Annotated in this window: 47 protein-coding genes and 1 riboswitch (1 of these 48 only partly in view); of the genes, 35 read left to right on the top strand and 12 right to left on the bottom strand. The window is 56.9% G+C overall.

Features of this window, described 5'->3' with window-relative positions:
- The first annotated feature begins 664 nt into the window (after positions 1-664).
- From ACR0KS_RS17485 to ACR0KS_RS17475, 3 genes are all read left to right on the top strand, one after another.
- On the top strand, positions 665-1,933 hold the full coding sequence (locus ACR0KS_RS17485; protein ID WP_480693283.1) for an agmatinase family protein: 1,269 nt from the start codon (positions 665-667) through the stop codon (positions 1,931-1,933).
- Positions 1,923-2,456, top strand: coding sequence for a DUF3299 domain-containing protein (locus ACR0KS_RS17480; protein ID WP_170567410.1), 534 nt, complete (start codon positions 1,923-1,925; stop codon positions 2,454-2,456). The genes ACR0KS_RS17485 and ACR0KS_RS17480 overlap by 11 nt, the downstream gene beginning before the upstream one ends.
- Positions 2,457-2,551: 95 nt before the next feature.
- Entirely contained in the window at positions 2,552-2,875 is a 324-nt protein-coding gene (locus ACR0KS_RS17475; RefSeq protein WP_170486565.1) for a hypothetical protein, read from the top strand.
- Positions 2,876-2,973: 98 nt separating this feature from the next.
- Here ACR0KS_RS17475 and ACR0KS_RS17470 read toward each other — a convergent pair whose 3' ends face one another.
- Together ACR0KS_RS17470 and ACR0KS_RS17465 are read right to left on the bottom strand one after the other, a co-directional pair.
- Positions 2,974-3,990 carry a cation efflux transmembrane domain-containing protein gene (locus tag ACR0KS_RS17470; RefSeq protein ID WP_170567413.1) on the bottom strand — a complete coding sequence of 339 codons (1,017 nt, stop codon included), beginning with the start codon at positions 3,988-3,990 and terminating at the stop codon, positions 2,974-2,976.
- 225 nt (positions 3,991-4,215) lie between these two features.
- Complete coding sequence (locus ACR0KS_RS17465; protein WP_170418861.1) at positions 4,216-5,487, bottom strand: arginase family protein; 1,272 nt, start codon at positions 5,485-5,487, stop codon at positions 4,216-4,218.
- Between the two features lie 160 nt (positions 5,488-5,647).
- On the opposite strand from ACR0KS_RS17465, the gene ACR0KS_RS17460 reads away from it, so the two are divergent.
- Complete coding sequence (locus ACR0KS_RS17460) at positions 5,648-6,583, top strand: AraC family transcriptional regulator (protein ID WP_170567415.1); 936 nt, start codon at positions 5,648-5,650, stop codon at positions 6,581-6,583.
- On the opposite strand, the gene ACR0KS_RS17455 is transcribed toward ACR0KS_RS17460, so the two are convergent.
- On the bottom strand, positions 6,580-7,542 hold the full coding sequence (locus ACR0KS_RS17455; protein ID WP_170567417.1) for an AraC family transcriptional regulator: 963 nt from the start codon (positions 7,540-7,542) through the stop codon (positions 6,580-6,582). The two genes, ACR0KS_RS17460 and ACR0KS_RS17455, sit on opposite strands and share 4 nt — an antisense overlap.
- A gap of 195 nt (positions 7,543-7,737) precedes the next feature.
- Here ACR0KS_RS17455 and ACR0KS_RS17450 point away from each other — a divergent pair, with 195 nt between their 5' ends.
- The 3 genes from ACR0KS_RS17450 to ACR0KS_RS17440 all read left to right on the top strand — a co-directional run bounded on the left by ACR0KS_RS17450 (position 7,738) and on the right by ACR0KS_RS17440 (position 11,017).
- Positions 7,738-9,012 carry an arginase family protein gene (locus ACR0KS_RS17450; RefSeq protein WP_170567419.1) on the top strand — a complete coding sequence of 425 codons (1,275 nt, stop codon included), beginning with the start codon at positions 7,738-7,740 and terminating at the stop codon, positions 9,010-9,012.
- Positions 9,013-9,216: 204 nt separating this feature from the next.
- A complete protein-coding gene (locus tag ACR0KS_RS17445) occupies positions 9,217-10,014 on the top strand; it encodes a peptidyl-prolyl cis-trans isomerase (RefSeq protein WP_170567421.1) in 798 nt (265 codons plus the stop codon).
- Positions 10,007-11,017 carry a HupE/UreJ family protein gene (locus ACR0KS_RS17440; RefSeq protein WP_480693282.1) on the top strand — a complete coding sequence of 337 codons (1,011 nt, stop codon included), beginning with the start codon at positions 10,007-10,009 and terminating at the stop codon, positions 11,015-11,017. The genes ACR0KS_RS17445 and ACR0KS_RS17440 overlap by 8 nt, the downstream gene beginning before the upstream one ends.
- 60 nt (positions 11,018-11,077) lie before the next feature.
- On the opposite strand, the gene ACR0KS_RS17435 is transcribed toward ACR0KS_RS17440, so the two are convergent.
- The 3 genes from ACR0KS_RS17435 to ACR0KS_RS17425 form a co-directional block, all read right to left on the bottom strand.
- The gene (locus tag ACR0KS_RS17435) at positions 11,078-11,236 is read right to left on the bottom strand and encodes a hypothetical protein (RefSeq protein ID WP_170486559.1); all 159 of its coding nucleotides are present in this window, start codon (positions 11,234-11,236) and stop codon (positions 11,078-11,080) included.
- A gap of 84 nt (positions 11,237-11,320) precedes the next feature.
- Positions 11,321-14,413: an efflux RND transporter permease subunit gene (locus tag ACR0KS_RS17430; RefSeq protein ID WP_170567422.1), complete on the bottom strand. Its 3,093-nt coding sequence runs from the start codon at positions 14,411-14,413 to the stop codon at positions 11,321-11,323.
- Positions 14,413-15,510 (bottom strand): efflux RND transporter periplasmic adaptor subunit, encoded by a 1,098-nt coding sequence (locus ACR0KS_RS17425; protein WP_170567424.1) that lies wholly within the window; start codon positions 15,508-15,510, stop codon positions 14,413-14,415. The genes ACR0KS_RS17430 and ACR0KS_RS17425 overlap by 1 nt, the downstream gene beginning before the upstream one ends.
- A gap of 350 nt (positions 15,511-15,860) precedes the next feature.
- Between ACR0KS_RS17425 and ACR0KS_RS17420 the strand changes: the two genes are divergently transcribed.
- The 13 genes from ACR0KS_RS17420 (at position 15,861) to ACR0KS_RS17360 (ending at position 27,492) form a co-directional block, all read left to right on the top strand.
- Positions 15,861-16,265, top strand: a complete 405-nt coding sequence (locus tag ACR0KS_RS17420) for a hypothetical protein (protein WP_170486556.1) — start codon at positions 15,861-15,863, stop codon at positions 16,263-16,265.
- Positions 16,258-17,484 (top strand): HlyD family secretion protein, encoded by a 1,227-nt coding sequence (locus ACR0KS_RS17415; RefSeq protein ID WP_170567426.1) that lies wholly within the window; start codon positions 16,258-16,260, stop codon positions 17,482-17,484. Before ACR0KS_RS17420 ends, ACR0KS_RS17415 begins: the two co-directional genes overlap by 8 nt.
- Before the next feature lie 107 nt (positions 17,485-17,591).
- On the top strand, positions 17,592-18,185 hold the full coding sequence (locus ACR0KS_RS17410; RefSeq protein WP_170696841.1) for a GAP family protein: 594 nt from the start codon (positions 17,592-17,594) through the stop codon (positions 18,183-18,185).
- Between the two features lie 278 nt (positions 18,186-18,463).
- A riboswitch (guanidine-I (ykkC/yxkD leader) is annotated at positions 18,464-18,572 on the top strand.
- Positions 18,573-18,663: 91 nt separating this feature from the next.
- Complete coding sequence (locus ACR0KS_RS17405; RefSeq protein WP_170567430.1) at positions 18,664-19,731, top strand: putative urea ABC transporter substrate-binding protein; 1,068 nt, start codon at positions 18,664-18,666, stop codon at positions 19,729-19,731.
- A gap of 64 nt (positions 19,732-19,795) precedes the next feature.
- The gene (locus tag ACR0KS_RS17400) at positions 19,796-20,608 is read left to right on the top strand and encodes an ABC transporter permease (protein WP_170567432.1); all 813 of its coding nucleotides are present in this window, start codon (positions 19,796-19,798) and stop codon (positions 20,606-20,608) included.
- The gene (locus ACR0KS_RS17395; protein WP_170567433.1) at positions 20,605-21,372 is read left to right on the top strand and encodes an ABC transporter ATP-binding protein; all 768 of its coding nucleotides are present in this window, start codon (positions 20,605-20,607) and stop codon (positions 21,370-21,372) included. Before ACR0KS_RS17400 ends, ACR0KS_RS17395 begins: the two co-directional genes overlap by 4 nt.
- Before the next feature lie 102 nt (positions 21,373-21,474).
- Complete coding sequence (locus ACR0KS_RS17390; RefSeq protein ID WP_480693281.1) at positions 21,475-22,746, top strand: agmatinase family protein; 1,272 nt, start codon at positions 21,475-21,477, stop codon at positions 22,744-22,746.
- Positions 22,746-23,201, top strand: a complete 456-nt coding sequence (locus ACR0KS_RS17385) for a hypothetical protein (RefSeq protein WP_170567435.1) — start codon at positions 22,746-22,748, stop codon at positions 23,199-23,201. The genes ACR0KS_RS17390 and ACR0KS_RS17385 overlap by 1 nt, the downstream gene beginning before the upstream one ends.
- Positions 23,198-23,353, top strand: coding sequence for a hypothetical protein (locus tag ACR0KS_RS17380; RefSeq protein ID WP_170567437.1), 156 nt, complete (start codon positions 23,198-23,200; stop codon positions 23,351-23,353). The genes ACR0KS_RS17385 and ACR0KS_RS17380 overlap by 4 nt, the downstream gene beginning before the upstream one ends.
- Before the next feature lie 690 nt (positions 23,354-24,043).
- A complete protein-coding gene (locus ACR0KS_RS17375; protein WP_480693280.1) occupies positions 24,044-24,292 on the top strand; it encodes a hypothetical protein in 249 nt (82 codons plus the stop codon).
- 63 nt (positions 24,293-24,355) lie between these two features.
- Positions 24,356-25,135 carry a metallophosphoesterase family protein gene (locus tag ACR0KS_RS17370; protein ID WP_480693285.1) on the top strand — a complete coding sequence of 260 codons (780 nt, stop codon included), beginning with the start codon at positions 24,356-24,358 and terminating at the stop codon, positions 25,133-25,135.
- Between the two features lie 212 nt (positions 25,136-25,347).
- Positions 25,348-26,796: a mannose-1-phosphate guanylyltransferase/mannose-6-phosphate isomerase gene (locus ACR0KS_RS17365; protein ID WP_170567439.1), complete on the top strand. Its 1,449-nt coding sequence runs from the start codon at positions 25,348-25,350 to the stop codon at positions 26,794-26,796.
- Between the two features lie 423 nt (positions 26,797-27,219).
- Positions 27,220-27,492: a spike base protein, RCAP_Rcc01079 family gene (locus ACR0KS_RS17360; protein ID WP_170567441.1), complete on the top strand. Its 273-nt coding sequence runs from the start codon at positions 27,220-27,222 to the stop codon at positions 27,490-27,492.
- Between the two features lie 504 nt (positions 27,493-27,996).
- Here the strand turns inward: ACR0KS_RS17360 and ACR0KS_RS17355 are convergent.
- Positions 27,997-29,175: a polysaccharide biosynthesis/export family protein gene (locus ACR0KS_RS17355; protein ID WP_480693279.1), complete on the bottom strand. Its 1,179-nt coding sequence runs from the start codon at positions 29,173-29,175 to the stop codon at positions 27,997-27,999.
- A gap of 304 nt (positions 29,176-29,479) precedes the next feature.
- On the opposite strand from ACR0KS_RS17355, the gene ACR0KS_RS17350 reads away from it, so the two are divergent.
- From ACR0KS_RS17350 to ACR0KS_RS17330, 5 genes are read left to right on the top strand one after another with little or no spacing between them, the layout of a single operon-like run.
- Positions 29,480-30,469, top strand: coding sequence for a BMP family protein (locus tag ACR0KS_RS17350; RefSeq protein WP_170567443.1), 990 nt, complete (start codon positions 29,480-29,482; stop codon positions 30,467-30,469).
- Between the two features lie 39 nt (positions 30,470-30,508).
- Complete coding sequence (locus ACR0KS_RS17345) at positions 30,509-32,026, top strand: ABC transporter ATP-binding protein (RefSeq protein WP_170567445.1); 1,518 nt, start codon at positions 30,509-30,511, stop codon at positions 32,024-32,026.
- Positions 32,026-33,096 carry an ABC transporter permease gene (locus tag ACR0KS_RS17340; RefSeq protein WP_480693284.1) on the top strand — a complete coding sequence of 357 codons (1,071 nt, stop codon included), beginning with the start codon at positions 32,026-32,028 and terminating at the stop codon, positions 33,094-33,096. The genes ACR0KS_RS17345 and ACR0KS_RS17340 overlap by 1 nt, the downstream gene beginning before the upstream one ends.
- Positions 33,096-34,037: an ABC transporter permease gene (locus tag ACR0KS_RS17335; RefSeq protein ID WP_170567629.1), complete on the top strand. Its 942-nt coding sequence runs from the start codon at positions 33,096-33,098 to the stop codon at positions 34,035-34,037. Before ACR0KS_RS17340 ends, ACR0KS_RS17335 begins: the two co-directional genes overlap by 1 nt.
- 2 nt (positions 34,038-34,039) lie before the next feature.
- Positions 34,040-35,326: an amidohydrolase family protein gene (locus ACR0KS_RS17330; RefSeq protein WP_170567449.1), complete on the top strand. Its 1,287-nt coding sequence runs from the start codon at positions 34,040-34,042 to the stop codon at positions 35,324-35,326.
- A gap of 3 nt (positions 35,327-35,329) precedes the next feature.
- On the opposite strand, the gene ACR0KS_RS17325 is transcribed toward ACR0KS_RS17330, so the two are convergent.
- From ACR0KS_RS17325 to ACR0KS_RS17310, 4 genes are read right to left on the bottom strand one after another with little or no spacing between them, the layout of a single operon-like run.
- Positions 35,330-35,620, bottom strand: a complete 291-nt coding sequence (locus ACR0KS_RS17325; RefSeq protein WP_170567451.1) for an SGNH/GDSL hydrolase family protein — start codon at positions 35,618-35,620, stop codon at positions 35,330-35,332.
- Positions 35,610-36,656, bottom strand: coding sequence for a hypothetical protein (locus tag ACR0KS_RS17320; protein ID WP_170567453.1), 1,047 nt, complete (start codon positions 36,654-36,656; stop codon positions 35,610-35,612). Before ACR0KS_RS17320 ends, ACR0KS_RS17325 begins: the two co-directional genes overlap by 11 nt.
- Positions 36,653-37,063 carry a DUF4383 domain-containing protein gene (locus tag ACR0KS_RS17315; RefSeq protein WP_170567454.1) on the bottom strand — a complete coding sequence of 137 codons (411 nt, stop codon included), beginning with the start codon at positions 37,061-37,063 and terminating at the stop codon, positions 36,653-36,655. Before ACR0KS_RS17315 ends, ACR0KS_RS17320 begins: the two co-directional genes overlap by 4 nt.
- Positions 37,060-38,547, bottom strand: a complete 1,488-nt coding sequence (locus tag ACR0KS_RS17310; protein WP_170567456.1) for an FAD-binding oxidoreductase — start codon at positions 38,545-38,547, stop codon at positions 37,060-37,062. The genes ACR0KS_RS17315 and ACR0KS_RS17310 overlap by 4 nt, the downstream gene beginning before the upstream one ends.
- 346 nt (positions 38,548-38,893) lie before the next feature.
- On the opposite strand from ACR0KS_RS17310, the gene ACR0KS_RS17305 reads away from it, so the two are divergent.
- From ACR0KS_RS17305 to ACR0KS_RS17270, 8 genes are all read left to right on the top strand, one after another.
- Positions 38,894-40,474, top strand: a complete 1,581-nt coding sequence (locus tag ACR0KS_RS17305; RefSeq protein ID WP_170486167.1) for an ABC transporter substrate-binding protein — start codon at positions 38,894-38,896, stop codon at positions 40,472-40,474.
- Positions 40,475-40,606: 132 nt separating this feature from the next.
- Entirely contained in the window at positions 40,607-42,172 is a 1,566-nt protein-coding gene (locus tag ACR0KS_RS17300) for an ABC transporter substrate-binding protein (protein ID WP_170567458.1), read from the top strand.
- Between the two features lie 4 nt (positions 42,173-42,176).
- Positions 42,177-43,124: a glutathione S-transferase C-terminal domain-containing protein gene (locus ACR0KS_RS17295; RefSeq protein ID WP_170567460.1), complete on the top strand. Its 948-nt coding sequence runs from the start codon at positions 42,177-42,179 to the stop codon at positions 43,122-43,124.
- Positions 43,125-43,172: 48 nt separating this feature from the next.
- A complete protein-coding gene (locus ACR0KS_RS17290) occupies positions 43,173-44,150 on the top strand; it encodes an ABC transporter permease (protein ID WP_170388651.1) in 978 nt (325 codons plus the stop codon).
- Complete coding sequence (locus ACR0KS_RS17285; protein WP_170486164.1) at positions 44,147-45,097, top strand: ABC transporter permease; 951 nt, start codon at positions 44,147-44,149, stop codon at positions 45,095-45,097. The genes ACR0KS_RS17290 and ACR0KS_RS17285 overlap by 4 nt, the downstream gene beginning before the upstream one ends.
- A 4-nt stretch (positions 45,098-45,101) precedes the next feature.
- Complete coding sequence (locus tag ACR0KS_RS17280) at positions 45,102-46,811, top strand: ABC transporter ATP-binding protein (RefSeq protein WP_170567462.1); 1,710 nt, start codon at positions 45,102-45,104, stop codon at positions 46,809-46,811.
- Between the two features lie 123 nt (positions 46,812-46,934).
- Positions 46,935-50,204 (top strand): adenylate/guanylate cyclase domain-containing protein, encoded by a 3,270-nt coding sequence (locus ACR0KS_RS17275; protein WP_170567463.1) that lies wholly within the window; start codon positions 46,935-46,937, stop codon positions 50,202-50,204.
- A 10-nt stretch (positions 50,205-50,214) separates the two neighbouring features.
- Positions 50,215-51,378 (top strand): hypothetical protein, encoded by a 1,164-nt coding sequence (locus ACR0KS_RS17270; RefSeq protein ID WP_170567465.1) that lies wholly within the window; start codon positions 50,215-50,217, stop codon positions 51,376-51,378.
- Here the strand turns inward: ACR0KS_RS17270 and ACR0KS_RS17265 are convergent.
- Entirely contained in the window at positions 51,375-55,004 is a 3,630-nt protein-coding gene (locus ACR0KS_RS17265; RefSeq protein ID WP_170567475.1) for a flavoprotein, read from the bottom strand. The genes ACR0KS_RS17270 and ACR0KS_RS17265 overlap by 4 nt on opposite strands.
- A 418-nt stretch (positions 55,005-55,422) precedes the next feature.
- Between ACR0KS_RS17265 and ACR0KS_RS17260 the strand changes: the two genes are divergently transcribed.
- Positions 55,423-56,529, top strand: coding sequence for a saccharopine dehydrogenase NADP-binding domain-containing protein (locus tag ACR0KS_RS17260; RefSeq protein ID WP_170567483.1), 1,107 nt, complete (start codon positions 55,423-55,425; stop codon positions 56,527-56,529).
- An 18-nt stretch (positions 56,530-56,547) separates the two neighbouring features.
- Positions 56,548-56,834 carry the start of an L-piperidine-6-carboxylate dehydrogenase gene (gene amaB, locus ACR0KS_RS17255; RefSeq protein ID WP_170567631.1) on the top strand. Its footprint extends 1,210 nt past the window's final position, so only the first 287 of its 1,497 coding nucleotides appear in the window; it begins with the start codon at positions 56,548-56,550; its stop codon lies off the right edge, out of view.

Raw genomic sequence — 56,834 nt, 5'->3', positions numbered from 1 at the left:
TGATCCACCGGATCAATCGCTTAACGTCTTCACCGCGTCAGGCTCATAACCTGAAGGTCAGAGGTTCAAATCCTCTCCCCGAAACCAAAACTCCCAGACAAATATCAAACACTTAGCGCCCCAAGGGGCGCGTTCTCCGTTCGCGGCCTTTTTATCGTGTCGCGACCTTGAAAACCCCTGTCATCAAGCAATCTGAGGTGAAGCAAAACCCACCGTCATCAGGACGTTTCTTCCGGCGAAAACTCAATCATGGGCTCCGACGCATTTTCCAGAGCGACCTGCAAATTAACCGCCAACCTGTTGAAACTGGTATCTACAATGGACGAAAATGTGGTTGGCAAATATTAGAAGCCGACATTCCCACAAGCACAGGGTAGTTTCGCCAACTCCGCATGCCGGACCAGGCGGATGTGTCAATACGTCCGAAGAAATAGACGAACCACAAAAGCGTCTCACTGATCAGGTTGAGCGCTTGATCCCTGCGCCGAGCCAAACCCTTTGATCAGGAAAAACTCTGGCTGACTTCTGTCAGCTCGAAAAGAGGTTCCATGGATCCAGCCTCAAGTCAGTGGCGGCGCATTAGAACGACTGACGAAAAAGTTGCCTCAAACAGAGGTTTCGGCGATAGTTTCAGAATTAGTTGAAAATTGTTGGGGGCTTTCCGGTGTTAAAAAATCTCCATACTGCGCTTGCTATTCTATGTGTTGGTTTTTCTGGGGCTGCGAATGCTCAGCTTTATGGCCATGAGTTTGAGGGCACTCAGTCTCCTATTCGAGAAGGGGAACAACCCGTTATTCCTCTGGATACTGAGGATCCAACCTACAATGCGTGGCGCACGCCTCTGCCAAGTTTTGAAGGAGAGCGTGAAGGACGAGAGCCAGGACTTGTCAACCCTCAGCGTTTCTATGGTCAGGGCTTTATGCAAATCCCGACGTTTTTACATCAGCCGTTAGCATTCACGCCCGGCGACTTGGCCGCCGCTGAAGTCGACGTTGCCATCATGGGTGCATTTACCGATATGGGGGCCGGCGCACGCGGGGCGTCGCGCGGGCCGAATGCGGTTCGTAGCTCTTCGATTTACCTGGGTTATGGGGCGCGGCAGCCGCATATGCACGTCATGGTCGACCCTCTACAAGAAATGACAGTAGTCGACTACGGAAACGCCCCGAACGACATCATGAGCACCGAGCGTACAATTCATGCTGTTCGGTCTTTCGTCGGTCAGGCCGCGTCGGTGCAACACGCCGACGGTAGCCATGTGATCCCCTTTATCGTCGGTGGCGATCATTCATTGATGTACCCGAACGTCGCTGCGATGACGGACGTTTACGGAAAGGGCAATGTGGGCGTTGTTCATTTCGATGCACATTACGATGCCGGAAAATATGGCTTTGGACACCTGATCAATCATGGCATGCCTGTTTACAGATTGATCGAAGAAGACTTGGTCGAAGGTAAAAACTTTATTCAAGTCGCGTTGCGCGGATACTATCCAGACGAAAATGCGTTTGAATGGATGCGCATGAACGGATTTCGTTATCATACCATGGCTGAGATCGAACATCGCGGCTGGGACGCCGTTATGGAAGACGTCATCGCCGAGGCGAATGAAGGGCCGGAGTACATTTACATTTCGTTCGACATCGATACGTTTGACCCGGCGTTTGTCCCCGGAACGGGGACGCCCGAACCCGGTGGGCTGATGCCGCGCGAGATTTTTCCGATTATTCGCCGCCTCTGCGCTGAATCAAATGTGATCGGGTTTGAAATCGTCGAGCTTGCTCCGTTAATGGACCCAACTTACGTTTCCGCGTTGAATGCCAATCGGACAATAAGAGAATGTTTGACGGGCATCGCGATGCGCAAACAGGGGATAACTGAACCGGACTACAAAAGCCCGCTTGCCGTTACGCACGGTCAAAATGAAAACTAGACTTCTGGGCTGCCCAGTTGTTCTGGTGTCTTTGATCGGATTGGCGGCACATTCCGAGCCTCAGAAAATCTCTTGGTCGGATCTAAAAATAGGTCGCCTTGTCGAATGCTCTGAGTTCTTGGACGACTACCTGTCCAATCCAAGTTGCCAACCGCGGGACTTGAATGATCGCATGTTGTCGATGCAGATCGCCGAGTGCGTCCCAGGAAACTCAAGTTTGGAGGGTAATCTTGTCCTCATTGCTGGTTATGCTCATCCTGTTGAATTTGAATTCAAAGATGTAGAAAACTTTCTGTTGGTTCCTCCGTTGTCTCAGACGTGCCGACATCCAACGGCTCCACTTCCGGATCAAGTTATTTCCGTTAAGTATCCGGAAGGCATCGACATAACGGCGGATCCGGTTTGGGTTACGGGACAAATATTCATTCGCCAAAACCAAAGCGAACTCGCACCTTCGATCTACAGGATTGAAGCTTTGGATATCGTCGCGGCAACAATTCCTGACGTCTCGTCTGCCGAGTGAATCGGTCTACCAAGAGATAAGTTGCCGTAGTGGGGGCAAGTGCTAAGGTTGCTGCAAAACGGATCGAATTTTGACAATTGAGTTGGAAGGATAAGATGAGACCAACATTGATAGCGGTGTTTGCGATCCTGTTTTCAAGCTCGGGACTACTGGCCCAAGAGGAGAGAAAAGCGCAATATAGCGAAGCTGCGAAGTGCCTAATCGAGGCGGAATGGCCCTTGATTGAAGAACTGAGCATCAAAACAAGGTTGTCACAATCGTATCTGTTGGAAGTGGTCGGCGTCATTCTGCGAGATGTCGAGAACCCGGAAGAAATGATCAAAGCATATACAAAAATTGCAGAAGACTTTGGTGATGACCCTTCAGGCCTGAGTGCGTCCCGAAGGATAAAATGTCTGGAACCATTGTTGGCAGAGTGACAATTCCTCGGTCGGGACAGTTCTGCCGTGCGTTCATTGAAAGAATACGCAAAGACAGAGACGCGCTCGAAATCAGAACGGCTCATTGATGTCTGAACTTATTCTGTCGACGGTACGAACACCTGGCGGCCGATCTCCGAAATCACAATCAGGACTTCTACCCGGGCAAATTTTGAATTTAGACTTTTGTTCAGCGACGTTGACAGTTTGTCCATGCCGCTTCCTGAAATCTGCTTTTTGGGATCCACGAAAACGACCACGGACAGTGTCCGGCCTGCTTTCAGGACAACGACGTCAACAAGCTCTAAGTCTTCGTTGGCAAGATGCTCTTCTGCGGCAACTCTCACGTCTTTGACGATTTCCTTTCCCGCTGAGATGCCGACCAACTCACCCAGGCTGTTTTTGAAATCAGACCAATAGGTGCCGGACGCGACACAGCACAGACAAACGACGATAATCGAGTCTCCGATCGGAGCAATTATCGCGAGAGGACCATTTTGAAACAAATACACCAAGCCAAAACCGATGCCGGCCGTGCCGGTGATGACCCCATCAAAGGCAGCGGCCCGAGATTCCAACTTCAAAATGTCGCTCTGTTTTCCCGTTTTTCGCCAGCACCGTAAGTGGTTTGCCCAAAGCGCTGCGCATATGAGGCAAATCGCGATGGTGTAGATTCCAATGACTTCAAACTTCACCGGCGCGGGCGTTGTGCCGCCAATATACGACGCAATTTTGGCCACCGCGTTGGTAAAAGCAAACGCGACCAAACCCAAAAGTGACAGGGCACGAAACGTGGTGAAAACGGCTTCATCGGCAGCGTAGCCAAACGGTCTGACATCATCAGGTCGGGCCGATGTCTGTTTTCCGACGCGAACAGCTATGATTGCAGCAAAAAACCCTACAAGAGAGAATAGACCATCGACAAGAAGGGCTTGAGAATTCGAGAGAATAGAAGCCAAGACACCGGCAAACCCCATAACAAGGTTGCCTATCATTCCAACCCTCAGGGCTGAGCTTTCGACGTTCTGCGCCGTAGCCGACATACTACCTTGCTTCCACTCGCTTTGGTTGCCTTGCGTCTTCCTGTTTTTACAAAGACTTGCTTTTTCATACATTCTCTGAGGGTCCGACGGATTTATTCTGTCATCCCCCAACGCAGTTATACTGATTGAACCAATCGTTGGATAGATGTTCGTTCACAGCCTGTTCCCACGATGTGTAAAGGCTCAGTTCAGACCAGCAGCGCATCCGTTCCGGTGAAGGGGCACATTTGACCCCGTATGAATACCTTCTGGGTCTGCCCGGTAGTTGAAACTGTTGTCGCCGGTGCAGGATCTTCCTTACGGTTCGCCAGAGATGCGCGGGTGGATATAGTCCGGTTCGATCCCGTCTTTTTTCATCGCGATACCAGTTAGAAACTGAAACATCGTTCGCCGAACAAGTCGCGCGGTCTGCTGGCCGCGGTTATCGTAGAAGGGGTTGAACTCTACAAAATCAACGCCAACGATGGTCTTGGTGGCCGCAAATTGGCGCAGCATCGGGAAAAGGTCTTCTGGGTGTGAACCAATGGGCGACGAGGAGCCGGTGCCCGGAGCGTAGCTCATGTCAAAAGTGTCGATGTCAAAACTCACATAGACCAAATCGATGTCCGCGAGGTCTTCGTAGATTTTGTTGAATGTTTCCTCGACCCCGTCGCGGCGGATTTCGTGGATGTGATAAACTTTCCCACCTTCCGAGGCCACCTGGTCCCATTCTTCGGGGCCAAAGACTGGTGTGGACATACCATATTGAATGACATGTCGTCCTTCGACCATTCCTTCCTGAACCGCACGATTCATAAAGCTGCCTGAATGGTAATAGGCACCAAATTTACCCATGCCGGCGTCTCGGTCCAGGTGGACATCGAAATGTACGAAAGCAACGTTGTTCTTTCCGTAGACATCGACAATTCCACGGAAGGTACCGTTTGGAACCGAGTGGTCGCCACCAACGATGAAGGGAATTGCGCCGACGGAGGCAACCTCCCGTGTCATACGACGGATTTCCTCTAGCGTGGCCGACTGATTATAGGCGTTCAGGCCAGCATCGCCGTAGTCAACGGCATTCAAGATTGTGAATGGAGCGAGAAGGGTTTCGTATTCTACCCAGCTTAGTGGGAACTTGGGGTCTCCGTAACCGCCATAGTCACGGGTTGTCCGTACCTCGGCCGGTGCCCACATATTGCCGGCCGAATGCGGTAAGGCACCGGTAGGAGCGCCAAATATCGCGACGTCGATTTCACCGGCTTGCAGGTCTTCGGGTGTAAGAGCGACGGGCAGCTTAAAGAACGTCTGAATTCCCACGGGTTCCATCTGGAGTTGGTATCGCTGTACGTCCATCGGTCCGGCTGGACGTCCAGACGGCTCACGTTCTGCCCGCCAGATATCCGTGGATTTGTCTTGTTTGATATTCATCTTTGTCGGGTCGTCAGGGACCTCGTGGGGCATCGGTCCGATGTTCTCATTTGGCGAGGACGTGGCGATATCCTTCAACATTTGCGCCGAAGTTTCTAAAGGAATGGCACCAAGTGCGGCGGTGAACACAGCGGTGGATAACAACTTGCAGTAATTCATCGTCTGTCCTTTCAAATTCAAGGCAATCCGGTTTTGTCATTAGATTGCGTGTGATTTTGTCGGACAGGTAGCAAGGGTGCTACGTAATAAGTGCATTTGGAACCTATCTTTGCAGAATTAATTCTTGCCGAATGCAGTGCCGCGCATACAGACTAAGGGCATGGGTACACAGCGTATTCTTCTGCACGGAGCCGAAGATATTTCGGAGTTTCTGTTCCAGGCCACTGGGATGATGCCCGGCTACACCCAATTTTCAGCGGGCCCCGCCAATCTTGAATACAAGGTTGTGGATCTAGATGGCGTTACGTTGTTGTGGGCTTCGGGAATTGCTCATTGCAGGTGGCAAGACCAGATGTCTGATGACGGTCGCGTGCATTTCGGGATTGTACTGAACGCACGGAACGGCGTCAGATCGCTTGGCCACGAACTTGGTCCTGAAGATGCGATGTTGTTTCGCCCGGGTCAGGAGATGGACTATGTTTTTCTGGGGCCGGTTGAAACGCTGGAAATCGGCGTATCCAAGGAAATTGCGGACAGTCTTGGATGGACCTTTTCAGGGGCGCCTTTGGCACGCATCCACGGAACGCCGTTGAAACGGCTTGAATCTGCGTGCCGCCAAGCAAGCAAAATCGCTGGGTTCAAAGGCAAAGGGACAGAGGTTGCATCAACAGCGGCGGCGCAGGGGATGGTTCTGGACGCCTTGGAATGTGCGTTGGCTCCATGGTTGCCCCACGGTGCAGGATCGCATCCGGAACTTAGCGAATGCACGAGCCGGTATTCAGTGCTTAAAAACTTCGATCACCTTCTTTCCGAACTGGGCGACGCTATGCCTGATCTCGGTTCCATTTCCAAAGAACTCGGAGTGGGGCGTCGCACGCTGTTTTATTCACTGCGCCAGTCGCTTGGAATTACACCGAGGCGGTACGTAGAAATCCGTCGCCTTGCAGAACTGCGAAACCGTCTGAAAAACACTAGCCCTGATGAAACTACAGTTACGGAATTGGCTATCGAATTCGGGTTTGGTGATCTCGGGCGGATGGCTGGAAAGTACCGTCAACAGTATGGCGAGTACCCTAGCCAAACGCTACGCCACTAGTTCAACAGCCTCTGCCTTGGACGTCTGAGAGTTTCGCTTGGAAGTTCTCCGAACAGAGACCGGTACTTTCCGGCCATGCGCCCCAGCTCTGAGAAACCGTGGTCATTCGCCAGCAAAGTTACTGACGAGGCATCCGGTTCGCTACGATACAGGCTTGCGCGAAGCGCGTTCAAACGCACGATTTCTCGAAATCTTCTGGGGCCAATCCCATATTCTCTTTTGAAGGCTTGAAAGATGCTGCGCTTGGAGACGCCAATTTCCTGAGCCAAATCCTCGACACTGAAACACAAGTTGTTGTCGTTGTCCTGCAGCAGCCTGCGGGCCTTGCGAAGCAGATCGACCTGTGCCTCACGCGAAAGAACTTTGCCGCAATGGTTTTCGGGCGGAGCCCAAGGTTGCAGGGCAATATCAAGCGCATCGATCAGTTCAGACCGAATATCTGAGAGAGCGGCCGAGCTGCAATCGTCGGAACCGGACTTGAAAGCAGCACAAAAACCGGCCTTTGCTATTGCGGTCAAGGTTCTAACGGTGCCTTCAAAAACATCCGCGGTTTGGCCACCGCGACAACCCCACCCCAGTTTTTCGGGAAGTTCTTCCGAGAAGGTAAATTCCAGGGTCGTGTAACTGCCGCTGGTAAACAGTTCGGCTGTTTCACCCGGTCTCAGAAGATGGGCGGTTGTGCGAGAAATGCCAGACCGTCCAATTCGTGGGCTGCCATTGGCCGAGACCATGATCGCGAAACGCCATTCGCGTGCAAGCATGGTGTCTGTCCACAGATGCCTGCCTTCACCGGACACCTGCAAAAGCCTGATGTCGCCAAAATCGATGCTGTGGGCGCTTAGGATTGCGGGGCCAGAAGTGAATTGCATGAAGTTGGTGTCAGTATTGGTTTGCTCAAGATAAAAATTTTCGAGCGTGTCTTCATCTGCAAGATCAATGGAAAAACGATCGAAAGCCAAAGCCGTTCCCTCACCATCACTACAGTCTCGGGGATTTGTTATCCCGTTCGAGTGCCGACACCGGATCAGGTAATGTATGTCGGCTGATTGCAAAGATGCGTGCCAATTGCACTTTTTGCACAGTCATAGATAGCCTGAGAAATTATCCTCTCCGTAGTCAAGTTAAATTTAGTCTTAAAATGAGAGGATTAGAAAGTGGCGCGTCGCTTATCTCTATTGTTCAAATGGTCCGCTCTGTTCGCAGTTTCCGTGGGTGGAGCGGTCTATGCAGAAGACAACCCAGCCCCGGATTTTTCATCTGATCCGGTGGTCGATGGGTTCCCGTCTTCCATGCAGCCGTGGAGGGATCCAAGCAACCCGAATGTTCAGATCCTCGATCCCGGTTGGAACAAATACTATCTGCGCAAGGATATGGTGGGGGACAATCCTCCGCGGGAACCGGGCCCAATTGACTTGCAGCGCTATTATGTTGTGCCCACCAAACACGCTTTCCCAACGTATTTTGGTCTTCCGGTCGCGCTGACAACAGAAGACCTGATTGCCGGAGAAGTCGATGTAGCCATTGTCGGCGCGCCAAGTCAGTTTAACCCCGCAGACGGCAATGGCTGGGCCGCGAACTACATGCGCGTCAACCACAACTACGATTTTGCCCAGTCGGGGCATGATATGTGGTTCAACAACCAGTATTTCGACATTTTAAACGTTGTAGACTATGGAAACGCCAACGCCCACCCGTCTTTGATGATGCAGAATTTTGCTGACCAGGCTGGCGTTTTCAAGGAAATCCTGGATGGCGGTGCGATACCCTTCGTCATAGGGGGCGACCACGGTACTCAGGTCGCTTCGCTCATGGCGCTGATTGACCACTACGGTCCGCAGAGTTTCACAACAGTTCACTTTGATGCCCACACCGATCTTGCACCGCCAGATGGACGCCTTGGCATGTTTACCCACGGCGGAGCGGCGCTCCGCTTTGCGCATGAACAGGGGTGGACGACAGGAGATCAGATTTTTCACATCGGCCTGCGCGGTGCGTATGAAAGCGTCGAGAGAATGGATTGGATGTTCAACAATCAGACCAACTACTATTTTATGCCGAAGTTTGAAAAAAACGGGTTTGACGCAACGGTTGACGAGCTGATCGCAGAACTTGAAGGACGCCGACTGTATATCTCAATCGATATGGACGTTCTGGACGGCTCTTTGGCTCCGGGTGTGTCAAACCCTGAAATTGGTGGTTTCACTACGCTACAGTTCATGCAGATCCTCCGAAAGCTGGCGCTGCAGAATGAGATACTGCTGATCGATTGGGTCGAGTACTCTCCGCTTCTGGATGACCGCCGTCGTTCAACAGGTAACGTCATCAGCCGTTTGCAGAGACATACCCTCGCCGCTATGGCGGCTCGGAAAGAGGGCATAACTGACCCGAATTATGTTCACCCCGCAATGCTTCAGGATAACAGCAAGTAGCATTGCAAGCCGCGTAATCGGTGCGTTGCACTCCTTACGCTTGCCTTTGTCGGGAAAGGCGCCTTGAATTGAGGCGTCTTTTTCGGGTGACGTAAAACAGGTTCAAGAATGTCCATTAGCACTTCAAGCAATCGAACGGGAAATCCAGCCGGAACCGACAGAGGTGACCCGAACTCATTCCTTTCCAATATGGTCAGAGAACCCTTGTTTCAGTTTCTCGTCCTCGCGGGGCTTCTGTTTATCGGACAGGCTTTGTTTGCAAAGGATGACCGAGATCTGATCGTGGTGGACGCGGCGACACAGGAATATCTATTTGCTCGCGAGGCGGAATTACTTTTGCGCCCCCTGAGTGAAGATGAAAAACAGGAGCTGGTCAGAAACTTCGTTGAGGAGGAGATCCTGGTCCGCGAAGCAGTGAAGCGAGGTTTTTCTGACGGTTCTCGAATTCGCGCGTTACTTCTTCAGAATATGCGGTTTTTCATAGCCGGAGATTTGGCAGAGCCGACCGACGCGGAACTCAAAGAATACTTTGACAGCAACCCGGAAAACTTTCGGAGTCCGCCCAGCTATGACCTTGATCATGTGATGTTTAACTCGGTCAACGAAGTTTCCCCCAATATTCTGGACGCGTTGAACGAAGGCGCTGATCCCAAGACGCTTGGCGATGCTGACATCACCTTTGGAAGCACCTTGAGATACATGGATCAAAAGCGTCTGGTGCAGGCGTTCGGCGGTGAAACGGCAAATGAAGTTTTGACAGCCATTGCCCAAAATGACGAATGGCACGGGCCGTTTCAATCTCAGACCGGGTCAATCCACTTTCTCAGGGTTATCAGGGAAAACCCTGCTCAGTTGCCTGAGTTTGAGCAGGCCAAGGATTGGGTGGCGACCCGGTGGATGACAGACAAGTCACGTGAGTTGTTAGAGCAAGAACTGCGATCCGTTGAAATTGACTACAAGGTCGAAATTGCGCCGCTGCAAGGGGACAGGGAAGGTGAGTAAGCTATTCCCGATCATTTTGTGGGCGGCGGCATTGATTGCAATTCAGGGGATTTGTGCACACGCGCATACGCTTGGCTTGGATCGCGCGGAGCTTAACGAAACGGCACCTGGCCAGTATCGGCTGATTTCAAAAGTGCCCAGTCGCATATCCGCAGCGATATTGTCTCCGGACTTGCCCGAGCATTGTGAGTTTGTGGGAAACCCGAATGGTGAAAGGGGTTCCTATTCCGTAACTTTCAACTTTGCATGTTCGGCCTCTCTTACATCCGATGATCGACTGTCGCTTCCTTGGAATCGCGAAGGCGCTTTGCTGACAGTTCGTTGGTATGGGCAGGAACCGGTTACGCGATTGGTAAAACGAGAAGGGACGACCATCGAAGTCAATCTGGAGGAATGGCTGGCTGGTTCGGGTTCGGCGGTGCGCGCCGCCCAGCGTTACACGGTTCTGGGTGTAGAACACATTCTTGAGGGATTGGATCACCTGCTGTTCGTTTTGGCCTTGCTCTTTCTTGTGGAAGGCTGGTGGATGCTCGTTAAGACAATAACTGCGTTTACGGTTGCCCACTCGATCACTTTGGGTCTGGCAACTTTGGGGTTTGTTTCGCTACCCTCAGCGCCGGTAGAGGCGGCAATCGCCCTTTCGATCGTGTTTCTTGCGTCCGAGATTGTCTGGAAGTCACGTGGTCGTTTGTCCCTGGCAATAAGGGCACCGTGGGTCGTCGCGTTTGCTTTCGGGCTCTTGCACGGGCTTGGATTTGCCGGTGCGTTGGCTGAAATCGGACTACCCCCGTCTGAAATCCCGATTGCGCTTTTATTTTTCAACATCGGTGTGGAGCTTGGGCAGCTACTTTTTGTCGGGGCGGCCCTCATTGTCGGGTGGTTGTTTTTGCGTATTCCTTCCGCAAGACGTTTGGAGAACTACGCTCAAATGATGCTCGTCTACGGTATTGGAACTGTTGCAACCTACTGGATGATCGAGCGGACATACTCAATTTTTGCTTAGAAACTCCGCAAGTGGCCTTGAAGGATACGAACGCAGCGCGAGGTTATTGTCTCGGGGCGGTTAACCCAAGTAACCACCAAAGAATGCCAGGAACGCCAGCAGCACGCCGACAAGGATTGCGACCACCATTAAAGCTCCGTTGCCCTTGGCGAAGTATCCCAGCATGAGAAGGCCAACGACGAAGATACCGACCAGAAAGAAAAGAACCGTATTGTCCAACGTAGCCCCCGTTTTTTGGTTTAGCAGTTTATGCGTTTCCGCCTGCGCCTCGTTTTATGATCGGCGTCCTTTTTGAAAGACGTACTACACATTGGGCGCAGTGGCTTTGATGCCGTTCAGGGTTGCGAACAATACTGGAACCAGAATCATTGTCAGCATCGTGCCGACCGTCAATCCGCCCATGATTGTGATGGCCAAGCCCACCCAAAACACGTCCGGCAGAAGTGGGATAACACCCAAGACAGTTGTTGCCGCAGCCAGCACGACCGGCCGAAGCCTTGAGGCACCGGCATTCAATATAGCGTCATAGCCCGGTTGACCCTCGGCCAGATTGTCGTTGATCTGATCAATAAGAACGATTGCGTTCTTTATCATCATTCCCGCCAAGCTCATCCCTCCAAGCAGTGCGACGAACCCGAACGGAGTGTTCGTAAGTAGCAGGCTGGGGACGATCCCAATGATAACGAACGGCACAGTCAGGAAAATGACCAGCGGCCTTCGGTATGAATTGAATAGCCCGACCACTATAAGCGCCATAATCGAAAATGCGGGTATCATGCCAGGGATCAGGGACGCTTGTGCAGATACCGTATCCTCATATTCTCCGCCCCATTCCAAGCTGTAGCCGGGCGGAAATTCGGCTGCCAAAGCGTCATAGTCGGCAAGAACGGCTGCCCGATAGCTTGGCAGGGTCACGCTGTCGATCGGGTTCGCCTGAACGGTCAGCACCCGCCGCCTGTCGCGGCGATTGATTGTGGGATCCTCGGGTTGGACATTGACGCCCCGAACGACCTGGGCCAGCGGCACAGGTTCGACCGAAAACGGAGATTGCAGTTGCAGCAGCTCAAAATTGTCAACGGCAGCGACGTCATCCGCGCCGGGGCGAACGATGATCGGCAGAAGTTCGTCGCCCTCGCGATAGAGGCCAACTGATCGCCCATCAAATGCGCGTTTCGTCGTATTCCCGAGATCCTCGTAGGTAATGCCTGTCCACCGGGCGCGATCCTGATCATAGTCCGGCACGGTTTTCAGAACGCGGTTGCGCCAATCGGTGCGCGCAACCTTGGTCCATTGATGATTGTCCAAAATCGCGACGGCCCTGTCGCCAAGGTCTCGCAGAGTTTCCGGATCCGCATCTGCAGGCCCGATAATCCGCGTTTCAAAGGCCCAGGTATTGCTGGGTCCAACGCCGAACTGACGTGTGAACGCGGTCGCTTCGGGCATATTGGCCGAAATCCAAAGCGAGATATTCTTGGTCATTTCAGGGATATCGCGATAGTCATCGACGTTTACGATGATTTGCGCATAGGACGGGTTGGTGCCTTCCGGGTCAACTGGAAGATAGAAGCGAGGAGGCCCGGCTCCGATGAAGCTGGCGATTCCGGTTACACGTTCGTCCTGCTCCACCTGTTCTTCAATGCGCGTGATGGCTTCGGACACGGCTTCGATCCGCGTTCCTTCGGGCGCGTAGTAGTCAATCATGAACTTCGTCATGGATGAGGTTGGGAAGAACAACTGAGTGACAGATCCAAAGCCGACCCCTGCTACAACCAGAGCGGCCAGAGCGACACCGATTGTCAGGAACCGAACCCGGATCGCAGCGGCCAGGAAACGACGGTAAACGGCATAAAGACCGGTGTCGAAATTCTCACTGTTTTCTCCTTTGGGCTCTGGCAGCATGGCGACGCATTGCAGGGGTGTTACCGTCATTGACAGGAGCCAGCTAACCAAGAGTGCAATGCCGACGACCGAAAAGAGGGTCCGGCAATATTCTCCAGCACTCTCGACCGATGCGAAAATCGGGTAGAAGGCCATAACCGCAACGAAAGTAGCGCCAAGCAGCGACATTGCGGGTCGCGTGGCTGCATCAATCGCGGCCTTTGCGCGGTCCATTCCCTGAGACATCCGAACCATCGCGCCATCCGCGACCACGATTGAGTTGTCGACCATCATGCCAAGGGCAATGATCAATGCGCCCAGAGACATGCGCTGTAGATCAATGCCCAACATCGCCAAGGGAATAAAGGTTGCAAGGATCGTCAGGATCAGCCCGCTGCCGATGATGATACCCATCCGAACGCCCATCGCCAAAGTCAGAACGACCAGAACGATTGCGACGGCCTGGCCAAGACTTACCAGAAAACTGCTGACAGCAAGATTTACGTCATCAGATTGCCAATGCACGCGCTCGACTTCGATACCCACGGGAAGGCGTTCGATAAGCTCGGATACCTTGGCGTCCACGGCCTGCCCCACGCTTACAACGTTGACCCCGGACTGGAAGGATATCGCCAACCCAATCGAGGGAAGCCCATTGAACCGCATCAGTGTCGTCGGTGGATCGGCATACCCTTCAACAACGTCAACAACTTCGCCCAGCCGCAATAACTCTGGACCCCGTCCTTGGCCGCTTTGAGCCTGATCCAGACCACTGGGCCGTACGACCAGGTCCGCGATGTCATCGGGGCTGCCGAACGTGCCGCTGGGCGCAATACGCATGCGGTAGTCGCCGATGTTGACCCGGCCGGCATCCACGATTGAATTTTGCGTTTGCAGGGTACTGAGGAGGGTCTGAGCGGATACACCGAGTGCGGCCAGAACTTCCTCTCGGGTCTCAAGGTATATGACTCTGTCGCGCTCACCCCAAAGATCAACCCTTCCGACACCGTCGATCAACGATAGCTCGCGTTTGAAGTCATCTGCGAAAGCGTCAAGCTCTTGATACGAAAACCCATCGGATGTCATCGCAAGCAGCAGACCGAACACGTCGCCAAAGTCATCGTTTATCGCGGGTCGACCTGCACCGGGCGGGAGCTGGGTCTCAACGTCCCTGACCTTTCGCCGCAGCGTATCCCATATCTGGGGCAACTCCTCGGACCAGTAGTTCGGCCGGATTTCTACCTTGATTGTCGACACCCCGGCCCGGCTTTCGCTTGAGATGTAGTCGATCTCCTTGATTTCCTGCAGCTTGATTTCGATCCGCTCGGTGACCTCTTGCTCAACTTCTTCCGGGCTTGCGCCGGGATAGAGTGTTGTCACCACCGCCGTTTTGATGGTGAATTCCGGGTCTTCCAGTTGTCCGAGACTGAAAAAGGCGGAAATGCCGCCCAATGTCAGCATCACGACGGCAAACCATACGAATTTGGAGTTACGAATCGAAAACGCGGCGAGCCCCATTACTCAGCGTCCTCAGGCAAAAGCGAGACTTTCTGGCCTTCTCTCAGGGAGTTCGCTCCGGCGGTGACGATCACGTCGCCGAAATCCAAGCCCTCGCTGACGGCAACGCCCTGCGATCTGGGTGTTCCCAATGTGATCTTTCGTGCGCCTACCGTTTCGGAACTGGTATCGAACACCCAGACATGCGGATCGGTCTCACCTTCGGGTACAAAAACTGCGCTGGCGGGAACCATTATCGAGTCAAAGGGCTCGTACCCTTCTTTCGGCTTGCCGCGAACCCGCCCAGACATACCCGGAAGAACCGGCGAGCCTTCTGGTTGCTTCATTTTCAGGGTGACGGGAAAGGTCCGGGTCGTGGCCGAAGCCTCCGAGCCGATCTCGCTGATTTCGGCGGGCAGGGCGACGTCTCCCAGGGCGTCAAATGATACCGTGATATCCTCGATATGTGGGATCAGGGCGATATACCGCTCGGGGATGTCGATCACCACTTCGATATGCTCGGCATCCAGTATCCGAAGAACCGGAGTCTGCGCCGCCACTTCTTCAAAATCCTCAATGTACTTTGCGACCACCCGGCCATCGAAAGGTGCGACCAGGCTAGTATAGGTCAGGTCCAAGGTAGCACGGTCCAGCGCGCCCTGTACGGAATTGATCGCAGCCCTTGCCGACGTCTCGCCCGCGACGAACCGGTCAAGCGTTGCCTGCGCTGCCACGTCCTTTTCCACCAAAGAGCGCTGCCGGTCGGTTTGAAGCTTCGCATTGTCAAACGTTGCCTGCGCGCTTTCCAATTCCGCAGTCAGCCTGTCCACCTCTGCCTGAAACGGAGCGGGATCCAAAGCTGCCACGACATCTCCGTTCGCGACAGGATCGCCAACCTGAACGTTCACGCCGACCACATTGCCCGGCACACGAAACGCCAGCGACACCTCGCGCGCGGCCCTTGCTGTGCCTACGAAATAACGATCATGGATGCTGGAGAGATCGGCGATCTCGGTTGTCCGGACGGGTCGGATGACTGTTTCGGCGGTTTCTTCTTCTTTTTCCCAGCACGCGGCCAGCACCAAAAAGACCGCCAACCCGATAGAAAATCTCTTCACATTCCCCTCCCGTTTTGGCTGTTGCCCTTTCTCTGAACCCAAAGTGGCCAACCAAAATCGTGCTTTAGCGCTTGAACTTAGTCGCAAGTGTACGCCCTTACAGAACAAAGTCAAACATATGAATTCGTTTGAAATTCTCCACCTTTTAAGTATCGGAAAGTCGTCAGTTGGCACAGATGCCGATCTGTTTGTGGGACCACATTAGAATGGGCAGATCATTTGCAAAAAAGACCTTCGAAGGCGCAAAACCAAAAGCCTTTTGTCGTCACACAGGGTGACGGGACGCACTGAAATTTGGGCAAGACAATTGCGACTGGAAGCCGTTCATCTTGGATTTGGCGGCTTTGCACATGATTGATCTTTTTGATTTCATTCGTCTATCCTTGGAGGGGTTCGTCAAGAAACAGGAGGTTCTTGTGAACAGCTCTATCTCTGACGAAGCGATGTCACGGCTTCCATTTTGGGTGACTGCGCCCGGCGAGACAGATGGTTTCCTGATCGTGGTTGGATTGTGTCTTGTTGTCGTTCTGCTGGGTTTTGGCGCGCTCTATTTCACTGTGCAGGCTATTCCGGATCGTATGGCGGCGGGTGCCCACAAGGTGCAAATGCAGCTTGTTGGGGTGCTTGGGCTGATCTCTCTTTTCACTTTGAACAACGCTTTTTGGATCGCGGCAATCTTGATAGCCGCCGTGCCCTTGCATGAAATATTTCCCCTAAAGCCAGAGGTGAACGGCCCGGAGCGCACCGATGCTTGAACTGATATTTTCCGCCCTGATCACTATTGTTCCTGACTATCTCTATCGCAGATACAAACAGGGTAAGCGGTGGGGTCATGAAATTACGCTTTTCAATGTCTGGTACGAGCTGCGTTGGGGGTTGACCGCCTGCGCAATTTTGGCCGTTACCTTAATCACCGTCATATTTTACTTTCACCCGTCGACGCGCAACGTTTCCGCAATTTTTCGCACCGTCACGATCCTGTCGGACAGGGGCGGCCGGGTCGCCGAAGTTTATGTCGCCAACAACGAATCCGTGAAAGCGGGCGATGCTATTTTCAGGCTGGATACCACGCGGCAAGAAGCTGCTGTAGAAACCGCGCAGAGCCGCATCAACGAAATCGACGCCGCGCTGGGTCTGATCGTGACGGAAATTGCCGCCGCAGAAGCGAGGGTCGAGGCAGCCGAGGCCGATCTGGGTCAGGCTGCGAACGATCTGCAGAGACGACTGTCCCTTGCCGAGCGAAACGACACAGTCGTAAGCGAGCAGGAACTAGAGCGTCTGCAGACTGCCGTATCCAGTGCAGAAAGCCAGCGTACTGCCGCGATTGCGGCCCTTGATGGTGCCAAGCTGCGGCAGACCACTCTGCTTCCCGCTCAGAAAGAAAGTGCCCTCGCCGTCGTGAGGGAGGCAGAGAATGAAATCGCGAAGTCTACGGTGTTCGCCGAAGTGGACGGAACAGTGACGCAATTTCTTTTGAAACCTGGCGACATCGTAAATCCGATCCTGCGCCCTGCGGGAATTCTGGTTCCCGACGTCACGGGGCAAGGGCGGTTTGTTGCGGCTTTCGGGCAGATTTCGGTGAATGTTCTTAAACCCGGAATGCTCGTGGAGATCACCTGCGCGTCCAAGCCGCTGACTGTTGTGCCAATGTTTGTTGACGAAGTTCAGGACGCCATTGCCGCGGGCCAATTCCGGCCGGGGGATGCGCTTTTGGATCAGCAGGATCGTGCCCGACCTGGAACGGTGACTGTTTTCCTTGCGCCGATCTTCCCAAAGCACCTGGAGGGTATTCCGCCGGGCAGTGCTTGCGTCGGCGTCGCCTACACAAGTCGCGCCAAGGAAATCGATGCCGGTGAGATCACCGGGTTTTCAGCATTTATCGCACGGATTGTGGACGGCATGGGGATTGCCAACGCCATCGTGCTCCGAGCGCAAGCGATCTTGTTGCCAGTAAAGGTGCTGGTCTTTTCCTGATGTCTGTCTTTGGCGGAGAAGCACATGCTGACTGCGTTTATCAAGGCAATGCCAATCGCGGTGGGTATACTGCTTGCTTCGTTGCCACTGGTCAGCGTCCTTTGTTATTGAGCCGACGGCCCGAGCAAAAAGCCTATACCGCGTTTCTTTGCGGTTGGATCGTTGGTGCGCTCACCATCGGGATTGCCGCCATAACGGTGTCGGACCTGAGCACTCCGGGTCAGCAGGCACCATCTGTTTGGGTCGTGTGGGTTCGCCTGTTTCTGGGGCTGGGCTTGGTTGCATTGGCCCTTCGCAAACTGAGCCTAAAAAATAGCTCGGACGAAGACGCGCCACCAAAATGGATGCGTGTTCTAGAGCGGATGCAACCAAGCAGGACGTTTGGGCTTGGCGCTGCTCTGGCGGCCCTCAACCCCAAGAACGCAGCCTTGTTCATATCTGGCGCGCTGACCATAGCCGCAGCAACATACGCTCCGGTCGAACAGATCGGGGCAGTGCTGGGATTTGTTGTCGTGTCCAGCATGGGTTTGGCTAGCCCATGGATTTTGTCGCTGTTTCTCGGTGTGCGGGCAGAACCTGCACTGACCCGGTTAAACGACGCCATGGCAAAGTATAGCGGCTGGATTGTCATTGCGGTGCTGGTTGTCCTCGGCGGCGTCGTGTTCGCGAACGCGGTCGCGGACTTGCAGGCAGAATATTAAGTGACGCGTGTTTTAGTCGTTTGCCGGAACAATATTGAACCAAGCGGACAAAAGCGCCTTCAGGACACACGCATTACAGCACAGCGGCAGGGTGGACCTGTCTTGTCGCAAACGGCGCGCCTGTACAGCACGCTGAATTGCACGAAAACAGGCCGCTTCCAGCCCTTTTATTAAGCATCGGTACAAAAAAACGGTGCATTTTTGGCTAAAGCGATGCGAGGGCGGAAATGAAACTGGCCTCAACTTGCCCTGTCACAACGCCTTGAGCTTTGCTGAAGGCGCAGGACGCTTAGGGTTCCGCCGCCATTTCTGCAGGTCAGGTCCGAGAAGCGTCACCTAGCCGGCAAACTCCGGCGAGGCACACGGCGGGGCAAAATCCCGGGAGACTACTGCGCAGGTTTGTTCGCGCCCGATCTCTTTGTTCCGCCAGCGGACCCAAAACCGAAGACCTCGGCGGGACGCAACAACGGGGAAAGACATGAATATCTCAAAACTAATGTCCGCAACCGCCCTTGCGCTGGGTGTATTGGCAGGAGCGTCCGCACCTGTGGCTGCTGCAGAAAAGACCGAATTCAAACTCGCCTGGTCGATCTACGTCGGCTGGATGCCGTGGGGTTATCTTGAAGACAGCGGTATCATGGACAAGTGGGCGGACAAATACGGCATTGATGTCGAGATCGTGCAGTTCAATGACTATGTCGAGTCCATCAACCAATACACTGCCGGGGCGTTTGACGGTGTATCCGCCACGAACATGGACACGCTTTCCATTCCCTCCGGCGGCGGTGTCGATACCACAGCATTGATCGTCGGTGATTATTCAAACGGCAACGATGCGGTCATTGGCAAAGGGGTCACTAGCCTGTCAGAGCTGAAGGGCAAGCCGGTCAACCTCGTTGAGTTGTCGGTGTCGCATTACCTGCTTGCGCGTGGCCTCGATAGCGTCGGGTTGGAGGAGTACGATCTGGATGCCGTGATCAACACCTCTGACGCCGACATGATCGCGGCTTATACAACACCGGATGTTGAGGCAGTCGTCACCTGGAACCCGCTGGTTTCGGAAATCCTCGATACCAGTTCCGACGCTGTGAACCTTTTTGACAGTTCGATGATCCCCGGAGAAATCCTGGATCTGATGGTCGTGAACACTGAAACCCTGGCCGACAATCCGAATTTCGGCAAAGCGGTCGCCGGTGCCTGGTATGAGGTCATGGCGCTTATGGCCGCTGGCGACGAGGAAGCGCTGACCGCGATGGCCGAGGCGTCCGGCACTGATCTTGCTGGCTACAAGGCACAGATGGCGTCAACCGAGTTGTTCTTTGACCCTGCTGACGCTGTAGCTCAGGCAAGTTCGGGCGATCTTCCGGAAACCATGACGAATGTGGCCGAGTTCCTTTTTGAAAAAGGCATCCTTGGCGAGGGCGCGCCAAGCGCTGATTTCGTTGGCATCGAGTATCCGGACGGCTCCGTCTCCGGCAGTTCGGAAAACGTCAAATTCCGGTTCGACACGACGTATATGCAGATGGCTGCGGATGGCGCCCTGTAAATGAACGGACAGGGTGAAGCCTGCGGGCTTCACCCAATGTTTTGGCAGTCAAGGAGCGGCACGCATGCGACTGATAAACACGATCCCCGGAAAGCCTGCGGGCATTTTCATCGCCGCCCTTCCTTTTGTCGCGGTTATCCTAAGCTACTACATCGCTTCGGACATTCGGTTGCAGGCCAACCCGCAGGATAAACTTCTTCCGGCCCTGACGACGATTGCGGAAACTGCGGAGCGACTCTTTACCGAACCGGATCGCCGGTCGCGAGAAATACTCTTGTGGAACGACACGGCCGCAAGCCTTGCCCGTCTGCTTGGTGGCGTAGTCATCGCGGCCATGCTGTCCTTGGTTCTTGGTTTGGCCATTGGGCTTCTGCCGTATGCGCGCTCGTTTCTCTCAGGCTTCATTGCTGTGCTGTCCATGGTGCCGCCGCTTGCTCTTTTGCCGATATTGTTCATCGTGTTCGGGTTGGGTGAAGTTTCCAAGGTGGCGTTGATCGTCATTGGCATTACGCCCTTTATGACCCGCGACCTGGCGCAGCGGGTCATGGAAATCCCGAAAGAACAAATCGTCAAGGCGCAGACGCTGGGTGCCTCCAGCGGGGTGATTGCCCTGCGTGTGGCCTTGCCGCAAATACTGCCGAGGCTCATTTCGAACGTTCGGCTGTCGCTTGGGTCTGCATGGCTGTTCTTGATCGCGGCCGAGGCGGTTGCGTCCAATGTGGGCCTTGGCTACCGGATTTTCCTCGTCCGCCGGTACCTCGCGATGGATGTCATTCTGACCTACGTGATCTGGATCACGGTGCTGGCATTTACGATAGACTGGTTGCTCAAAACCCTGTCACGCCGTGCCTTTCCGTGGATAGAGGCAGGTCTATGAGCTTTGTAAGTGTGCGAAATGTCTGGCAGAAATACGGTAACCGCTCGATCTTGGAGCGTGTGAACGTCACGGTCGATGAAGGCGAATTCATCTCTATCGTCGGCGCGTCTGGCTGCGGAAAATCCACGTTTCTGCGCATGCTACTTGCAGAAGAACGCCCCTATCGTGGCGAGATAAGCATCGATGGTGGCCCAGCCGCCAGAGAACCCAACCTTGAGCGCGGTGTGGTCTTTCAACGCTATTCCGTTTTTCCGCATCTGTCGGTCCGCGAAAACCTGATCGCCGGTGAAGGGTTTCGTACCCGGTTCGGTCGTTTGGGCGGATCACAACGCAAGGAAGCCGAAACTCGCGCTGATGAAATGTTGGAGCGGATTGGGTTAAATCACGTGTCCCATCAATACCCGTCCTCTTTGTCGGGCGGTATGCAGCAACGGTTGGCAATCGGGCAGGCGATGGCCGCAAAACCACGCATTCTGTTGCTGGACGAACCATTCGGAGCGCTCGATCCGGGAACACGGCTTCAAATGCATGAGTTCCTTTTGGAGCTGCGTGAGGAAACCAACATGACCGTTTTCATGGTCACCCACGATCTGGACGAAGGGTTCAAGCTGGGTGACCGCGTTCTGGTGTTCGATAAACCGCGCTGGGATCCACAGGATCCGGGTCTTTTCGGGGCAACGCTCACCTATGACTTCGATGCGCGTAACGGCGGAATACCGTTTCAGGATCTGCTCGACCAATATCCGTCTTTGGCAGCCGCATGACCCCTTGCACGGCATGCGCTCCCGGGCTCCGCATGTTGTGTTCACCAAAGCTCGGAAGCGTCCCGGCCAAATTCGACGGGACATTGATTAGGAGACAACTACGTGTTTTCGGATCTCAAGCGCAGCCGGTCGCACCACCCGCGTGACCAGCGCGACCGCATTGCACTGCGTGAGCAGCGTCATCACCATCCAGACCTCAGCAAATTGGCAGGCTGGAAAGCGATGCATTTGGAGGCTGACCTGCCGGCAGGCCGAATGGAGGAAGAACGCCGATGGGCGCTGCGTATGGGCCTTACCGGAGCAGACAGCATCGAAGACAAGTCGATCCCGACATTTGCACGAGGTGAACTGCCTCACTTTGCAGGGATCAACACTTTTCTGAAAGCTCCGTATGCCGAGGATGTTCTGGAGGTCGCGGACTATGATGCCACGGTCCTTGGGATTCCGTTTGACGGCGGCACCACCTACCGCCCCGGCACCCGGTTCGGCCCTCAGGGGGTTCGCAAGATTTCCGCGCTGTACACGCCCTATAACTACGAAATTGGCGTCGACCTTCGCGAACAGATGACGCTTTGTGATGCCGGTGATGTTTTCACGATACCTGCCAATATTGAAAAGAGTTTCGATCAGATAAGCCGGGCGGTCAGCCACGTGTTCAGCTCTGGCTCACTTCCGATCATGATCGGCGGCGACCATTCCATCGGCTTCCCTTGTGTGCGTGGCATCGCGGAATGCACGTCAAAAAAGATCGGAATCGTTCATTTTGACCGACATGCCGACATACAGGAAAAAGACCTGGATGAGCGGATGCACACAACGCCGTGGTTTCATTCGACCAACCTTCCCAATGTCCCGGCGACCAACCTCGTACAAATCGGGATCGGAGGCTGGCAAGTTCCACGCGAAGCCGTGAAGGTTGCGCGGGAGCGTAACACCAACATCATCACCATGGGCGATATGGAAAAAATGGGCGTCGACAAGACCATCGAAATGGCGCTTGAGATGGCCTGGAAAGACGTGGACATGGTTTATATGTCATTTGACATCGACAGCATCGATTGTGGTTTTGTCCCCGGAACAGGCTGGCCCGAACCCGGCGGCTTCCTACCGCGCGAAGCACTGGCGCTGGCTTCGGGTATTGCGGCGGAAGGAATCTGCGGTCTTGAACTGGTTGAAGTGTCACCGCCCTATGACACGTCCGACATAACGGCACTGATGGGTACGCGGGTGATTGTCGACGTGCTTGGCGCGTTGGTGTCAAACGGCAAGTTGGGTGCCCACAAAAAGTTCATCGATAAACCTGTGAAAACGCCTCATGGAGAATTTGAAGGCAAACGATGGTCAAATGGCAAACCGCACAAGGTAGGTTCGTAATGCCGCACGATCATTCGCACCATCACCACCACGATCACGACCATGCCCACCACGGGCATGGTCATAACCACGCGCATGGGGACCACCTGCACAGCCATATGCATCACGAAGACGAAGCGGCCGACCTGCAGGTTCTGGCAACCCAGTTTATTGACGGGTTTTTGCAGGCCGCTGACAAAACAAGCTATCTGAAGCTGGCGGGCGTGTCGTTTGAGAGGCCGGGGGCGGGCGGGGCAACGGCGTTGAAGCTGATTGACGTCGAGTTGAAAACCGATTGGCAGGTGGGCACGGCCTCGCCGTCATTTGGTTCCCGTGAACTCAGCTATCTGCCTTTCCCGGGTCAGATGGTTCAGGAACGCACCAATATGTCGCTTGTCTATGTCTCGATGGATGAAAAATCCGTTCTGGATATCCGCGACTTTCTTCATCAGCGAAAGCAGGAAATTGAAAGATGAAAACGAAACTTTTGTCGCTTGCGGTTTGGGGTGCAGCAACCCCGGCTTTTGCACATACTGACACGTCGTTTCACACACACGGCGCAGAATTTTTCGTAGCGGTTGCAGCAATCGGAGCCGCCGCTTTGCTTGCCGTTGGGTTCAAAAAATAGACCTGAGCCGTGGCGCAGAGTTTTGATGCTGCGCCACGGATCGAACTTCCGGCGTCCCGGCATTATTCGGTATCAGGCTGTAATCCTTTGCATTTTGGCGGCTTTTCGGTCATTATGACTGTTCATATGTAAGCCCAGTCAACGTGTTTGGATCTCAGTGCCGTCTTTGGTCGAGCAGAGCCATCCTTGGGTGGCAGCAGGCAGATGTCACAGGGCGCTGCGTGCAATTGCGCAATGTCGTGGAAAGCCGAGCCTGGTCTTTTGAACAACGCTCCGCCTCCTGTGACTAGAGAAAATTTGGGATAAATGAACCTTAAATCTTTGATTTAAGGCATAAAATTGACACTGACAGCACGCAAGCAAGGCGTCGCGCCTTTCTAGTTCCGATCCATACCAATCTGGAACGGAGACATTGCGATGCTGAACCTGTGTGCGAAACCACCTGTTAAACCTGGGAATAAATTCGGATCGTCTGTCTGGCGCGCAGTTAAAATTCTGGCGCTTCTTCCTGCTGTTTGTTTTCTTTTTCTTGGCTCAACTTTTCAGGGGTTCGCCGATGTCCAGAAGCCCTATGTAGTCGGCAACGACCGAGGAGGGTACCTTCATGACCGGCTGATAGAATTGGAGAATCTGCAGCGAAATAGGGTATCGGTCGAAATTCGCGGACGCGTTTGCTTTTCTACGTGTACGATGTTTCTTGGTTTGCCCGACACATGTGTCGATCCTGAAACCACGTTTGGTTTCCACGGGCCATCGCAAAGCGGTCGCCGATTGTCGCAAGAGGATTTCGACTATTTCAGCAAGGTGATGGCTGATTTTTACCCCGAGCCGTTGAAGTCCTGGTTCATGAACAAAGGGCGCAATCGCATTTCGGGCGTGTATAAAATCAAGGGGGCCGAAATAATTCGCATGGGGATTGCGCCTTGCAGAACTGCGTGATTGGCGTTGACTTGCCCAGGCTGGCGGACGGGTTTATCAAACCCCAATCCACATGCGATTGAACTGACCTTCCGCGTTTACCCAAACTGTCCGAGACGGAGCTGTCCTATCATCTTTTCTTCCCTGCTCCAGAGGTTCACCCGGTCCGCGACCTTTTCCAACCCCGAACCCGAAAGTCCAATTTGTGTCATCGGAGACGTTCACGGCTGCGTTGTGCAATTGGAAAAGCTGCTGGACAAAATCCCGCAGGATCATCGGGTCGTTCTGGTCGGGGATTATGTCGATCGCGGAGAGAACAGTGCCGAAGTGCTGCAACTGATTAAGGCGCGTCCTGATTTCACCTGCCTGATGGGAAATCACGAAGAAATGCTGCTGAAATTTCTGAAGGACCCTGAAAGTCACGGGCCGCGCTGGCTGCGGTATGGTGGATTGCAGACCTTGGCGTCATTCGGCGTGCGTGGCGTGCGAGCGGAAATGAACAAGGACGAACTGCAAGACTGTCGCGACAAGTTGCAGGATGTCATGGGCCAAGACCTGTGTTCGTGGTTGGAAGGTCTGGTTAACTATAAACTGTCTGGCAATGTGCTTGTAACTCATGCAGGGGCCGACCCGGAGAAACAGCCCGATCAGCAATCTGCAGACACTTTGATTTGGGGGCATCCGTCATTCCCAACCACCGACCGAAATGACGGAGTATGGGTCGTTCATGGCCATACAATCGTGAAAGAACCAAGCGCTGTTCGTGGTCGTATTGCCATCGACACCGGCGCTTTTGCGACAGGTGTCCTGACTGCTGTATGCCTTGATGGGACAGAACCCAAGTTCATGTCTGCGCGTCCCTGAGTCCTGACATGGTCGCGCCGCGCGTTCGCAGATCGTTTCGGTGGCCTCACGCGACTGCGCCCTTGCAGAAATCAGATTTTGGCAAAAAAGGGGGTGTTCGACTTTGCTATGCGCAGCCTATAATTCTTTTTCGGAGCTGCCGGTCCAAACTCTTGTCAGCGTGAGGCTCCTTTTATAGGACCACGCTAAGTAGATCAGATTTCGGGCTTTTTATGTTGATAACACCTGTCCTTCTCTGTGGTGGTTCCGGTACGCGCCTCTGGCCCTTGTCCCGGAAAAGCTATCCAAAACAATTCGTTCCTCTTGTTGGCGAGGAAACCCTTTTTCAGGCGTCGGCGCGACGTCTGTCCGGGAAAACCGCAAAGTTGCAGTTTGCGGCGCCTGTTGTGCTTACCAATTCGGACTTTCGCTTCATCGTTGCGGAACAATTGCAATCTATTGGCATAGATCCGGGAAAAATCATGATCGAACCGGAAGGTCGCAATACTGCGCCTGCAGTTCTGGCCGCTGCGATTCAGGCATTTAGTGAAGACGAGAATGCGACCCTTTTGGTTGCTCCGTCCGATCATGTTGTGCCAGATTCCGACGCGTTTCAGGCCGCGGTTGCCCGTGGATTGGACGCGGTGGCAAACGGTCAGCTGGTGACGTTTGGAATTACTCCGACGCACGCGGAGACTGCCTATGGGTATCTGGAACTGGCCTCGGCGCCGGATAGCGACGGATCACCGGTTCCGCTGAAACAATTTGTGGAAAAACCGGACTTGGCCCGCGCGACCGAGATGCTTGCCGCCGGGAATTTCAAATGGAACGCCGGTATCTTCCTGTTCCGCGCCGCCGACATCATCGCGGCATTCCGACAGCATGCCCCTGAGTTGCTTGAGCCTGTCCAGGCTTCGGTCGACACAGCAACGCCCGATCTGGGCTTTCTGCGTTTGAACCCGGATCATTGGCAAAAGGCCAAGGACATTTCGATCGACTACGCGGTGATGGAAAAAGCCGATAACCTATCCGTGGTTCCGTTTGACTCGGCCTGGTCTGATTTGGGCGGCTGGGACGCGGTCTGGCGCGAGAGCGGACCAGACGAACAGGGCGTTGTCACAAGTGACGGTGCCACAGCGATTGACTGCCAGAATACGCTTTTGCGGTCGGACAGCGAACAGCTTGAAATCGTGGGTATCGGTCTGGACAATATCATTGCGGTTGCGATGAACGATGCGGTTCTGGTTGCGGACGCGTCGCGGGCTCAGGACGTTAAACAAGCCGTGTCTGCGCTGAAGAAGAAAGACGTTCCGCAGGCCACCGCATTTCCGAAAGATCACCGGCCTTGGGGATGGTTTGAGAGCCTTGTTGTTGGCGATCGCTTTCAGGTAAAGCGGATTTGCGTGCATCCGGGCGCGTCCCTCAGCCTGCAAAGCCATTTTCACCGGTCCGAACATTGGATCGTGGTCGAAGGCACGGCGCGCGTCATCATCGACGACACCGATCAGTTGGTGACGGAAAATCAGTCTGTCTATATCCCGTTAGGTGCCGTCCACCGCATGGAGAACCCGGGCAAAGTGCCGATGGTTCTGATCGAAGTGCAAACAGGCGTGTATGTAGGCGAGGACGACATCGTTCGGTACGAAGACAAATACGCGCGCGGTCAGGGCGCAAAGGGCTGAACCATGTGAAAATCGCGGTTGTCCACTATTGACTTGTCGGTGTGCGCGGCGATGAAAAGGTGCTTGAGGCGTTTTGGGCAAGCAGGAGTTCGATTTGACCGCGTCCAGTGACTCCGGGCCTGCAAAGGGGATTATCCAGCGTCCTGATCTTCCCAGCTGAGGGGGCTTCAGGGATCATACCGTGCGAGGTTTTGAATGCCGCAATCGACAGGTTTGAAGCAGACCCGTCGCTGATTGGTTTGCCGCAGGGCGCGCGCTTACTTATGCAGGGCTTCGATACGCCTGTTTTCGAGGAAAAGATGTCGGGCTTGGCCGCCCGAACGCTACATTATGTCTGAACTAGCAACGCACGCAGTGCTTTAAGGTCGTTAATCGGTTTTTCCTAGTGTCCCGCTGATTGAATAGAACAGCGAGATCTGAACCATGACGAACCCCTTCTCCAGCCACGTATCCAGCCTGTCCGGTCCCGCGCGCGACATTGTACCGGTCACACCATCCGACACCACAGACCTGCCGGACGCGGCCATCGGGCTGTATGTCGAAACGGGCGGCACCGTTGTGTTGACTAGCGTTCGCGGGCAGACGCGCACAGTCGATGTGGCGGATTTCTCGATCCTGCCCGTTGGTGTACTGCGCGTGCACGCAACCGGCACGACAGCGGCAGGCATCCACGCAATGGTGCTCGCACAAAGCTGAGTCGGGATGTTTCCATGACACCGCATCCTTCCCGTAGGAGACCCGCTGCGGCCCCTGTCGCTTGATTTCGAGCGGCAGGTCTACTGGTGGTCCGGCGCATCTTTCGGGCTTGGTTCGCCCCTGAGCTTTGCGCGGCGATTTTCGGCGCTACGGATGAATGCGTCGCGAGCATTGGAGACCGTTGCCGCAGAATGCTGAGGTGCGACCACGCGTTTGGCACCGGTCACGATGCGCTTTGGGCGCAGACGGGTCGTCTAAGCCCACCACCACCACGACACTCAAGCGAAGGTTGCCGCCGCCGACTTAAACGGCGACAGCGTCAAAGCCAGCGGCAATGACAAAAACTAAATCAGCCTTCCACATATTTAGTGCCATTCTTCTATTCATTCCGTCCGTTCAAAATAGCCAACCGGTTGCGATCTGCTTGGGTCACCACGAAAGGGCCGCGCCAGAAGGAAGTGCGACAGGCGTAGAAACCGTTGGCTATGGGCGGCGTTGCGCCGCTTAGTTTATCGCTGCGACCAGAGGTGTGGTGATCAGCGAAGGCGTAATCTGGCTGATGGTACGGCCCCAACGCGTGACAGGGTTTTCTGCGATGAAGATGATGTCGTTGTTGCGCAGCTCAAACTGTGCCGCCATCGTCAGTTGCGCGGCGTTGCGGATATCGAGGTGCCAGGCGGTTACAGCGCCGAATTCGCGGGCATCCTGCGAGGCGCGCAGGACATAGACCTCAGACGCGTCGCCGGTTTCTTTTGCGATCCCGCCGCCGGTATCAAACAAAGCATCCGCCAGTGTCGCGGTGTGGCCGAACGGCAGCGCGTACCGGCCCTGACTTCTCACCTCGCCGCTGAGATAGACATAGTCGCGATCCACGGCGTCCAGCTCAATCGATTGGATGAAGTTGTCACGGCGTTCGTCCAGATCGTCCCGGCGCAGGTTGACGGCGGTCGACAGTTCCTGCAACGCGGTTTGACGCCCTTCCAGAGCGGTTTCACGCAGTTGGATTTGCTGGGCAAAGTAGCGTTCGGCGCGGTCCAGGTCATAGTCGGTATCCACAAAAACCGAGTCGTCTGCGATCAGGTTCAGGTTCTGCAGATCGGTACGGGTGTACAGGTCCTCCATCGGGATCTGATACATGCGGCCATCGCGGTAAATCCGCACCGAGCTGTTGTCGATATCGCTGACCGAGACCGAACCGGCCGCAGACAGAGCCTCGTTCAATGTCAGTTGCGTTAGGGTGATCGGTTGCACACCCGGCTGACCGACAGCACCCCCGACCGAGACGCGGCGGGAATTGAACTCGGCAATCTCAAGGCTGAAAGTCGGGTCGATCTGGTTTTCGACCAGACGCTGGAACAGCAGCGCCTCTGCCTCATCCACGGTCAGGCCAACCAGCCTGACGCGGCCGACGTCGGGGATGTTGATCGACCCGTCGTCTTGCACGGTGTAACCGTTGCGGCTGTTCTGGGCGGCCAGCAGGCCCGACAACTCGCCTGCCGTGCCTTGTGTGGAGGGCATCGACAGCACCAGAACGTCGCCAATGCCGATCGTGTAGGGACCGGGGTTTACCTGAGGGGGCGGGTCCAGTAGCAGACCGGCACGCGATCCGTCCTGCGTTGACGGAGCGTCGGGCAGCGGCCCAAGACCGCGCTGGCTGGTGCCGGATCCCGACCCAGCCGACAACTGAAAGACCGACGGCAGGGTTTTGGGTGAATAAGACGACCTGTTGGCGACAAGAACGGTTTAGCGGCAAGAGGAAATGTTTACGCAAGGTAATATTACACCTTTAAGGAGATTCTCCGGTTTTGCAGATCGATATAACGCGACTTGCCGCGAGGTAAACTCAAAGCGGTTTGGCTTTCTGGCATGTGGGCTACGATTCCTGCGCAAAAAATGACCACAGTGCTGTCTTGTCCATCGCCGGATGGTCGAAAAAATTGACTGAACAGTAAAAAAATGCTGCCATCCCTCAAAACAGGAGAGTGTGATGGCCCAAAATAACATGACAAGAAGACTGTTGCTTGCCGCTGTCGCGGCGGCGTCAACGATATACCCTGTCGGCGTGGCTGCGGCTGAAACGGTCAAGGTCGCTGCGATTTATACGCTGCCGGTGGAACAGCAATGGATCAGCCGTATCCACAAGGCGCTCAATACGGCGGCTGAGAGGGGCGACATCGAATACGTCTTTTCCGAGAATGTGGCGAACACCGACTATGAGCGCGTGATGCGTGAATATGCCGAACAGGGATCGCAACTGATCGTGGGTGAGGTGTTCGGGCTGGAGCGCGCCGCGCGCAAAGTGGCCAAGGATTACCCGGACACGGCGTTCCTGATGGGCTCGTCCTTTGGGCCGGTTGGTCCGAACTTCTCGGTCTTTGACAACTGGATTCACGAACCATCCTACCTGACCGGTATGGTCGCTGGTGCGGCGACGGAATCGAACGTCATTGGTATGGTTGGCGGCTACGCCATCCCCGAAGTGAACCGGCTGATGAATGCCTTCATGGATGGCGCGCGCGAGGTGAACCCGGATGTCAAATTCCTCGTGACCTTCATCGACAGTTGGTATGATCCGCCCAAGGCCAAGGAAAGCGCGATTGCAATGATGGATGCAGGTGCGGACATCATGTATGCCGAACGCTTTGGCGTGTCGGATGCGGCAGTGGAGCGTGGCGTCAAAGCTGTGGGCAACGTGATCGACACGTCGGGTGATTATCCGGGTACGATCATGGCGTCGGCCCTGTGGCACATGGAGCCGACCATCGACAAGGCCATTGCCAATGTCGCCGGCGGGTCGTTCGAGGCCGCGGATTACGGCCAGTACAGCTTTATGGGATATGGCGGCGGTTCCATGGTTCTGGATGAAGAACTGGTACCCGCCGAGGTGGTCGAAGCGGTCAACGCGCGACAGGCCGAGATTATGGACGGGCTGTTCCGCGTCAACGTGAATGACGACCGGCCGGTTTCCGACAACTGATCGCGTTCGGGCCGGTTCCAAAACCGGCCCGTATCTCCAATGACGGATTCCACGGTTCTGAAACTCAACGGGTTGAGCAAGCATTTCGGCCCGGTCATCGCCAATGACAATGTCAGCCTGACCCTGAACAAAGGCGAGGTTCTGGCATTGCTGGGCGAAAACGGCGCGGGCAAGACCACGCTGATGAATATGCTGTTCGGGCACTACCTGCCCGATGCGGGCTCGATCGAAGTCGCTGACGAAGGCGGGGTGTTGCATCCTCTGCCGCTGGGCCACCCGCAGGTGGCGCTGGCCTCTGGCGTGGGTATGGTGCACCAGCATTTCACTCTGGCCGAGAATATCTCGGCCCTCGACAACATAACCTTGGGATCGGAACCCCTGCTTTCCCTGCGCCGCAACCGACGCGCGGCACGGCGCAGGATCGAAGGCATCATGGCGCAAAGCGGCCTGTCTGCCCCCCTTGATACGCCGGTTGGTCGTTTGTCGGTGGGCGAAAGGCAAAGGGTGGAAATCCTCAAGGCGCTGTATCGCAATGCCCGTATTCTGGTGCTGGACGAACCAACCGCCGTTTTGACCCCGCAAGAAGCGGATACATTGTTTGAAAACATCCGCCTGATGACCGCAGAAGGGCTGTCGGTCATCTTTATCAGTCACAAGCTGCGAGAAGTTCTGGCCTTTTCGGATCGCATTGCCGTTCTGCGGCATGGGCAGAAAGTCGGAGAGATGGCCACATCCGAAGCGGACGAAAAGTCGATCGCGCAGATGATGGTTGGTGCCGAAACGCCCGAGCTTGCCGGGTCACACCTAACGCCCGGTGATCCGGTCCTGACCATGTCGGGCGTATCGGTCGCGGGCCGGTCCAAACGCGATACGCTGACAGAGGTGGACCTGACGGTACACGCGCATGAAATTCTGGGGATCGCCGGGGTTTCCGGCAACGGGCAGAGCGGGCTGGCCAATGTCATCGCAGGTCTTGCGCGCCCCGAACAGGGTCTAATCAAGGTGGACGGGGTCGAAATCACCTCTCCCACTCCGGCCAAGATGGTGCGTGCAGGGGTTGGCCGTATCCCCGAAGATCGCCACCACGAGGGCATCGTCGGCGCCATGAGCGTGGCTGAAAACATGGTCATCGAACGGTTGAACGACCCCGAGGTTCAGTCATACGGGTTGTTGCGCCGCGAAGACATCCAGGACAACGCCGAGCGTTTGTCCCAAGCCTACGACGTGCGCGGGCCGGGCGTGGATGCGCCTGCGCGCCTGCTGTCCGGGGGCAATATCCAGAAACTTATTCTGGCGCGTGTCTTCGACCTTTCCCCCCGCCTCATCCTGGCCAATCAGCCGACACGCGGCCTGGACATGGGTGCCGCGGCCGAAGTGGGCAAACGCCTGCTGAACGCGCGGGCGCGGGGTGCGGGCGTGGTGCTGATTTCCGAGGATCTCGACGAATTGCTGAGCCTTGCGGACCGCATCGTCGTGATCCGCGACGGAGAACTGCACGAGGCACCGGGGCGCGACCGTGAACAGATCGGGCTGATGATGGCAGGAGAACCGGCATGATCCGCATTGAACCACGTCAGACCCAATCGCGGGCTTTTACGTTGGGCGTTCCCATTCTGTCGGCCGTGATCGCACTGGGGTTTGCCGCAATCCCGCTGTTGGCCGCCGGTGCGAACCCGATCGCCGCTTATGCCGAGATGTTCCGGGGCGTCTTCGGGTCCGTCTTTGCCTTTTCCGAAGTGCTGACACGCGCCACGCCGCTAATATTCACCGGCCTCGCCGCGGCTTTGGCCTTTCGCGCCAAGCTGTGGAATATCGGGGCCGAGGGTCAGTTGTATCTGGGCGCGATGGCTGCGGTGGCCATCGGGTCGGGGGTGCTGGATATCTCGGGCGTCCTGCTGTTACCGCTGATCGTCCTGATGGGCGCAGCGGCAGGGGCGGCGGGGATGGTTGCACCGACCTATCTGAAAACCCGCTTTGGCGCGGATGAGGTGGTGACGACGCTATTGTTGAACTTCATCATCCTGATTTTCGTCCAGATGATGTTGGAAGGGCCGTTGCAGGATCCGATGGGGCTGGGCTGGCCGCAATCGGCACCGGTTCTGGATCAGGGAATGCTGCCACCACTGATGGAGCGGATGCGGGTGCATTCGGGGCTTGTTCTGGCTCTAATACTGGCGGGTTTGGCCCAATTCATGCTGGCGCGTTCTGTCTGGGGCTTCAAACTGCGCGCAGTGGGGGAAAACGCCGCCGCCGCGCGCCATGCAGGGATCAACGTGAACCGGTCGCTGTTCGGCGTGGCCATCCTGTCGGGTGGACTGGCGGGGCTTGCGGGCGTGAGCGAGGTCGCGGGTCTGAAAGGGTACCTGACCGCCGACCTGTCGCCGGGCTTTGGCTATACCGGCATTGTCGTGGCGATGCTGGCGGGGCTTTCGCCAATGGGCGTGGTGATTGCTGCGCTGTTCATCGCCTCGGTCTTTGTGGGCGCCGACAGCATGAGCCGTGCGATGGGCGTGTCGTCTTTTCTGGCTGATCTGGTGGTCTCGGTCTCATTGCTCTGTGTGTTGGTCGGCGGGTTTGTCGCCCGCTATCGAATTGTCCGGGCCAGCACCGCGAGGGCGGCGTCATGATGGATATCCTCAACATTCTGTTGTCCGAAAGTTTCTGGGCCGCGTCCCTGCGCATCGCGACACCGCTGATTTTTGGCGTTCTGGGGGCGCTGATCTGCGAACGCGCAGGCGTGCTGAACCTCGGGATCGAGGGGATTTTCGTCGTTGGTGCCATGTGCGGCTGGATGGCCGTCTGGCTGGGCGCGGGCCTGTGGGGCGGCGTGTTGGTCGCGGCGCTGGCAGGGGCATTCTTTGGCCTGCTCCATGCGATCCTCACAGTGCCGCTGGGATTGTCGCAACACGTCTCGGGGCTGGGGATCACGTTGTTTGCGACCTCGGTCAGTTACTATACCTATCGCACGGCGCTGCCGAACGTGTCGTCACCGCCAAGGATCGAGCCATTTCAGCCGCTGGACCTTCCGATTCTGTCCGATTTGCCCTTTTTAGGCTCTGTTTTGTTTCAACAAACGGCGCTGACATGGCTGGCGCTGCTGCTGGTGGCGGTGGTCTGGTATGCGCTGAACCGCACCGCGCTGGGCGTGGCGATCAAGGCCGTGGGCGACAACCCCGACAGCGTCGATGCGCAGGGTCTGTCGGTTTATGGGCTGAGGATCGGGGCCATTGTCGTTGGGTCTGCTTTGATGGCGCTGGGCGGAGCCTTCCTGACCATGAGCGCCTTTGACGCCTTTTTCTTTGGCATGGTCAATGGGCGCGGCTGGGTCTGTATCGCGCTGGTCATTTTCGCCAGTTGGCGTCCGGGCAAGGCGTTGCTGGGCGCGCTGCTGTTCGGTGCGTTCGACGCGCTACAGGTTCGCTTGCAGACCGAGGTTGGCGCGCTGGTACCCGGTCAGGTCTTCCTGATGGTGCCCTATGTCCTGTCGATCATCGCCCTTGTGATCGCCGCACGCTCGGCGGATTATCCAAGGGCATTGCTTACCCCATGGTTCAAAGGTCAACGCTGAAAATGGTCGATCTGCTTATCAAAAACGCCACACTGACGGACGGTCAGACCGGGATGGATATCGCTTGCTCCGACGGCAAGATCGCAGCGGTCGAGGCCGGGATCACCGCAGATGCCGCCGAGGTCATAGACGCCGAAGGTCAGTTGATCTCACCCCCCTTTGTCGATCCGCATTTTCACATGGATGCGACCCTATCACTGGGTAATCCGCGCATGAATGTCTCGGGCACTCTGCTTGAGGGGATCGCGCTGTGGGGAGAGTTGAAGCCGCTGCAATCGGTCGACGACATCGTCGCACGCGCCCTGCGGTATTGCGAACTGGCCGTGGCCAAGGGGATCGGTGCGATCCGCAGCCATGTGGACACATGCGATGATGAGCTGAAGGGCGTGCAGGCGCTGTTGCAGGTGCGCGAACAGGTGAAGGATTACCTTGACCTGCAACTGGTGGCCTTCCCGCAGGACGGTGTGCTGCGTGACCCGACGGCGATGCAGAACACCATCCGCGCGCTGGATATGGGCGTGGATGTGGTGGGCGGCATCCCGCATTTTGAACGCACCATGGCGGATGGGGCCGAATCCGTGCGTCTGTTGTGCGAAATCGCGGCCGAGCGCGGCTTGATGGTCGATATGCATTGCGACGAAAGCGACGATCCACACAGCCGCCATATCGAAACGCTGGCCTATGAAACCCAGCGTTTGGGTCTGAATGGACGGGTTGCGGGCTCGCATCTGACCTCGATGCATTCGATGGACAATTACTATGTGTCCAAGCTGATCCCCTTGATGGTCGAGGCCGGGGTACATGCGATCCCGAACCCTCTGATCAACATCATGCTGCAAGGCCGCCACGACACCTATCCCAAGCGCAGGGGACAGACCCGAGTGCGTGAGTTGCGCGATGCGGGGATAACTGTGGGCTTTGGGTCGGATTGCGTGATGGACCCGTGGTATTCGCTGGGCAAGGCCGACATGCTGGATGTGGCCTTTATGGGCCTGCATGTGGGGCAACTGTCCAGCCGTGCCGATATGACATGGTGCTTTGATGCGGTGACACAGAACTCGGCCCGGATCATGGGGCTTGAGGGGTACGGCGTCGCCAAGGGTTGTGACGCGAACTTCGTGCTGTTGCAGGCCGCCGACCCGATCGAGGCGATCCGCCTGCGCGCCCATCGTCTGGCCGTGGTGCGCAAGGGGCGGGTGATCTCGCGCTCGGCCCCGGTGACGCACACGCTGAACCTGCCTTCCGTTCAAAGGACTTTGGACGAGGCACGTGTGCCGTTTGAAGAGTAAACGTCAGACCTTGGGCAAGGGCAGGCAACCCGGCAGGCCCGCCGGCAGAACCAAGCGCGCGCCGCTGGCATAAAGCGATTTGGCAAAGCCGGGCGCTTCTGAGGCGACCGTCACACTCAGCCTTGAGGCTGCCAGAACCGCTGTATCCTCGGGCAGTCCGTCCAGCAACGTGTCCTGCGGCAACAGGACTACATAGGCTGGTGCTACGTCCGTAAGCAAAGCTACGACCATGAGTGTCGATAGCCAGCCCAGCACCAAAAGGGGCAGGGCGATCAGAACGGACCTAATAGTCATGAATATGTTCCAGCGTCAGGCCAGAGCCGTCCAACTGGCGCAGCCGTTCGGCAAGCTGCGGGACTTTGACCACAATCAGGTGGCGATAGTCGTCAAATCCCTGGCGCGGAGCACTGAAAACCGCACCTTCTTCGGTTGGCTGATCGGACAGGGCGGTGAACATGATGTCATCATTCCCCGCGATTTCGACCAGATCAACGCCATTGCGCGCCATATCGACCAGAAGGTTGGTTAATTCGCGATACCGGGGCGTCTCAATCTCGATCCCGTCGGGGCCAGAGCTGACGACTTGCACGTCCGGGTAAGCGAGCAGGTTTTCAGGCCCGGTGACGATCATGCGCAGGGTCAGCTCATCCGCGCCAACCTGACCGACCGCCTGTTCGATAAGACCGGCATAGCCGTCCTTGACCGAGTATTCGAGCCCCAAGGCGATCGCACGCTCGCTGTCGCGCAGTGATCCGCTGGACTGGTTCAACAGGTCCTGAGCATCCTCGGCAAAGGGCCATTTGTACCAAGGCACCTGTTGCAGAAACTGGGCGTACTCTGCGGCTTGTCGCGCCGACAGATCATCCAGCGGTGCACGTTGTGGTCCGCGCAATGCTGTGAACAAACGCCCCAACGTCTCTTCATACGCAGCTTTCAGAGCAAGCTCGGCCGTGAAACTGGTGCCGATGACATAGATCATCTGCTTGGTCGCAGCATCCACCTCGCCATGAGCCGATGCGCTTTGCGACAGCGCGCAGAGCGAGCTCCAGAATCCCGTGATCCCCTGCCAGAATCCATAGTCATGCGGATCACCCTGCCGCAGAACCTCGGCGTAATCCTCATATGCGTGTACGATGTGCCATTCCGGATAGGTCATCAGCGTCCGGGTCTCAGACCGGTGGTGTTCGGGCGGCAGCAGGGCGTCATAGGGCTGAAACTGCGCGGTTCCCTTGCAGCTTGTCTCGACATAGATGATCGGGGCAACCAAGCAGAGTGCGACGACCACAATCAGCAGAACCAGTCGGCGCATCCAGCGCAGAAGAAATCTCATGCCGTTCTCCTGATATCTCGCAGACCGGCCCAAGCCGCGATACCGCCAAGCGCCAGATGTGGAAGGTTTGCAAAGATACGCCCCATCGACAGGTCAATTCCCGCGGACGCGTTGGTGAAGATGCCCAGATCCAGATAGCCATAGCCGGTGAAAAACCCGAAAACGCCATCCCCCAGATAGGCCAGCCCGAACAGGATCAGAAAGGTGCGTGCGGCCCGGTGCGACCACAGCCCGGCCACCAACGCCCAGACCGCCGAGGCGACGTGCAGCGCGTCGTCGTAGATATCCAACGCAAAGATCCCGAACGCCAGCCCGTTTTCGTCCGTCAGGCCGGGGACATAGTTCAGCGATGCCGCGATCATCAGCGCGACGAAATATACAAGGCAGAGTTTCTGTAGATTTGTCATAGTTGCCCCAGATAGCTGTCCCAAAGGTTGTTCCGAAGCACAAGCTGGGGGTCCAGCCGGCGTTTGGCCTGCGCGAATTCCGGTGCCCGCGCATAGGCCGAGGTTAATTGATCCAGCCGCGCATGCGGGCGGTAGGGCAGGTAATATGCTCCTCCGATCTCGACGATCCGGTCTATCAGAGCCTGCGTCATCCGGGTCATGTCCGCCTCGGCGCGTTGGGTCATCTCTTGACTGAACGACATTACAGCGGCGATCCGGGGCTCGGACGCGAAAGATAGAACCGCCTGATCATCCTGCGCGACATAGCGCAGGGTGACGTTCAGAAACTCTTGATACGAGGCGGGGATCGCCTCGCGGCAGGCGGTCAGGAAATCGTCGAACGCATCGAAGCCCACGAAGTATTCGTGCAGAATATCGGTGCGGTCCGGGTCGCGGTCATCCAGTGTGACGACCGGTTCGTTGATCAGGGAATTGCGGGTCGCGTCGCCGCCGCCCAGTGCCGGGCCAAGCGTTGTTTCGTTCCACCAGCGGAAGCTTTTGAACGCTTCGCTTCCCAACTGCGCCCGATACAGGCGGCTGGCCGCGTGCGACATCCACCCCGAGCCCACCGCCGGTGGTAAATCGGTTTGGTCAGCGGTTTCGCGGTAGGTGATCAGCAGCGCTTTCTCAAAAAACGTCTCGCGCTCTACGTTGAGCCGCCCATAAGCCATCGTGACCGCCGGGTCGTCGATCGCAGATTGAAAAGCCGCCGCGAAGTCTCGCGCTTCCATCACATCAAAGGACGGAGACAAGCGGGTGTTGGGAACCATTTCAACGTCCATATCGACGATGATCCCAATCAGGCCGTACCCGCCCATACCAAGATTGAACAGGTCGGTGTTTTCGGTGGGCGAGCATGTCACCAGCTCTCCGGATGGCAGGAGCATCCGCAGCGACCGAACGGTTGAGCCCATCGGACCAAACGGTACGGGCCAGCCATGGGCATTGACCGAATACGTGGCCGCAACGCCGAAATCGTGGTTCGACTGCATCACCTTGGGCGACCACCCTGCCGGATCCAGCGCGGCAATCACTTGCGACCAGCGCGCACCGGCATGCGCGCGGTAGGTTTGGGCTGTGCTGTCGATTTGCACAGCACCATTGTCAAAAGTAATTGCCGTCCCGTTGCGCGGAATGGCCTGCCCACCCATCGAATGGCGCGCTGCACCCACATTGACAGGGCGACCCTCGGCGCGAGCCTCGGCAAGTTCGTTGCGAAGCGCTGCAATCAGCCTGTCCCCGGCGTCTTCGGTCAGAACCAGATGTTTGTTGACCGGCGTCGGAGACAGCCCGCTGGCGTCATTCATGATGGTGTCGGACGTAGAGGCAACAGCTCGGTTTGTCCCGTCATAAACCGGCAAATCAGAGCCTAACCAACGCGAAACCCCCCATCCCGCAAGCCCCCCGGCGGCAAACAGGGCGGCCCTTCTGGTGAAATTCGTCATGGGCAGGGTTCTCCCGACAGTAAGTACGACACGAACTGAATGTCCCCAATCCAAGAAGCCGAAATGCTCCAAGGATAGTTGGCCGCTTGTAAATTTAATGCAACCGCAGGAAATCCTTACCGGTTCTTGGTCGTGCAACTTGGCCACGCTGCCGGATTGCCCTGACGCCCTCAGCGTGGATCACGATATTGATTTGAGCAAAACACGCATTGACGGCCCAACAATTCGGTTCGCGCACAATCTGTTGTTGCAACTGTCAAAATGATCTGGATGATCAGGTTCACCAAGACCAAAGAAAAGGTCGGCCGTTGAAACGACGGCGTTAACGAAAACTGGGGAGAAAACAATGATCCTAAGAAACCTGATGATTGCCGCCAGCGCGACTGCAATGATGGCGGCAGGCGCATCGGCGGAAACCCTGCGCTGGGCGCGTGCTGGTGATGCACTGACGCTGGACCCGCATGCGCAGAACGAAGGCCCGACCTCGGCTCTGGCGCACCAGATCATGGAACCGCTGGTCATGCGCGACATGACGGGCGCTATGGTGCCCGCTCTGGCGACCGAGTGGGGCCCGTCCGAAGAAAACCCGAACATCTGGGTGTTCAAACTGCGTGAAGGCGTCACCTTCCACGACGGTGCCGAGTTCGACAGCGACGACGTCGTGTTCTCGCTGAACCGCGCGATGACGCCGGATTCGGACTACAAGGAACTGCTGGCCTCGGTGAAAGAGGTGCGCGCGACCGACAAATACACCGTCGAGATCGAGACCGATGGTCCGAACCCGATCATGCCCAACAACCTGACCAACATGTTCATGATGGACAAGGACTGGGCCGAGGCGAACAACGCCGTCAAGGTGCAGGATTATGAAGGCGGCGAAGACACCTATGCAGCCAAGAACGCAAACGGCACCGGCCCCTACAAGCTGATCAGCCGCGAGCCTGACGTTAAGACGGTTCTGTCGATCAACGAAGACTATTGGGGCAAAGACGAATTCCCCATGCAGGTGACCGAGATCATCTACACCCCGATTCAGAACGCAGCTACACGCGTTGCGGCCATGCTGTCGGGTGAGGTTGATTTCATTCAGGACGTTCCGGTGCAAGACCTCGAGCGTGTTGCGGGCACCGACGGTCTGGACGTGCGTACCGCGCCGCAGAACCGGGTTATCTTCTTCGGCATGAACATGGGCGATGCGGATCTGACCTCGGACAACGTGGACGGCAAGAACCCCCTGTCCGACGTGCGTGTGCGTCAGGCGATGTCGATGGCGATCAACCGCGATGCGATCAAGCAAGTTGTGATGCGGGGCCAGTCGGCTCCGGCCGGGATGATCTCGCCCCCGTTCGTGAACGGCTGGGATGAGGGCATGGACAGCTCGTCGACCACTGACATCGAAAAAGCCAAGGCGTTGATGGCCGAAGCCGGATACCCGAGCGGTTTCTCTCTGACGTTGAACTGCCCGAATGACCGCTACATCAACGATGAGGCGATCTGTCAGGCGGCTGTCGGCATGTTGGCCCAGATCGGTGTGACGGTGAACCTGGATGCCAAGCCGAAGGCACAGCACTTCCCGTTGATCAACAACCTGGAAACCGACTTCTACATGCTGGGCTGGGGTGTTCCGACCTACGATTCCGAATACATCTTCAACTTCCTGGTTCATACCAAGGGCGAGAAGTACGGTTCGTGGAACGGCACGCGCTATTCCAACCCGGATCTGGACGCCAAAATCGTCTCGCTGGCATCGGAAACCAACCTGCCCGAGCGTGACAAGCAGATTGCTGAAATCTGGCAGGTCGTTCAGGATGAACAGCTTTACATCCCGATCCACCATCAGGTTCTGAACTGGGGTATGAAGTCGAATGTCGGCACGGGCGTTGCACCGGATGACACCGCTAAGTTCAAGTATTTCACGCTGAACTAAATCACTCTGATACGTGATCAGGCAGGGCGCGATTTTTCGCGCCCTGTTTTGTTTTGAAGCCGGTCTGAGAATTCCTTGCGCCAACGCGAAAAACCAAGAACACTCAGCCGCAGAAAACAGGGAGACATCACAATGATCCTCAGAAACAGCGCCATTGGCCTGGCTCTGCTGGCTGCGACCAGCGTTCAGGCCGCCGAGTTCAAATGGGCCTCGACCACCGATCCGCAAACAATGGACCCGCACGCCGTCAACTCGGCTCCGGTTCTGGGCTTTCTCAACAATGTCTACGAAGGGCTGGTGCGGCGCGGCAAGGACATGACGGTCGAGCCTGCGTTGGCCGTAAGCTGGGAGCCGATCGGTGAAGGCGACGGCTGGCGGTTCAAGCTACGTGAGGGTGTGACCTTTCATGAGGGCAGCAGTTTTGATGCGCAGGATGTGCTGTTCAGCTATCAGCGCGCCTCGGGCGAGGCCGCCGATACCCGCAGTTGGTTCGCGCCGGTCAGCGAGGTGATTGTGGTTGACGATTACACCGTCGACATCATGACCACTGCACCCAATCCGCTGTTTCCGTCCTCAATCGCCAACTGGATGATCATGGATCAGGGCTGGACCGAAGCGAATGACGCGGCCGTGCCCGACAAGGAGTCCGGCAACTTTGCAACGATCAACGCCAATGGCACCGGCGCGTTCAAAGTGACCGCGCGGGAACCGGGGCTAAAGACCGTGTTAGAGCCGCATGGCGACTGGTGGGGCGAGGTTGAGCACAACATCACCCGCGCCGAGTTCAATCCGATCCAGAATCCCGCGACCGCTGTGGCGGCGCTGCTGTCGGGCGATGTGGACATGATAAACCCCGTCCCCATTCAGGACGTGGCGCGCCTGAAGGAAAATGGCGATGTTGACGTTATTCAGGGGATCGAGGCGCGCGTGATCATGCTGGGCTTTGATCACGAAGCCGAGGCATTGAAATACACTGATGACGCGGGCAACCCAAACCCGTTCCGTGACGTGCGTGTGCGTCAGGCCATTGCACAGGCCGTAAATGTCGACGCCATTCTTGCCACGATCATGCGTGGCAACGCCGAGGCCGCCTCGCAACTGGTCAGCCCGGCCATGAGCGGATATTCCGCCGCCAATGCCGACCGCCCGGCCTTTGATGTCGAAGGGGCAAAGGCGCTGTTGGCCGAGGCGGGTTATGCCGACGGGTTCTCGTTTGGCCTGAAATGCCCCAATGACCGCTATCTGAATGACGAAGCCGTCTGTCAGGCGATTGTCAGCATGTTGGCGCAAATCGGGATCACGGCAGAACTGGATGCCATGCCCGTCCGCAACTATTGGCCGGAACTGCGCGAGGACAATTACGACATGTACCTGCTGGGTTGGAGCCCGGGCACCTTCGACGCCGAGCACCCCGTTCGTTTCCTCGTGGCCACGCCGAACGAAGAAAAGAAGCTGGGTAGCTGGAATTTCGGTGGATACTCGAACCCGCGCGTGGATGAACTGCTGCCGATGATTCAATCGGAGCTGGACGAAACCAAACGTCAGGCCATGTTGGACGAAGTTACCCAGATCTATCAGGACGAACAGGTCTATGTTCCGATGTACGTGCAGCCATTGGTCTGGGGCACGCGCAGCAATGTTGAGCTGACGCAGCGCCCGGACAACTTCTTTATCCTGCGCTGGGTGACGGTGAACTGACCGCATGGGTGTGATGATCGCCGGGGTCTATCACACGGAAGACCCCGCCCCGGACACAAGGCTTGACGGCGCATACCGCCGTCAGGCGTCGACCATCCGCAACGCGCTGCCGGACGGCCCGTTTGAGCCGGGTCGGTTCCATCTTTATGCCGCGTGGAACTGCCCTTGGGCGCATCGGGTTTTGCTGACCCGAGCGGTCAAGGGTCTGGAGGATGTAATCTCGGTTGCCTACGCGCGTCCGCGCCGAACGCCCGATGGTTGGGTCTATGACGCCGAGGGTGAGTATTCCGACCGTTTGTTCAACGTCACCGCGCTGCATCAGGTCTACGCCAAGGTTGATCCCGCCTATACCGGGCGGATCACGGTGCCCCTGCTGTGGGACCGCGCCGAAAGCCGCGCTGTGTCTAATGAATCCGCCGATCTGGTGAGGATGCTGGGCACGCTTGAAGGCTATGGCCCGAACCTTGCCCCGCCGGACAAGCTGGACCAGATCGACGACTGGAACGCAAAGATTTACCCGCGCCTGAACAATGGCGTCTATCGCGCCGGGTTTGCGCGCACGCAAGAGGCGTATGAAGCCGGGTTTCAGGACGTCTTTGCCATGCTGGACGAGATCGAATCGCATCTGGAAGCCAACCGCTATCTTTGCGGTGACGTTCTGACCGAAGCCGACCTGCGCCTGTTTCCGACGCTTGCGCGCTTTGATGTGGCGTATCACTATGCATTCCGCTGCAATTTGCGGCGACTGGTTGACTACTCAAACCTGTGGGGATACGCGCGAGATCTCTATGCACGACCCGAGATCGGGCGGACAGTCAAGCCAGACATCTATAAGGCAGGGTATTTCTCACCATCCGAGCTGAGAAATCCTCTGGGTATTGTCCCGCTGGGGCCAGAGGTCGACTGGACGGCTCCGCAGGATAGACGGTCGCTGTTACCCGCGACATCTTGACCATCTGGTCAAGGCGTGCGTAGACAAAAAGATCAATGGGGAAAGTGAATGTTCGCATATATCGTCCGAAGGATGTTCCAATCCGTGATCGTGTTGCTGGTCGTGGGTCTGGTCGCGTTTTCGATGTTCCGTTTTGTCGGCGATCCGATCGACAACATGCTGGGACAGGAACGCACGCAGGCTGACATTGATCGCCTGCGCACCGAGCTTGGTCTGGATCAGCCGTTTCCGGTTCAATACTTCAAGTTTCTGAAGGGGGCTGTGCAAGGGAACTTTGGTGTCTCGTACCGTCAGGGCCGCCCTGTTTCGACCATCATCGCAGAACGCGCACCCGCGACGCTGGAACTGGCCTTCGTGTCGGGCTTTCTGGCGATTACGTTGGGCATTGCCTTGGGCGTCTTCACCGCGATCCGACGACAAGGGGTGGCCGCGAATGTCATCATGACCGTCAGTCTGATCGGGGTGTCCCTGCCAACTTTCCTGATCGGGATATTGCTGATCTATATCTTCTCGGTCGAACTTGACCTTCTTCCCAGCTTTGGGAGGGGCGAAACCGTTATGATTGGCAACTGGTCAACCGGGTTCCTGACGACCTCGGGGCTCAAGGCGCTGATCCTTCCGGCGATCACACTGGGCCTGTATCAGATGACGCTGATCATGCGGCTGGTGCGGTCCGAGATGCTTGAGGTGATGCGTGCCGATTACGTTCGCTTTGCCCGTGCACGCGGATTGTCCGACCGGGTGATCAACTTCCGCCATGCGCTGAAGAACACGCTGGTGCCGGTGATCACCATCACCGGTCTGCAACTGGGCTCGATCATCGCGTTTGCCATCATCACCGAGACAGTGTTCCAGTGGCCGGGCGTCGGTTTGTTGTTCATCAACGCGATCCAGTTCGTCGATATTCCCGTCATGGCCGCTTATCTGATGCTGATCTCGGTCATGTTCGTGACGATCAACCTGATTGTCGATCTTCTTTACTATGCCATTGACCCGCGCCTGCGTGTCGACGCGAGGGCCACATGACCGATACTCTCGATACCCCCAAAGCCCCTGAAAAAACGCGGTTTGCCAAGTTCTGGGACAGTGATTTCGCGTGGTCCTTCCGGCATTCTCCCGTGGCGATCATCGCGACTTTGGTTGTGATTGTTCTGGTGCTGGCTGCGGTCTTTGCACCGCTGATTGCGCCCTATAACCCGTTCGACCCGGCCTCGCTGAACCTGATGAACGGGTTTACGCCGCCCGGCACGCCCAACGCGTTCACGCAAGAGACATTCCTGTTGGGAACGGATGATCAGGGGCGCGACGTCTTCTCGACCATCCTGTACGGGATGCGGATTTCCCTGTTCGTTGGCGCGGCTGCGGTGCTGTTGGCAATGATCATTGGTGTCGTGCTGGGGCTGGTTGCTGCCTATTTCGGTGGCTGGATCGAGACGCTGATCATGCGGATTGCCGATGTGCAGCTTACCTTCCCGGCTATTCTGGTCGCCATGCTGATCTTCGGCATCGCCAAGGGCGTCACCCCGCCGGAATACCGCGACGAGATGGCGATCTATGTTCTGATTATCGCGATTGCGCTTTCCGATTGGGTGCAATTCGCGCGCGTGGTGCGCGGCGCGGCGCTGGTTGAGAAAAACAAGGAATACGTTCAGGCCGCGCGCCTGATCGGGCGCGGGTCTGTCCCAATCATGTTCCGCCATATCCTGCCCAACGTTCTCAGCCCTGTTCTGGTGATTGCCACGATCTCATTGGCGCTGGCGATCATTGCCGAGGCCACGCTGAGCTTCCTCGGTGTCGGCGCGCCTCCGACCCAGCCCTCGCTGGGGACGCTGATCCGCATCGGGCAGGGCTTCTTGTTCTCGGGTGAGTGGTGGATCCTATTCTTCCCGGCCTGCACCCTTCTGGCGCTGGCCTTGTCCGTAAACCTGCTGGGCGACTGGCTGCGCGACGCGTTGAACCCCAAGCTGCGGTGATTTCATGAGCCTTCTGACGATCAATGACCTGACGGTCGAATTCCCGACCCGCCGTAAACTGTTCACCGCTGTGGATCATGTGGACCTTTCGGTGGAACCGGGTGAAATCCACGGGCTTGTGGGCGAATCCGGTGCCGGAAAATCCACCATCGGCGCGGCCATCATGGGGCTGCTGGACCGCCCCGGCCGTATCGCAAGCGGTACGATCAAGCTGAGCGGAGACCAGATCAGCGGCCTGGACGCCGAAGCGATGCGTGGGCTGCGCGGAAAGAAGATCTCGATGATTTTCCAGGACCCGCTGACCTCGCTGAACCCTCTGTTTACCGTGCGTGAGCAACTGGTCGAGACGATTCAGGCCCATCTGGGTGGTTCGGATGCCGAGGCGAACAAACGCGCCCGTGACCTGATCGACCGGGTGGGTATTCCTGACCCAGATACACGGTTGGACCAGTACCCGCACCAGTTCTCGGGCGGGATGCGGCAGCGGGTGGTGATCGCGCTGGCGCTGTGTACGGAACCGGATGTGATCATCGCGGATGAGCCGACCACAGCGCTGGATGTGTCCGTGCAGGCGCAGATTCTGGACCTGATCAAGGAGCTGGCGACCGAACGGCAGGTGGGTGTCATTCTGATCACCCACGATATGGGCGTGATTGCCGACACCACCGACAAGGTGACGGTGATGTATGCGGGTAAAGTGGTCGAAAGCGGCCCGACCGCGCAGGTCATGGGCCAGCCCAGCCACGAATACACTAAGTCTCTGATCGCCGCCGTGCCGCGCCCGACGCTGAAGCTGCACCGCTTTCCGCAGATCAGCTATGGCGGGCGCGAGACCCGCTTTGCGATCGAGGATATGGCCCGCCACTGGCCCAAGGTGGACAATGACACCAGCAAACCGGTCTTTGAAATTCGCAACCTGACCAAGAAGTTCCTGCAAAAGCGCGGGCTGCTTCCGTGGGATCGCACCTATTTCACCGCCGTTGACGATGTCAGCTTTGACATTCGCGCCGGTGAAGTGTTCGGCGTTGTGGGCGAGTCCGGCTCGGGCAAGTCCACCGTCGCGCGGATGATTGCGGGGCTTTACCCCGTCGATGGTGGGTCGATCACGTTTCAGGGGCAGGTGGTCAGCGATCTGACCAACAAAGCCGCGCTGGATGCCTATCGCAAAAACATCCAGATGATTTTTCAGGATCCGTATTCCTCGCTGAACCCTCGGATGCGTGTGGATGAGATCGTGGCCGAACCGATCCGTCATCACAAGCTGATGGAGGGGTCTGACATCAAGCGCCGCGTGGATGAGTTGTTGGATCAGGTGGGGCTGGGTCATGAGGCGGGCACGAAATACCCGCATGAGTTCTCGGGCGGTCAGCGCCAGAGGATTTCGATTGCACGGGCTTTGGCCACGCAGCCTCGGTTCCTGATCTGCGACGAACCCACAAGTGCGCTGGACGTGTCGATTCAGGCTCAAATCCTGAACATCCTGAAGGATTTGCAGGAACATCTGGGTCTGACTCTGCTGTTCATCAGCCATGACCTTCCGGTGGTGCGCCAGATGTGTGACCGGGTGGCGGTGATGAAACAGGGCAAGGTGGTCGAGCTGCAAGAGACCAACGATCTGTTTGCCAATCCGCAAACCGAATACGCAGGCGAGTTGCTGCGCCTGATGCCCAAACTCGACGATCTGTCGACCGAGGGGCTGGAAGCAGAGACCTGAGCCCAACGCCCGGTTTACGGGCCTTGGGCTGTGCCTAAAAATTAAATTCGTTAACGATTGCAGACTCGGACGGGCCTGCTGTGCTACGCCTATGTCTGAAGTTGGGGGCTTCAGAGGGGCGATATGTCTCAGGACCTTAGGGACTGGCTAAGCGCACTTGGTTTGTCTGACTATGCGCAAGCCTTTTTGGATAACAAAATTGATTTCGCAATTTTGCCCGATCTGACGGGCGAAGACCTGATCGAAATCGGAGTGACCGCCGTCGGTGACCGCCGGCGTCTTTTGCGCGCGATTTCCGAACTTGAGCGGGTCGATCTTGTTCAGCCCTATGAACCGCAAACCCCGCTTGAGCCTGCCAAGCGGCAGGTCACCGTCATGTTTGCGGACCTGACCGGGTTTACGCGGCTGTCCAGCGAGTTGGATGCCGAGGACATGCACGCGCTGCTGAACGAGTTCTTTCACAAGGTGGATCACGTCGTCGAGAAATACGGTGGCCGGATCGACAAGCATATCGGTGACGCGGTAATGGCCGTGTTCGGTGCGCCGATCTCGCACACCAACGATACCGAACGCGCGGCGCGGGCCGCGCTAGAGATTCATGCGGTTCTGCCCACACTGACCCGGCCCCTGTCCTGCCACATCGGGATCGCGTCGGGGCAGGTCATCGCCAGTACAACCGGCAGCGAGGCTCATACCGAATACACCGTCACCGGCGACGGGGTGAACCTTGCCTCGCGGGTGACGGATATGGCTGCGCCGGGTGAAACGCTTGTGTCACACGACATTCAACGCGCGTTGGGGCCGCTTTTCGTGGGCGAGTCGATGGGCGCCAAGGCCATCAAGGGGCTGAACGAGCCTATCGAGCTTTGGCGGTTGGACCGGTTGGCGCGGAACATCCGCTCGCGCCGTCATCGGTTTGTGGGCCGCGAGCGCGAGATGTCCTTGTTCTCGGCCACGTTCGACCGATGCCAGCGACACGGCAAGGGCGAGGTCCATATCGTTCTGGGTGAACCGGGTATCGGCAAGACGCATCTGTCCGAACAGGTTGCCGAGCTTGCCGGCAGCTTGTCTTACGCCGTGCATACCGGCCTCGTTATGGATTTCGGCGCGCGCGAGGGGCATTCAGCCATTCAATCCGTGGCCCGCAGCATGTTGGGGCTCGAGGCAACCGACAGCGGCGAGACCTGCGCAGAAGTGGCCAAAAGCGCGATTGGCAAGGGCTGGGTGTCACCATCCAATGCCACGCATCTGAACGCGTTGTTGGAGTTGGAGCAGGATCCCGGACTGGCCGAAGTCTATGCGGTCATGGACAACGCCACGCGCCTGCGTGGGCGGCGTCAGGTGATTGACGAATTGATTGCCGCCTGTAGTCAGGACAGCCCGCTATTGATCCAGATTGAGGATATTCACTGGGCGACGCCCGACATCTTGACGGCCTGCGCCCATATCGCGGCCACAACGCGCGATCTGTCTTGCGTGCTGCTGATGACCAGCCGTGTCGAAGGCGACCCGATTGATCGCGATTGGCAGCTTGGCACCGAAGGCGCGCTGGTGTCCAAGCTGGAGCTGGCACCGATGGGGGATGATCAGGCCCGCCAACTGGTCGAGGAATTCACCGGCATCGACCCCGAACTTCTGGACGCCTGTGTGCGCCGGGCAGGTGGCAACCCACTGTTTCTGGAGCAGTTGTTGCGCAATATCGACGTGCTCAAGCGTGACTCGGTTCCCGGCAGTATCCAAGGCATTGTTCAATCGCGACTGGATGCGCTGGACCCGCCCAGCCGATCCGCGATTCAGGCGGCTTCGGTTCTGGGGCAACGCTTCTGGCCCGAGGTTCTGAACTTTATTCTGGGTAAAGGGCATCTGGATACCTCGACCCTGATCCGGTCAGCCTTGATCCGCGAGGCCGGGGCAGACCTGATGTTTGCGCACGCCCTGATCCGGGACGGGTCTTACGCCACGCTGGTAAAGTCTGAACGCGCGCGGCTGCACTGCGAGGCCGCCAAGTGGTTTGAAGACCGGGATGCGACCCTGCGCGCCCAGCATCTGGATCGTGCAGGCGCAAGCAACGCAGCACAAGCCTATCTTGAGGCCGCCGAAAACCTGATCCAGGGCTTTCAATATGATGAGGCCAGCCCCCTGATCGAGCGCGCCCTGGACCTACCGGCCCCGGCTGGTGTTCGGTTCGATCTGTTGTGCGCGCGGGGGGAAACGCACCGGTTGCAGGGATATTCAGAAGACGCGCTGCGAGAGTTCAAAGAGGCGGCCAACCTTGCCGAGACAGATGAACAAACATGCCGCGCCTATATCGGATTGGCGCAAACTGACAGGCAGGCGAGTCTGTACCAAGAGGCCTTGGATAGTCTCGAAATCGCCGAGGCCGCTGCTGAACGCTGTGGATCGGAACGGGACATCGCGCAGATCAACTATGTGCGCGGCAATATCTATTTCCCGCTGGGTCAGGTTGAAAAGGCGATGGCCAGCAATGAAAAAGCTCTGACTTTGGCACGTAAACTGCAATCGGCGCGGCTGGAGGTTGGCGCGCTTAGCGGATTTGGCGATGCCAATTTCATGAATGCGACCATGCAGTCGGCAACCGGGTTTTACACGCAGGCCGTGGAACGTGCGCGCGAAGAAGGGTTGGTGCGGGACATGGCCGCAAACCTGCACAATCTCAGCGTTGCGCGCAGCTATTCCGGCGACGTGGCGCAAGGCAAGGTGGATGCGCAGGAAGCTATTGAGATTTCGCAGAAGTACTTTGCCTTTGTGCCGGAATGTGTGGCCCAAACATGTCTTGGCGTGGCGCAGACCTTTTTGGGTGAACTGGACGGCGCGCTGGAGTCCTTTACCGTCTCGGCCGAAATCGCCGCGCGTGTGGGGGCCAAGCGGCTGGAGGCGCAGGCGCTGGAGCATCTGGCGCGGACACAGGTCTATGCCGGGCAAATGGATCAGGCGCGCGAGACAGGCCAACGGGCCGTGGATATTGCGCTGGAACATGGGCGCAACTTCGTGGGGCCAAAGGCGCTGTCGGCACTGGCCTTGGCTGAAACAGACCCTAACAAACAGGATCAACACCTGAAACTGGGCGCACAGATCATTGCCGAGGGCTGCGTTGGGCACAGCCATTTGCATTTCTATCCCGACGCAAGCGCCGTCATGCTGGCGCGGCAGGAATGGGACAGAGCCACCGAGTATGCCGACGCCCTAGCCCGGTTCACCGCCAATGAGCCTTTGCCGATGGTCGACCTTTCGATCCAGCACACTAAGGTTCTGGCCGCGTGCGGTGGCTGGGGCATCCCGCTCAGCGCACATGAAGAGTTCGAGGCGCTGGGCGCGGGTTTCTCTGAGATGGGTATCACACAGTCCCTGGTCGGACGTCTGGACCATGTTTGAGAGGGGCTGAATGAGTATCGAAAAGAAGGTTTGGTTGATTTCCGGTGCCCTGACGCTTGGGCTGCTTGTGTTGTTGTTCAGGCTATTGGTGGCGCTGAACCATTTCGAGGGCGACCCGACGCAACTGCCTGATCAGGCATCGGTCGACAATTACCTGCAAGACTTGGAAAACGTGCCGGAATATCAGGTCAGGACCGGTATATTCATTAAGTCCTTTGTGTTCACCGATGCCAGCGATGTCCATGTCACCGGATATGTGTGGCAGCATTACCAAGACGGCGTGCATGACGCGATAAAACCGACAGGCGACGCGGTCGGGTTCGTGCTGCCCGATGCCTCGGACGCCGCCAGCGGGATGATCGAAGAAGCCTATCGCATGGATCAGGACGGCGAAGAACTGATCGGTTGGTATTTTGAACAAACCCTACGGCAGAATTTCGACTACACCAGTTATCCCTTCGACCATAAAACCGTGTGGGTCCGGTTCTGGCCCGCCAGTTTCGACACCTCTGTGGCCCTGATCCCCGATTTCGCGGCATATCCGGCCACCGGCCCCCACGACATATTCGGGATCGACAACCGCATCGTCTTGGGCACGTGGGAGCGCGAGAATACCTATTTCGACTATCGCCTGTCCGATCTGGGCACCACGCTGGGCATCAGCGATACCGAATTCCAGACCAACCTGCCCGAGCTGCATTATAACTTTGTCATCAAGCGCAACTTCGGCAACGCTTTCGTCGTGCACATGATCCCCCTGATCGTCGTTACCATGCTGCTGTTCGGGGCGGTCATGACTGTGACGCGCCGACCCGAGTTGATCGAGCGGCATGATTTCAGCACCTCCAGCGTGATCGGCACCTGCTCGGTTCTGTTCTTCGTGATCCTGCTGGCGCATGTGCAGCTGCGCGAAGGCTTTGCCGGATCGCCGGTGATCTATATGGAGTCGTTCTTTTTCCTGATGTATTTCCTGCTGCTGGCCGTGTCGGTGAACACCTACCTGTTCGCGTCCGAGGCCGTGCCGTCCCTGCGGTTCATCCACTACCGGGACAACCTGATCCCAAAGGCCGCGTTCTGGCCCTTTGTATTGCTGTGTACGGTGGCGATCACGGCCTATAACCTCAGCCTCAAGGCTGACCCCGAGGATGCAGTCGTGATCGAGATGCTCAACTAGGGCGTCGGATGAAACCCCGGTTTCGGTGTGCCCGTGGCCATGTCCAGCGTGTATTCCGCCACGATGCCCGACGTGCCCTCGGCCCATTGGTCCAGATACTTGGTCGGGTGCGCGATGACGTAGACATAGGCGGGCTTCTTGACCCCGTCCATCAGCACGTTGATCCGCTTGCGGACATAGACATTCTCGGGCGAGCCGGGGCCGTGATAGCCTTCGAGCTTGTCCAACTCTTTCAGCCCCGAGGATGAGACGCGATAGACCTCACCCCGGATCGGTTCGCCGCGCCCTTTCTGATCGACCAGCGTGGCCATCCGGTGCAGGTAGCCGCAGTTGGGATTGTCGCAATGCGGCTCGTGCGGGACGATCAGGGGCATACGTTGCCGGGTCACGGCCTCTCCCACGAAATCGTCCAGCACCTCGGCGTGGGCATCGTGGTTGGGGAACCCTTTCTTGAGCGACCCGTAGGTGAAATACAGATAGGTCCGCTCGCGGTCGTCGATCAGATCATTGTCGTGGTCTTCCTCGGGCGCGATGACGGTATGGGCATTGGCCCAGTCATCCAGCATGGCCCGTATCTTGGGTTTGACCTGCTTTACGTCTTTTGCGTTTTTCGGGTCCCGCAGGAAGTTGATACAGTTGCTGGCGTCGATACCCGGCGCGCCCAGCAGCACTTCGACCATTTTGGCCGAGTTGTTCATCACCGCCACATGCAGGCTGGTAAACCCGTGGTCGTTGGTGGCGTTGACGTCGATGCCGCGATCTATCAACTCCTGTGCGGCCTCAAGATCGGGCTTGCCAAGGTCCTGCCCGTTTTCGTGCAGCTCGCCTTCGCCCCCCGCCGCATAGTGCAGCAGCGTATCGCCGTTGCTGTCATCCACGATGTCGATCCCGGCCATGCCCTTGTCGATTGCGTCGAAAACACGGGTCCACTGCGCGAACTCGTCCGAGGCTGCGGCCTCTTGCGCCCATTTGCAGATGTTGTGTTCCTGATCCGCCAGTTCTTCGAACGCTTCGTCCAGAACCTCCATGATCTGGTCCGGGGTGGCCATCATGCCGATCCCCATCATGCCGTTGGATAAACGGCCCTTGCGCGGCCCGACAATATCGACGCCCAGATCGCGCAGTTTTTCGACGTTGTTCTGGGTGGTGACATTGTTCCACATGTTTGTGTTGCAGGCGGGGCAGAGGATCACCGGCTTGTTCCGGTATTGCCATGCTACGAAGACCGAGGTCAGAAGGTTGTCGGCAATACCGTTGGCGATCTTGCCCATCGTGTTGCAGGTCACCGGCGCTACGATCACGCAGTCGGCCCAATCGCACAGCGCTAGGTGCGAGGCGCGCAGGGGCATGCCGAACTCGGTATAGCGGAAATTCCACTCGTCATCATCGCGGTAATAGTCGTGGTGCGAGATATAATCCTCGATCGTCTTCGGTTTGGTTTTCCTGATATTGCCGGTTTCTTCTTCGACCTCGATATCGCGGAAAAACTTCTCGGCCGAGACCGAGGGGATCAGCTTGACGTTATGCCCCGCATCCTTGATCCGCTTGACCAGATCGGGAACCTTGTCCGCCGCCGACGACCCGCAGGCACACAACAGCACGTTGCGCTTTTCGCTGGGCGCATCGGTCAGCCCGCCCTTGGGGTAGCCAAAGATGTTTTTGTCCAGACTGGGCGATTCATGGCGCAGCAACACCGGCAACCCGGCTTCCTTGACGCTTTTCTGAAAGCTGCCATCCAGCACCACATCGACGATGTCTTTTCTGCGACCCAGACATTCGCCCTTGAAGAACAGGTAGGGTGGGTTTTCCTTCCCGGTCATTATTGTCAACTGCCGCCGCATCTTCATCACGTTGGCCCCGTGACCTTCGACGTCGATCAGCCGGGCGCTGGTGATACCGATATTGGCCAGCATACTGCGCAGCATATAGGACCACGGGTCTTCGTCGGCATAGAACAACACGATCGGATGGGTGTTGACGATGCGTTCGACATCCGTGGGATCTTCGGGCGGTTCATGTTCCTCGATCACCAGCATTGCCGGGTTCCCGAGGTCCCTTAGACCACGGAAGATATGCCCGCGCGGAGCCTGCCAGACTTGCGATGTTGCAGGGCTCATATCCACGACCGTTACCAGATCGGACTTTTCGTCATAGGCGATGCAGAGGCACCAGAACTCCTCCAGCAGGGCCGTCTCGCGATAGACGTTCGCGGGGGGGCGGATGACCTCGAACCCCAGCACACGGTTGAAATCAATATTGATCATCAGATGGCGATCGTCGTGCTCGTTCAGGCTGTGCAGTTGATCGCGGAACCAACCCTCGGGCGTTTTGGCGTCCTTGTTCGGTCGTTCCGCATAGCTACGGAAGGTGCTGCCTAAATGCACGTGAGGCGTCTGGCTGAGATAGCGTTGCGCCAGCGCGTGCATTTCCTTGGCCGTGGACACCCGGCTGAGCGCGTCTGTCAAATTGGCCTGTGTTGCAATCAGCAGCTTGTCCTCGTCGACCTGCTGGTCACCCAGAATGTTCAGGCTTTCGGCCAAAACCCCCATCGAGTTCATGTTCGGGCTGGCCCGCCGGAACAGGTTGCGGCGTTTCTTGGGGTCTTTCGCCAGATATTCGGTGCTGTCCACATAGTTGCAATCCTGTTGCAGTGTTTGCAGCGTGGTCTTCACCGCCTCCAATGCCGAGAACCGCAAAATCCCCCGCGACCGCATCGAGGTTCCGTCACGATCCGACATCCCCGCCCATAGCCGGTCAATCGTCGTGACCCACAGCTTGCCGTATTTCTCGGGGTGGACATCCATCATATGCACCAACCCGGTGCTGGGGTTGCATTTGGCGATGATGGCAAAGTGACCGCCGGGCATGTTCAGTTTGCCATGCGCCACGCCGACCTGAAAATTCGCCACCAGAATGTCGTTGTCGCCGCCCACCCGGTTGGATTCGTCGATCGCCTCAAGCAGCAACCGGGCCGAGGTCGTGGCCTCATCCATGAAATAGGCCTGCACCTGTATCTTCTTGCGCAGACCCTGCGTATGGATGAACGTGCAGGCGACGTCGTAAAGCTCGCCCAATGAAATCCCGTCATTCACCACGAAAGATGTGGGCAGGGCACACTCGCGGAAGATGTCGTTGACCTCACAACTGAAGCCCAAGGCTGACATGCTGAGCGCGGCCGCCGTGACGCTGCAACAGTTGATCGGTTGCTGGAAGTTCTGCAAATGAACGCTGACCAGATCGCCGAACAGGGTTGCATAACAGGCTTCGCGGATTTTGACCGGGATTTCAAACCACTGGTTGCTGGACAGGTAAGCCAGCCTAGTGCCGGGCGTGGCCACGGCATCGAGGCTGACGGGAATGTCGAAAATCTCAAGGTGTTCTTCGTAGAAATAGTCGCCGGTATCGGCGGTGGCCAGAACGGACCCGTCCTGCTGCAACTGAACGATGCCGGACAGCACGACATACATACCTTGCGGGGGCAGTACCGTGTCCTGCGAAACTTCGATGAATTCAAAGTGCGAATTTATCGCAGACGTGTCATCCGAGGACAGGACAGCGTAGATGAGCTTCCAGTCATCATCCGTTGGATTGAACGTCTTTGAGTTATCAATTGGATCTTTTGGCACGCTTTTTCCCCCTGAATTCGTCTTGAAACGCATCAAAACCAACACCGGGTCTTTGCTTGCGACGGGCATCCTTCGGTCTGTCGCAAACAAGACCGGCCCAATCGGATCCCAGCGCTGGCCGGGCCGAGGTTTTGCAAGGAATTAGCGCGAAGGTTTCGGCCCAATAGAGCAAACCCTACCCTATTCACGGGTAAAAATCACTGATGTTGTTGATATGTCTGCGCGTCTTTGCTGTGCCGAACGTCCTCGGGTGAAGCTGCGTGATCCAGTCGGCTAGGCTGGACAGATTTACGAACTTGTCATTGTGTCGGTATGCCCGCCAAAACGTCGGAAGTTTTTGTCTTTTCGTCAAGATTGCCCCTGCGGATCGAACAAGCCGCCCGTCATACTTTCAAAAAAACGAAAGAGGAGGCGCGTTTTGAGCTGGAATATCTGTGTCATCGGAGCAGGCAAGATCGGTCAGATGATCGCGACCCTGCTGAAGTCTTCGTCCAATTACTCGGTCACGGTTGCGGATCGTGATCTGTCGGCGCTGTCGGTGCTTAACCGGCAAGGTATAGCGACCCGGCAGATCGACGTCAGCGACGCGGCGCAACTGGCCAAGGCGCTGACGGGTTTCGATGCCGTCATCTCGGCCGCTCCGTTCTTTTTGACCCCGCAAATCGCAAAGGCAGCCAAGTCTGCGGGCGCGCACTACTTTGACTTGACCGAGGATGTCGCGGCCACCAATGTCGTGCGCGAATTGGCCAAGGACAGCGCAACGGCCTTCATGCCGCAATGTGGTCTGGCCCCCGGTTTTGTCGGTATCGCCGGGGCTGCGCTGGCGTCGGAGTTCGATGAGCTGGACAGTCTGCACATGCGGGTTGGCGCTCTGCCGCTCTATCCGACCAATGCGCTGAAATACAATCTGACATGGTCCACTGACGGGTTGATCAACGAATACTGCAACCCGTGCGATGCCATCGTGAATGGCGAACGGGTCAAGACCGCGCCGCTGGAAGATTACGAACTGCTGGGCCATGACGGGGTCGAGTATGAGTGTTTCAACACATCCGGCGGCTTGGGTACATTACCAGAAACGCTGGAGGGCAAGGCGCGGGCGGTGTCGTACCGCTCGATCCGCTATCCTGGCCATTGCGATATCCTGAAGCTGCTGCTCAAGGATCTGGGGCTGGAACGTCGCCGTGATCTGATGAAGGACATCTTTGAGACCGCCCTACCGCGCACCGATCAGGATGTGGTTTTGGTCTATTGCACGGCCAAAGGCATGATCGACGGGAGCTTGCGCGAGAAATCCCTGATCAACAAGAGCTTTGCGCGTGAGATCAACGGGCAGGTCTGGAGCGCCATTCAGGTCACCACCGCCGCAGGCGTTCTGGGCGTGGTCGATCTGATGCGCACGGGCGCGCTGCCTGCCAAGGGCTTTGTCCGGCAGGAACAGGTGACCCTGTCCGATTTCCTGAACACCGAATTTGGCCAGCTTTACCGCGCTGGCGATGCAACCCAACAGAACAAGGCGGCCTGAGATATGAAAGACATCGTTATGACTGCGCAAACCACCCTCGCCAATCTGGACCTGACGGCGGCTGACCTGACCGGCGGCACGTTGCCAGTGCATTCCCCCATCGACGGCAGCCTGCTGGCCGAGGTGCATGAAACTCAAGCTGGCGACATGGACGCGGTCTTTGCCAACGCCAAAACCGCCTTTAAAGCATGGCGCACTATCCCGGCCCCACGCCGGGGTGAGCTGATCCGCCTGCTGGGTGAAGAACTGCGCGCTGCCAAGGACGATCTGGGCGCGCTGGTCAGTTGGGAGGCCGGCAAGATCAC

This window comes from Ruegeria sp. BC7, from assembly GCF_056539165.1.
Note: the sequence above shows the minus strand (reverse complement) of the source record. Positions and strands in the feature narration are given on the sequence as shown.

Excerpts from the sequence above, each read along its gene's own strand:
- ACR0KS_RS17480 (WP_170567410.1), top strand. The coding sequence starts at position 1,923 with ATGAAAACTAGACTTCTGGGCTGCCCAGTTGTTCTGGTGTCTTTGATC.
- ACR0KS_RS17475 (WP_170486565.1), top strand. The coding sequence starts at position 2,552 with ATGAGACCAACATTGATAGCGGTGTTTGCGATCCTGTTTTCAAGCTCG.
- ACR0KS_RS17470 (WP_170567413.1), bottom strand. The coding sequence starts at position 3,990 with ATGTATGAAAAAGCAAGTCTTTGTAAAAACAGGAAGACGCAAGGCAAC.
- ACR0KS_RS17465 (WP_170418861.1), bottom strand. The coding sequence starts at position 5,487 with ATGAATTACTGCAAGTTGTTATCCACCGCTGTGTTCACCGCCGCACTT.
- ACR0KS_RS17460 (WP_170567415.1), top strand. The coding sequence starts at position 5,648 with ATGGGTACACAGCGTATTCTTCTGCACGGAGCCGAAGATATTTCGGAG.
- ACR0KS_RS17430 (WP_170567422.1), bottom strand. The coding sequence starts at position 14,413 with ATGGGGCTCGCCGCGTTTTCGATTCGTAACTCCAAATTCGTATGGTTT.
- ACR0KS_RS17420 (WP_170486556.1), top strand. The coding sequence starts at position 15,861 with ATGATTGATCTTTTTGATTTCATTCGTCTATCCTTGGAGGGGTTCGTC.
- ACR0KS_RS17415 (WP_170567426.1), top strand. The coding sequence starts at position 16,258 with ATGCTTGAACTGATATTTTCCGCCCTGATCACTATTGTTCCTGACTAT.
- ACR0KS_RS17405 (WP_170567430.1), top strand. The coding sequence starts at position 18,664 with ATGAATATCTCAAAACTAATGTCCGCAACCGCCCTTGCGCTGGGTGTA.
- ACR0KS_RS17400 (WP_170567432.1), top strand. The coding sequence starts at position 19,796 with ATGCGACTGATAAACACGATCCCCGGAAAGCCTGCGGGCATTTTCATC.
- ACR0KS_RS17395 (WP_170567433.1), top strand. The coding sequence starts at position 20,605 with ATGAGCTTTGTAAGTGTGCGAAATGTCTGGCAGAAATACGGTAACCGC.
- ACR0KS_RS17385 (WP_170567435.1), top strand. The coding sequence starts at position 22,746 with ATGCCGCACGATCATTCGCACCATCACCACCACGATCACGACCATGCC.
- ACR0KS_RS17380 (WP_170567437.1), top strand. The coding sequence starts at position 23,198 with ATGAAAACGAAACTTTTGTCGCTTGCGGTTTGGGGTGCAGCAACCCCG.
- ACR0KS_RS17375 (WP_480693280.1), top strand. The coding sequence starts at position 24,044 with ATGTTTCTTGGTTTGCCCGACACATGTGTCGATCCTGAAACCACGTTT.
- ACR0KS_RS17365 (WP_170567439.1), top strand. The coding sequence starts at position 25,348 with ATGTTGATAACACCTGTCCTTCTCTGTGGTGGTTCCGGTACGCGCCTC.
- ACR0KS_RS17360 (WP_170567441.1), top strand. The coding sequence starts at position 27,220 with ATGACGAACCCCTTCTCCAGCCACGTATCCAGCCTGTCCGGTCCCGCG.
- ACR0KS_RS17350 (WP_170567443.1), top strand. The coding sequence starts at position 29,480 with ATGGCCCAAAATAACATGACAAGAAGACTGTTGCTTGCCGCTGTCGCG.
- ACR0KS_RS17345 (WP_170567445.1), top strand. The coding sequence starts at position 30,509 with ATGACGGATTCCACGGTTCTGAAACTCAACGGGTTGAGCAAGCATTTC.
- ACR0KS_RS17335 (WP_170567629.1), top strand. The coding sequence starts at position 33,096 with ATGGATATCCTCAACATTCTGTTGTCCGAAAGTTTCTGGGCCGCGTCC.
- ACR0KS_RS17330 (WP_170567449.1), top strand. The coding sequence starts at position 34,040 with ATGGTCGATCTGCTTATCAAAAACGCCACACTGACGGACGGTCAGACC.
- ACR0KS_RS17325 (WP_170567451.1), bottom strand. The coding sequence starts at position 35,620 with ATGACTATTAGGTCCGTTCTGATCGCCCTGCCCCTTTTGGTGCTGGGC.
- ACR0KS_RS17320 (WP_170567453.1), bottom strand. The coding sequence starts at position 36,656 with ATGAGATTTCTTCTGCGCTGGATGCGCCGACTGGTTCTGCTGATTGTG.
- ACR0KS_RS17315 (WP_170567454.1), bottom strand. The coding sequence starts at position 37,063 with ATGACAAATCTACAGAAACTCTGCCTTGTATATTTCGTCGCGCTGATG.
- ACR0KS_RS17310 (WP_170567456.1), bottom strand. The coding sequence starts at position 38,547 with ATGACGAATTTCACCAGAAGGGCCGCCCTGTTTGCCGCCGGGGGGCTT.
- ACR0KS_RS17305 (WP_170486167.1), top strand. The coding sequence starts at position 38,894 with ATGATCCTAAGAAACCTGATGATTGCCGCCAGCGCGACTGCAATGATG.
- ACR0KS_RS17300 (WP_170567458.1), top strand. The coding sequence starts at position 40,607 with ATGATCCTCAGAAACAGCGCCATTGGCCTGGCTCTGCTGGCTGCGACC.
- ACR0KS_RS17295 (WP_170567460.1), top strand. The coding sequence starts at position 42,177 with ATGGGTGTGATGATCGCCGGGGTCTATCACACGGAAGACCCCGCCCCG.
- ACR0KS_RS17290 (WP_170388651.1), top strand. The coding sequence starts at position 43,173 with ATGTTCGCATATATCGTCCGAAGGATGTTCCAATCCGTGATCGTGTTG.
- ACR0KS_RS17285 (WP_170486164.1), top strand. The coding sequence starts at position 44,147 with ATGACCGATACTCTCGATACCCCCAAAGCCCCTGAAAAAACGCGGTTT.
- ACR0KS_RS17280 (WP_170567462.1), top strand. The coding sequence starts at position 45,102 with ATGAGCCTTCTGACGATCAATGACCTGACGGTCGAATTCCCGACCCGC.
- ACR0KS_RS17275 (WP_170567463.1), top strand. The coding sequence starts at position 46,935 with ATGTCTCAGGACCTTAGGGACTGGCTAAGCGCACTTGGTTTGTCTGAC.
- ACR0KS_RS17270 (WP_170567465.1), top strand. The coding sequence starts at position 50,215 with ATGAGTATCGAAAAGAAGGTTTGGTTGATTTCCGGTGCCCTGACGCTT.